Annotated in this window: 52 protein-coding genes, 1 tRNA gene, 1 rRNA gene and 1 other RNA gene (1 of these 55 cut by a window edge); 30 read left to right on the plus strand and 25 right to left on the minus strand. The window is 71.6% G+C overall.

Features of this window, described 5'->3' with window-relative positions:
* The first annotated feature begins 267 nt into the window (after window positions 1-267).
* The 3 genes from rrf (at window position 268) to BM127_RS16285 (ending at window position 2,207) form a co-directional block, all read left to right on the plus strand.
* Window positions 268-385, plus strand: a 5S ribosomal RNA gene (rrf, locus tag BM127_RS16275).
* Window positions 386-497: 112 nt separating this feature from the next.
* A complete protein-coding gene (locus tag BM127_RS16280; RefSeq protein WP_091200195.1) occupies window positions 498-1,529 on the plus strand; it encodes a hypothetical protein in 1,032 nt (343 codons plus the stop codon).
* A gap of 150 nt (window positions 1,530-1,679) precedes the next feature.
* On the plus strand, window positions 1,680-2,207 hold the full coding sequence (locus tag BM127_RS16285) for a DUF3145 domain-containing protein (RefSeq protein ID WP_443678020.1): 528 nt from the start codon (window positions 1,680-1,682) through the stop codon (window positions 2,205-2,207).
* Between the two features lie 39 nt (window positions 2,208-2,246).
* Here the strand turns inward: BM127_RS16285 and BM127_RS16290 are convergent, their stop codons facing one another.
* The 6 genes from BM127_RS16290 to BM127_RS16315 all read right to left on the minus strand — a co-directional run bounded on the left by BM127_RS16290 (window position 2,247) and on the right by BM127_RS16315 (window position 8,855).
* Window positions 2,247-3,677: an acyl-CoA carboxylase subunit beta gene (locus tag BM127_RS16290; protein WP_091200197.1), complete on the minus strand. Its 1,431-nt coding sequence runs from the start codon at window positions 3,675-3,677 to the stop codon at window positions 2,247-2,249.
* A 79-nt stretch (window positions 3,678-3,756) separates the two neighbouring features.
* Window positions 3,757-5,007, minus strand: coding sequence for a beta-ketoacyl-[acyl-carrier-protein] synthase family protein (locus tag BM127_RS16295; protein WP_175507427.1), 1,251 nt, complete (start codon window positions 5,005-5,007; stop codon window positions 3,757-3,759).
* Window positions 5,008-5,093: 86 nt separating this feature from the next.
* Window positions 5,094-5,339 (minus strand): acyl carrier protein, encoded by a 246-nt coding sequence (locus BM127_RS16300; protein ID WP_056599877.1) that lies wholly within the window; start codon window positions 5,337-5,339, stop codon window positions 5,094-5,096.
* A gap of 66 nt (window positions 5,340-5,405) precedes the next feature.
* Window positions 5,406-6,419 (minus strand): beta-ketoacyl-ACP synthase III, encoded by a 1,014-nt coding sequence (locus BM127_RS16305; protein ID WP_091200200.1) that lies wholly within the window; start codon window positions 6,417-6,419, stop codon window positions 5,406-5,408.
* The gene (locus BM127_RS16310; RefSeq protein ID WP_091200202.1) at window positions 6,416-7,603 is read right to left on the minus strand and encodes an acyltransferase domain-containing protein; all 1,188 of its coding nucleotides are present in this window, start codon (window positions 7,601-7,603) and stop codon (window positions 6,416-6,418) included. Before BM127_RS16310 ends, BM127_RS16305 begins: the two co-directional genes overlap by 4 nt.
* Before the next feature lie 79 nt (window positions 7,604-7,682).
* Entirely contained in the window at window positions 7,683-8,855 is a 1,173-nt protein-coding gene (locus BM127_RS16315; protein WP_091200204.1) for a PucR family transcriptional regulator, read from the minus strand.
* A gap of 166 nt (window positions 8,856-9,021) precedes the next feature.
* On the opposite strand from BM127_RS16315, the gene BM127_RS16320 reads away from it, so the two are divergent.
* The gene (locus BM127_RS16320) at window positions 9,022-10,008 is read left to right on the plus strand and encodes an alpha/beta fold hydrolase (protein WP_231263236.1); all 987 of its coding nucleotides are present in this window, start codon (window positions 9,022-9,024) and stop codon (window positions 10,006-10,008) included.
* Window positions 10,009-10,109: 101 nt separating this feature from the next.
* On the opposite strand, the gene aceE is transcribed toward BM127_RS16320, so the two are convergent.
* A complete protein-coding gene (aceE, locus tag BM127_RS16325) occupies window positions 10,110-12,893 on the minus strand; it encodes a pyruvate dehydrogenase (acetyl-transferring), homodimeric type (RefSeq protein WP_198554366.1) in 2,784 nt (927 codons plus the stop codon).
* 161 nt (window positions 12,894-13,054) lie between these two features.
* Between aceE and BM127_RS16330 the strand changes: the two genes are divergently transcribed.
* The 6 genes from BM127_RS16330 to BM127_RS16355 all read left to right on the plus strand — a co-directional run bounded on the left by BM127_RS16330 (window position 13,055) and on the right by BM127_RS16355 (window position 17,307).
* Window positions 13,055-13,483, plus strand: a complete 429-nt coding sequence (locus tag BM127_RS16330; RefSeq protein ID WP_269800900.1) for a DUF3052 domain-containing protein — start codon at window positions 13,055-13,057, stop codon at window positions 13,481-13,483.
* Window positions 13,480-15,123 carry an AMP-binding protein gene (locus tag BM127_RS16335; protein WP_091200208.1) on the plus strand — a complete coding sequence of 548 codons (1,644 nt, stop codon included), beginning with the start codon at window positions 13,480-13,482 and terminating at the stop codon, window positions 15,121-15,123. Before BM127_RS16330 ends, BM127_RS16335 begins: the two co-directional genes overlap by 4 nt.
* Window positions 15,120-15,593 (plus strand): peroxiredoxin, encoded by a 474-nt coding sequence (locus BM127_RS16340; RefSeq protein ID WP_091200210.1) that lies wholly within the window; start codon window positions 15,120-15,122, stop codon window positions 15,591-15,593. The genes BM127_RS16335 and BM127_RS16340 overlap by 4 nt, the downstream gene beginning before the upstream one ends.
* Before the next feature lie 203 nt (window positions 15,594-15,796).
* A tRNA-Val gene (locus BM127_RS16345) sits at window positions 15,797-15,868 on the plus strand.
* Between the two features lie 126 nt (window positions 15,869-15,994).
* Window positions 15,995-16,381, plus strand: coding sequence for a hypothetical protein (locus BM127_RS16350; RefSeq protein ID WP_139227760.1), 387 nt, complete (start codon window positions 15,995-15,997; stop codon window positions 16,379-16,381).
* A gap of 32 nt (window positions 16,382-16,413) precedes the next feature.
* Window positions 16,414-17,307 carry a serine/threonine-protein kinase gene (locus BM127_RS16355; RefSeq protein WP_091200214.1) on the plus strand — a complete coding sequence of 298 codons (894 nt, stop codon included), beginning with the start codon at window positions 16,414-16,416 and terminating at the stop codon, window positions 17,305-17,307.
* Window positions 17,308-17,333: 26 nt separating this feature from the next.
* On the opposite strand, the gene BM127_RS16360 is transcribed toward BM127_RS16355, so the two are convergent.
* From BM127_RS16360 to BM127_RS16370, 3 genes are read right to left on the minus strand one after another with little or no spacing between them, the layout of a single operon-like run.
* Window positions 17,334-18,005, minus strand: coding sequence for a response regulator transcription factor (locus tag BM127_RS16360; protein ID WP_091200217.1), 672 nt, complete (start codon window positions 18,003-18,005; stop codon window positions 17,334-17,336).
* Window positions 17,990-19,393 carry a sensor histidine kinase gene (locus BM127_RS16365; RefSeq protein WP_175507428.1) on the minus strand — a complete coding sequence of 468 codons (1,404 nt, stop codon included), beginning with the start codon at window positions 19,391-19,393 and terminating at the stop codon, window positions 17,990-17,992. Before BM127_RS16365 ends, BM127_RS16360 begins: the two co-directional genes overlap by 16 nt.
* Window positions 19,394-19,433: 40 nt before the next feature.
* On the minus strand, window positions 19,434-19,820 hold the full coding sequence (locus BM127_RS16370) for a hypothetical protein (protein ID WP_091200221.1): 387 nt from the start codon (window positions 19,818-19,820) through the stop codon (window positions 19,434-19,436).
* 134 nt (window positions 19,821-19,954) lie between these two features.
* Between BM127_RS16370 and BM127_RS16375 the strand changes: the two genes are divergently transcribed.
* From BM127_RS16375 to BM127_RS16390, 4 genes are read left to right on the plus strand one after another with little or no spacing between them, the layout of a single operon-like run.
* Window positions 19,955-21,487 (plus strand): AMP-binding protein, encoded by a 1,533-nt coding sequence (locus BM127_RS16375; protein WP_091200223.1) that lies wholly within the window; start codon window positions 19,955-19,957, stop codon window positions 21,485-21,487.
* 17 nt (window positions 21,488-21,504) lie between these two features.
* Complete coding sequence (locus BM127_RS16380; RefSeq protein WP_091200224.1) at window positions 21,505-22,326, plus strand: Nif3-like dinuclear metal center hexameric protein; 822 nt, start codon at window positions 21,505-21,507, stop codon at window positions 22,324-22,326.
* Window positions 22,323-23,063 (plus strand): zinc ribbon domain-containing protein, encoded by a 741-nt coding sequence (locus BM127_RS16385; RefSeq protein ID WP_091200227.1) that lies wholly within the window; start codon window positions 22,323-22,325, stop codon window positions 23,061-23,063. The genes BM127_RS16380 and BM127_RS16385 overlap by 4 nt, the downstream gene beginning before the upstream one ends.
* A 26-nt stretch (window positions 23,064-23,089) precedes the next feature.
* Window positions 23,090-24,181, plus strand: a complete 1,092-nt coding sequence (locus tag BM127_RS16390; protein WP_091200230.1) for an FUSC family protein — start codon at window positions 23,090-23,092, stop codon at window positions 24,179-24,181.
* A 7-nt stretch (window positions 24,182-24,188) separates the two neighbouring features.
* Here the strand turns inward: BM127_RS16390 and yaaA are convergent, their stop codons facing one another.
* Complete coding sequence (gene yaaA / locus BM127_RS16395; protein WP_091200477.1) at window positions 24,189-24,968, minus strand: peroxide stress protein YaaA; 780 nt, start codon at window positions 24,966-24,968, stop codon at window positions 24,189-24,191.
* A gap of 50 nt (window positions 24,969-25,018) precedes the next feature.
* On the opposite strand from yaaA, the gene BM127_RS16400 reads away from it, so the two are divergent.
* On the plus strand, window positions 25,019-26,470 hold the full coding sequence (locus BM127_RS16400; RefSeq protein WP_091200233.1) for an RNB domain-containing ribonuclease: 1,452 nt from the start codon (window positions 25,019-25,021) through the stop codon (window positions 26,468-26,470).
* Between the two features lie 181 nt (window positions 26,471-26,651).
* Entirely contained in the window at window positions 26,652-27,539 is an 888-nt protein-coding gene (locus BM127_RS16405; protein ID WP_091200234.1) for a DUF559 domain-containing protein, read from the plus strand.
* Between the two features lie 112 nt (window positions 27,540-27,651).
* On the opposite strand, the gene rnpB is transcribed toward BM127_RS16405, so the two are convergent.
* The 5 genes from rnpB to map all read right to left on the minus strand — a co-directional run bounded on the left by rnpB (window position 27,652) and on the right by map (window position 32,398).
* Window positions 27,652-28,043: RNase P RNA component class A (gene rnpB, locus BM127_RS16410), an RNA gene on the minus strand.
* 33 nt (window positions 28,044-28,076) lie between these two features.
* On the minus strand, window positions 28,077-28,916 hold the full coding sequence (locus tag BM127_RS16415; RefSeq protein ID WP_198554365.1) for a transglutaminase family protein: 840 nt from the start codon (window positions 28,914-28,916) through the stop codon (window positions 28,077-28,079).
* Window positions 28,916-29,845 (minus strand): alpha-E domain-containing protein, encoded by a 930-nt coding sequence (locus BM127_RS16420; protein WP_091200236.1) that lies wholly within the window; start codon window positions 29,843-29,845, stop codon window positions 28,916-28,918. Before BM127_RS16420 ends, BM127_RS16415 begins: the two co-directional genes overlap by 1 nt.
* A complete protein-coding gene (locus BM127_RS16425; RefSeq protein ID WP_091200238.1) occupies window positions 29,839-31,467 on the minus strand; it encodes a circularly permuted type 2 ATP-grasp protein in 1,629 nt (542 codons plus the stop codon). Before BM127_RS16425 ends, BM127_RS16420 begins: the two co-directional genes overlap by 7 nt.
* A gap of 82 nt (window positions 31,468-31,549) precedes the next feature.
* Window positions 31,550-32,398: a type I methionyl aminopeptidase gene (gene map, locus BM127_RS16430; protein ID WP_091200240.1), complete on the minus strand. Its 849-nt coding sequence runs from the start codon at window positions 32,396-32,398 to the stop codon at window positions 31,550-31,552.
* Between the two features lie 23 nt (window positions 32,399-32,421).
* Between map and BM127_RS16435 the strand changes: the two genes are divergently transcribed.
* Window positions 32,422-32,646 (plus strand): hypothetical protein, encoded by a 225-nt coding sequence (locus tag BM127_RS16435; protein WP_175507429.1) that lies wholly within the window; start codon window positions 32,422-32,424, stop codon window positions 32,644-32,646.
* Here BM127_RS16435 and BM127_RS22365 read toward each other — a convergent pair whose 3' ends face one another.
* Window positions 32,647-33,192, minus strand: a complete 546-nt coding sequence (locus BM127_RS22365) for a hypothetical protein (RefSeq protein WP_175507430.1) — start codon at window positions 33,190-33,192, stop codon at window positions 32,647-32,649. It lies immediately after the preceding gene.
* 73 nt (window positions 33,193-33,265) lie between these two features.
* On the opposite strand from BM127_RS22365, the gene BM127_RS16445 reads away from it, so the two are divergent.
* Window positions 33,266-33,544 carry a hypothetical protein gene (locus tag BM127_RS16445; RefSeq protein ID WP_139227761.1) on the plus strand — a complete coding sequence of 93 codons (279 nt, stop codon included), beginning with the start codon at window positions 33,266-33,268 and terminating at the stop codon, window positions 33,542-33,544.
* 21 nt (window positions 33,545-33,565) lie between these two features.
* On the opposite strand, the gene panB is transcribed toward BM127_RS16445, so the two are convergent.
* The 3 genes from panB to BM127_RS16460 all read right to left on the minus strand — a co-directional run bounded on the left by panB (window position 33,566) and on the right by BM127_RS16460 (window position 36,606).
* Window positions 33,566-34,414, minus strand: a complete 849-nt coding sequence (panB, locus tag BM127_RS16450) for a 3-methyl-2-oxobutanoate hydroxymethyltransferase (RefSeq protein WP_091200246.1) — start codon at window positions 34,412-34,414, stop codon at window positions 33,566-33,568.
* Between the two features lie 126 nt (window positions 34,415-34,540).
* Complete coding sequence (locus BM127_RS16455; RefSeq protein ID WP_157829592.1) at window positions 34,541-35,680, minus strand: PQQ-dependent sugar dehydrogenase; 1,140 nt, start codon at window positions 35,678-35,680, stop codon at window positions 34,541-34,543.
* 44 nt (window positions 35,681-35,724) lie between these two features.
* Window positions 35,725-36,606 (minus strand): GNAT family N-acetyltransferase, encoded by an 882-nt coding sequence (locus BM127_RS16460; protein ID WP_091200251.1) that lies wholly within the window; start codon window positions 36,604-36,606, stop codon window positions 35,725-35,727.
* A gap of 78 nt (window positions 36,607-36,684) precedes the next feature.
* Between BM127_RS16460 and BM127_RS16465 the strand changes: the two genes are divergently transcribed.
* From BM127_RS16465 to BM127_RS16475, 3 genes are all read left to right on the plus strand, one after another.
* Complete coding sequence (locus tag BM127_RS16465; protein ID WP_091200254.1) at window positions 36,685-38,727, plus strand: NAD(+) synthase; 2,043 nt, start codon at window positions 36,685-36,687, stop codon at window positions 38,725-38,727.
* Window positions 38,728-38,879: 152 nt separating this feature from the next.
* Window positions 38,880-39,263 (plus strand): hypothetical protein, encoded by a 384-nt coding sequence (locus BM127_RS16470; protein WP_091200256.1) that lies wholly within the window; start codon window positions 38,880-38,882, stop codon window positions 39,261-39,263.
* 45 nt (window positions 39,264-39,308) lie between these two features.
* Window positions 39,309-39,683 (plus strand): hypothetical protein, encoded by a 375-nt coding sequence (locus tag BM127_RS16475; RefSeq protein ID WP_091200258.1) that lies wholly within the window; start codon window positions 39,309-39,311, stop codon window positions 39,681-39,683.
* A 46-nt stretch (window positions 39,684-39,729) separates the two neighbouring features.
* Here BM127_RS16475 and BM127_RS16480 read toward each other — a convergent pair whose 3' ends face one another.
* Both BM127_RS16480 and BM127_RS16485 read right to left on the minus strand, forming a co-directional pair.
* A complete protein-coding gene (locus tag BM127_RS16480; RefSeq protein WP_091200261.1) occupies window positions 39,730-41,028 on the minus strand; it encodes a HAMP domain-containing sensor histidine kinase in 1,299 nt (432 codons plus the stop codon).
* Window position 41,029: 1 nt separating this feature from the next.
* Window positions 41,030-41,722 (minus strand): response regulator transcription factor, encoded by a 693-nt coding sequence (locus tag BM127_RS16485; protein WP_091200263.1) that lies wholly within the window; start codon window positions 41,720-41,722, stop codon window positions 41,030-41,032.
* Between the two features lie 101 nt (window positions 41,723-41,823).
* Between BM127_RS16485 and BM127_RS16490 the strand changes: the two genes are divergently transcribed.
* The gene (locus BM127_RS16490) at window positions 41,824-42,258 is read left to right on the plus strand and encodes a hypothetical protein (protein ID WP_139227762.1); all 435 of its coding nucleotides are present in this window, start codon (window positions 41,824-41,826) and stop codon (window positions 42,256-42,258) included.
* 68 nt (window positions 42,259-42,326) lie between these two features.
* Window positions 42,327-42,953 (plus strand): hypothetical protein, encoded by a 627-nt coding sequence (locus BM127_RS16495; RefSeq protein ID WP_091200267.1) that lies wholly within the window; start codon window positions 42,327-42,329, stop codon window positions 42,951-42,953.
* Window positions 42,954-42,993: 40 nt separating this feature from the next.
* On the opposite strand, the gene BM127_RS16500 is transcribed toward BM127_RS16495, so the two are convergent.
* On the minus strand, window positions 42,994-44,601 hold the full coding sequence (locus BM127_RS16500) for an AbgT family transporter (RefSeq protein WP_091200481.1): 1,608 nt from the start codon (window positions 44,599-44,601) through the stop codon (window positions 42,994-42,996).
* Between the two features lie 5 nt (window positions 44,602-44,606).
* Window positions 44,607-45,983, minus strand: coding sequence for a M20 family metallopeptidase (locus BM127_RS16505; RefSeq protein WP_091200483.1), 1,377 nt, complete (start codon window positions 45,981-45,983; stop codon window positions 44,607-44,609).
* A gap of 68 nt (window positions 45,984-46,051) precedes the next feature.
* Here BM127_RS16505 and BM127_RS22370 point away from each other — a divergent pair, with 68 nt between their 5' ends.
* Genes BM127_RS22370 through BM127_RS16530 form a run of 7 tightly spaced genes read left to right on the plus strand, consistent with a single transcriptional unit; the run spans window position 46,052 to window position 53,614 of the window.
* Complete coding sequence (locus tag BM127_RS22370) at window positions 46,052-46,228, plus strand: hypothetical protein (protein WP_157829591.1); 177 nt, start codon at window positions 46,052-46,054, stop codon at window positions 46,226-46,228.
* Window positions 46,229-46,237: 9 nt separating this feature from the next.
* The gene (gene glnA / locus BM127_RS16510; RefSeq protein WP_091200269.1) at window positions 46,238-47,581 is read left to right on the plus strand and encodes a type I glutamate--ammonia ligase; all 1,344 of its coding nucleotides are present in this window, start codon (window positions 46,238-46,240) and stop codon (window positions 47,579-47,581) included.
* Between the two features lie 12 nt (window positions 47,582-47,593).
* Window positions 47,594-48,478 (plus strand): hypothetical protein, encoded by an 885-nt coding sequence (locus BM127_RS21930; protein WP_101228908.1) that lies wholly within the window; start codon window positions 47,594-47,596, stop codon window positions 48,476-48,478.
* Window positions 48,475-49,194 (plus strand): type 1 glutamine amidotransferase, encoded by a 720-nt coding sequence (locus BM127_RS16515; RefSeq protein WP_157829590.1) that lies wholly within the window; start codon window positions 48,475-48,477, stop codon window positions 49,192-49,194. Before BM127_RS21930 ends, BM127_RS16515 begins: the two co-directional genes overlap by 4 nt.
* Complete coding sequence (locus tag BM127_RS16520) at window positions 49,191-52,184, plus strand: bifunctional [glutamine synthetase] adenylyltransferase/[glutamine synthetase]-adenylyl-L-tyrosine phosphorylase (RefSeq protein WP_091200273.1); 2,994 nt, start codon at window positions 49,191-49,193, stop codon at window positions 52,182-52,184. Before BM127_RS16515 ends, BM127_RS16520 begins: the two co-directional genes overlap by 4 nt.
* 43 nt (window positions 52,185-52,227) lie before the next feature.
* Window positions 52,228-52,875 (plus strand): SatD family protein, encoded by a 648-nt coding sequence (locus BM127_RS16525; protein WP_231263237.1) that lies wholly within the window; start codon window positions 52,228-52,230, stop codon window positions 52,873-52,875.
* A gap of 10 nt (window positions 52,876-52,885) precedes the next feature.
* Window positions 52,886-53,614, plus strand: coding sequence for a hypothetical protein (locus tag BM127_RS16530; RefSeq protein WP_091200277.1), 729 nt, complete (start codon window positions 52,886-52,888; stop codon window positions 53,612-53,614).
* 84 nt (window positions 53,615-53,698) lie between these two features.
* Here the strand turns inward: BM127_RS16530 and BM127_RS16535 are convergent, their stop codons facing one another.
* Window positions 53,699-57,229, minus strand: the 3' portion of a protein-coding gene (locus BM127_RS16535) for a beta strand repeat-containing protein (protein ID WP_157829589.1). It continues 1,110 nt past the right edge of the window; only the last 3,531 of its 4,641 coding nucleotides appear in the window; the start codon falls outside the window, past its right edge — the gene reads right to left on this strand; the stop codon is at window positions 53,699-53,701.

A 57,229-nucleotide genomic window follows, 5' to 3' on the forward strand; every position in this document is an offset into this window, starting at 1 on the left:
CCACAGAACATGGGGTTGATAGGCCGGAGGTGTACAGCAGCAATGCCCAGCCGACCGGTACTAATAGGCCGAGGGCTTGTCCCAACACCGTACAAAACCACACAAGCACCCATGCTTGAAGTCTCCTTGTACAACGCGCATACGTAACGAACACCCACACAGACAAGATCTATCTGTTGTTCGCGTCCACTAAGCAGTTCCCAACCAACACACCCAACCCCCGAGCAACACCCGGGGGCGAGGCAGATGTGTAGTGGTTGAAAGAGTTACGGCGGCCATAGCGAAACGGGAAACACCCGGTCCCATACCGAACCCGGAAGTTAAGCCTTTCAGCGCCGATGGTACTGCAACCGAGAGGTTGTGGGAGAGTAGGACGCCGCCGGACATACATTGGGCAGAGGCCACCAGATATCTGGTGGCCTCTGCGTTATTTCACGGCACGAGTGAGTACCGTGGCCTCATCACGGGGCCGAAGCGTCAAGAAGGGAAGTGCGGCTGTGGCCGAGGACCGTCGAGGACAGCGTCCGGCACGAGGTGGCTCCAGCGCGGGACGAGGCAGCTCGGCCAGTGGCCGGAGCGGTGCTCCCTCACGTGGGGGCTCGTCGGGCTCGCGCGGCAGCGACTCCCGAGGTGACGCGCGCGGAACCTCCCGTGGCGACTCGCGCGGTGGGGCGCCCTCGGGCGACTCCCGTGGTCGCGGTTCGCGCGATGACCAGCCGCGAGGCAAGGGTGCACCCTCGCGAGGCGGCTACCAGGGCGGGAAGGGCGGTCCGGGCTCCAAGTCCGGCTCCCAGGAGCGTGGCTTTCGTGGCCGCGGCGAGGAGCAGCAGCCCCGTACGGCGAGCCAGGCGGAGTACGACGGCCCGGAGCTGCCCGAGGACATCACGGGCGCCGAGCTCGATCGCGGTGTCCGCGCCCAGCTCAAGGGCCTGCCCGAGAAGCTGGCCGCCCGGGTCGCGCGTCACCTCGCGGCCGCCGGTGTACTGATCGACGAGGACCCGGAGACGGCCTACCAGCACACGCTGGCCGCCCGCGCCCGGGCGTCGCGCCTGGCAGTGGTCCGCGAGGCGACCGGTGAAGCCGCGTACGCAGCCGGCCACTACGCCGAGGCGCTGGCCGAGCTCCGTGCCGCGAAGCGGATGAACGGCGCCACCGACTACCTGCCCATCATGGCGGACTGCCACCGTGCGCTCGGCAACCCCGAGCAGGCGATCAAGCTGGCCAAGAGCCCGTCGGTCTCCAACTTCAGCACCGAGGCGAAGGCAGAGATGACGCTGGTCGAGGCCGGTGCCCGGCGCGACATGGGTCAGCTGGATGCGGCCCTGCGGACGCTCGAGCTCGCCCCGCTGAACTCCAAGAGCCGGTCGGCCTGGGCGGTGCGCCTGCGCTACGCGTACGCCGACACCCTCGAGTCTGCTGGACGTGAGTCGGACGCCCTGGCGTGGTTCCACCGCACGCACGCCATCGACTCCGAGGAGCTGACGGACGCCGCTGAGCGCGCCGACCTGCTGGAGCGCAAGCAGTCCTGACCCGGAAGGGCCCGTCGCGCTGGCGTTCGGGCGCCCCATGGGTCACAATGGAGCCACTAATCACATACGTGTCACTCGACTCGCGTTGAGCAACGACGACAGACCGCTGGGGAAGGCGCATCTGGAGCGTCGGAACTCAAGGAGGTCGTGGTGACCACACGCATTGCTTCCCGCCCGGACGGTCCGGGGACGCGGGGCATTCTCTACGTGCACTCTGCTCCCTCTGCCCTCTGCCCTCACATCGAGTGGGCCGTGGGCGGAGTCCTCGGAGTTGCCGTCTCGCTCGACTGGACGCCGCAGCCTGCCCAGCCGGGGTCGTACCGCGCTGAGCTGTCGTGGAGCGGCGTCGCAGGCACGGCCGCCGCCGTGGCGTCGGGCCTGCGCGGGTGGAACCACCTGCGCTTCGAGATCACCGAGGAGCCGACCAGCTCCACGGAGGGCACCCGCTTCTCGTGCACCCCTGACCTGGGCATCTTCCACGCCATCACCGGACCGCACGGCGACATCCTGATCCCCGAGGACCGGCTCAAGGCCGCCGTGGTGAAGGCCGCGCTGGGTGACACGACGTTGCTGCTCGAGATCGACCAGCTGCTGGGCAAGCCGTGGGACGACGAGCTGGAGACCTTCCGGCACGCCGGCGACGGGGCGCCGGTGCGCTGGTTGCACCAGGTGGTCTGAGCCAGCCTCCCCGCACGGAGCAATCAGGGGCTGGTCGGCTCAGAGCGGGATGTTGCCGTGCCGGCCGCGTCGTACGCCGACGGTGTCGATCTCGTGGCGCATCCCCTCGGCGATGGCGCTGCGGGTGCGGGTCGGCTCGACCACCTCGTCGACGACGCCGATCTCGACGGCCTTGTCCACACCCCCGGCGATCCGCTCGTGCTCGGCGGCGAGCTCGGCCTCGACCTGGGGGCGGATCTCGGGTGAGACCTCGGCGAGCCTGCGTCGGTGGAGCACGCGGATGGCTGCCACGGCGCCCATCACGGCGACCTCGGCTCCGGGCCACGCGAAGACGCGGGTGGCGCCGAGGGAGCGTGCATTCATGGCGATGTAGGCGCCGCCGTAGGTCTTGCGGGTCACCAGGGTCACCCGCGGCACCACGCACTCGCCGAACGCGTGCAGCAGCTTGGCGCCGCGGCGTACGACGCCGTCCCACTCCTGGCCGACACCCGGGAGGTAGCCCGGCACGTCGACGAGGACGATCAGCGGTACGCCGAAGGCGTCACACATCCGGACGAAGCGGGACGCCTTCTCCGCGGACAGCGAGTCGAGGCAGCCGCCGAGCCTCAGTGGGTTGTTGGCCACGACGCCGACGGTGCGGCCTCCGAAGCGACCCAGGGCAGTGACGATGTTGGGGGCCCAGCGGGCGTGCAGCTCCTGCATGGTGCCCTCGTCGAGCACGCCGTCGACGAGCGGGTGCACGTCGTAGGCACGCTTCTTGGACTCGGGCAGCAGTGCGCCGAGGTCGCGGTCCTCCACCTCGTCGGCGGCGAGGCTGCCCTGCGACCCGAGGAGCGAGGCGACGGTCCGGGCCTTGTCGAGGGCGTCGCGCTCGGAGTCGGTGAGGATGTGGACGACGCCCGAGCGACGGCCGTGCGGCTCGGGGCCACCGAGTCGCAGCATGTCGACGTCCTCGCCGGTGACGGAGCGGACGACGTCGGGACCGGTCACGAAGATGCGACCCTCGGGACCGAGGATGACGCAGTCGGTCAGCGCCGGACCGTAGGCGGCTCCGCCGGCTGCGGGGCCGAGGACGACGGAGATCTGCGGGATGACACCGGAGGCCTGGGTCATCACCTGGAAGATCCGGCCGACGGCGTGGAGGGACAGCACTCCCTCGGCGAGCCGGGCACCGCCGGAGTGCCAGAGGCCGATGATCGGCACGCCGTCGGTGATGGCGCGGTGGTAGGCGTCGACGACGACGCGGCAGCCGACGTCACCCATCGCGCCACCCATCACGGTGGCGTCGCTGCAGAAGGCGACCACGGACGTGCCGTCCACCCGACCGACTGCGGCGAGCATGCCCGAGTCGTCGTCGGCGGTGATCAGCTCGAGGGTGCCCTCGTCGAGCAGCGCGGTCAGGCGGAGCACCGGGTTGCGAGGGTCCTCCTCACGCGGCAGCTTGACGGGCTTGACGGCGGTCGCGGTCATGGGTGGTCCTTCCGGGGTCCCCGCGGAGCTGTTCCACGGAGGGGCGAAGCGGGGGAGCGGGAGAACTCCGCGAGGTGTCTCAGACGCTCCCGAAGGCGACGGCGACGTTGGCGCCACCGAAGCCGAAGGAGTTGTTGAGCCCCACGATGTCGCCCTGCGGGAGGTCACGTCGCGACGTCGGGATGTCGAGGTCGACCTCGGGGTCCAGGTGGTCGAGGTTGATCGTCGGCGGGCTGACCCGGTCGCGCAGCGCCATGACGGTGGCGATGGCCTCGAGGGCCCCGGCGCCGCCGAGGAGGTGACCGGTCATCGACTTGGTGCTGGTGACGACACAGCGGTCGACGTGCTCGCCGAGGACGGCGTGCAGCATCAGACCCTCGGCGATGTCGCCCTTGGGCGTCGAGGTGGCGTGGGCGTTGACGTGGACGACCGTCGCGGGATCGACGTCGCCCTCGCGGAGCGCCATCTTGATCGCGCGGGTGCCGCCGCGACCCTCGGGGTCGGGCTGGGCGATGTCGTGGGCGTCGTTGCTGATGCCGGCGCCGAGCACCTGGGCGTAGATCGTGGCGCCACGGGCGCGGGCGTGCTCCTCGGACTCGAGGATCAGCACGGAGCCACCCTCGCCGAGGACGAAGCCGTCGCGGCCGGTGTCCCACGGGCGGGAGACGGTGGTCGGGTCGCCGCCGTCCTCGCTGCCGGTCTTGGACAGCGCCATCATGTTGGCGAACGCGGCCATCGGGAGCGGGTGGATCGCGGCCTCGGTGCCACCGGCGATCACGACGTCGGCACGACCCAGGCGGATCAGGTCGATGGCCATCGCGATGGCCTCGTTGCCCGAGGCGCAGGCCGACGTGGGCGCGTGGACAGCGGCGCGGGCTCCGTACTTGAGGCTGACGTTGGCAGCCGGGGCGTTGGGCATGAGCATCGGCACGGCGAGGGGGGACACCCGGCGGGCGCCCTTCTCGAGCAGCGTGTCGTAGTTGGCGAGCAGGGTGGTGACACCACCGATGCCCGAGGCGAGGCACACGCCGAGGCGTTCGGGCTCGAGGCCGGAGCCCTCGAGGCCGGAGTCGGCCCAAGCCTGGTCGGCGGCGACCATGGCGAACTGGCTGGAGCGGTCGAGGCGACGGGCCTTGACCCGGTCGAGGATCTCCGAGGGCTCGACGGCCACGCGGCCACCGATCTTCACCGGGAGCTGGTCGACCCAGTCGTCGGTGAGGTGCCTGATGCCGGAGGTGCCGGCGAGCAGCGCCTGCCACGTGGTGGGGACGTCCCCACCGACGGGGGACGTGGTGCCGAGGCCGGTGACGACTACGCGGGTCGAGGGCATCAGGGTGGTTCCGTTCTCGTGAGGGTGGGGTGGGGCTGGTCACGGGTGGCCGGCGCTCAGCAGGCCACCCGTGACGTGTGCGGGACTCAGCCCTGCGAACGCTCGATGAAGGCGACGGCGTCGCCGACGGTCTTGAGGTTCTTGACCTCGTCGTCCGGGATGGTCACGCCGAACTTCTCCTCGGCGGCCACGACGACCTCGACCATGGAGAGCGAGTCGACGTCGAGGTCGTCCACGAAGGACTTGTCCAGCTGGACGTCGTCGGCGTCGACGCCGGCGACCTCGTTGACGATGTCGGCGAGGTCCGCGCGGATTTCTTCGGTGGTGGCCATGGGCCTTCCCTTCTTCTTGGGTGTGCTGCTTGGGGTGGTCTGGTGGTGAAGCGTAGGTGGAGCGGGCTAGGGGACGGTGACGACCTGGGCGGCGTAGGACAGTCCGGCGCCGAACGCGATGAGCAGGGCCGTGTCGCCGGACCGGGCCTCGCCCTCGGCCATCATCCGGTCGAGCGCGAGCGGGACCGACGCGGCGGAGCTGTTGCCCTGGTCGGCGACGTCGCGGGCGATGCGTACCGTGCTGGGCAGCTTCATGGACCGCGCCATCGCGTCGATGATGCGCATGTTGGCCTGGTGGGGCACGAAGACGTCGAGGTCGTCGAGGGTGACGCCGGCGGCGTCCAGGGCCTGCTGGCCGATCTTGGCCATCGCGAAGGACGCCCAGCGGAAGACCGGGTTGCCCTGCATGGTCAGGTGCGGCATCACGCCGCTGCCGGGCACCTCGGGACTGCCGACCACGTCGCGCCAGTCCTCACGCTGCCGGATGAGGTCGAACTGCTCACCGTCCGAGCCCCACACCACCGGTCCGATGCCGGGGGTGTCGCTCGGACCGACGACGGCGGCGCCGGCACCGTCGGCGAAGATGAAGGCGGTGCCGCGATCGGTGAGGTCGAGGATGTCGGTGAGGCGCTCGACGCCGACGACCAGGACGTAGCGGGCGCTGCCGGCGCGCACGATGTCGGAGGCGAGCGCGATGCCGTGGCAGAACCCCGAGCACGCGGCGGAGATGTCGAACGCCGCGGCGTGGTCGGTGCCGAGCTCGTGGGCGATCGCGGTGGCGACGGCGGGGGTCTGGAGCAGGTGGCTGACCGTGGCGACGACGACGCAGTCGATCTGGCCGGCCTCGAGGCCGGCCCGCTCGATGGCGATCCTGGACGCCTCGACCGACATCATCTGGACGGTCTCGTCCGGGCCGGCCCACCGGCGGGTCTTGATGCCCGAGCGCTGCTGGATCCACTCGTCGCTGGAGGCGATCGCGTCGACGACGTCGGCGTTGGGGACGAGTCGGACGGGCCGGTAGGCGCCGACGCCCAGGATGGCCGCGTGCGGCGAGCCCGTGGTGGTGGTGAGGCTGGTCATGAGGGGGTCCCCTCCGGGTGCAGTCGGAGCAGGGGTTGGCCGGGGGAGACGAGGTCGCCGTCCTCGACGAGCCACTCGACCACCGAGCCCCCGTGGGCAGCGGTGATGTCGGTGCGGTCCCGCAGGCTGGCGACGGCACCGATGACGGCGCCGGGTGCGAGCAGGTCGAGGTCGGCGGCCTCGGTGGAGATGTGGAACGTGCCCTTGGCGGGGGAGACCACCATCCGCCAGGTGGGGGTGGTCTCGATCTGCGAGGCCTCGCCGTGCTTGTCGCAGAAGTCGCGGGCTGCGTCGAGCTGGTCGGGGGTCTTGAGCGCAAAGGTCTCGACGCCCTTGAGCGCGCGCTTGGCGATGCCGGTGAGCGTGCCGGCCGGAGGCATCTCCAGGATGCCGGTCACGCCGAGGTCGCTCATCGTCTCCATGCAGAGGTCCCAGCGAACGGGGTTGGCGATCTGACCGACGATGCGGCGCAGGACCTCCCGGCCGTCGTGCACGACCTGACCGTCCCGGTTGGAGATGAGCGGGGTGCGCGGGTCGTGGGTGGAGACCGACCGGGCCAGCGAGGACATCCGGTCGACCGCAGGGGCCATGTGGGAGGTGTGGAAGGCACCGGCGACGCTCAACGGCATCAGCCGTGCCTTGGCCGGCGGGTCCTCCGCGAACGCAGCGAGCTGCTCCATCGTGCCGGCGGCCACCACCTGGCCGGCCCCGTTGTCGTTGGCGGGGGTCAGCCCGTGGCGCTCAATCGTGGCGAGCACCTCCTCGCGCTCACCCCCCAGCACTGCGGTCATTCCGGTCGCGGTGGTCGCAGCGGCCTCGGCCATCGCGTTGCCGCGCTCCCGGACCAGCACCATCGCCTGCTCGGCGGTGATCGCGCGGGCGCCGGCCGCTGCGGTCAGCTCCCCCACGCTGTGGCCCGCGACGGCACCGATGCGCGAGAAGGTGTCGGCGGGGTGCGGGAAGACGTCGAGCGCGGCGATGAGGCCGGTGGCGACCAGCAGGGGCTGGGCGATCTTGGTGTCGCGGATCGTCTCGGCATCGGCCTGGGTGCCGTAGTGGGCCAGGTCGATGCCGGCGACGGTGGCCAGCCAGTCGAAGCGCGCGGCGAAGGTCGGGTCCTCCAGCCAGGGCGTGAGGAATCCGGGGGTCTGGGCCCCTTGACCAGGGGCGACGATGACGAGCACGTGACCACTCTGACGGGTCAGGAGGCACCGCCGCGGGTCCGACGCCGACGAAACTCACCCGGTAAACCTTGTAGGTTTCCTACAATTCGGTGCGGCCCGACTGACGGCCGAGGATGAGCGCCAGCTGGAGTGCGAACGCCTCGCGTGGCCGGGTCGGCGACCAGCCGGTGAGCTCGGAGATCTGACGCAGGCGGTAGCGCACCGTGTTGGGGTGCACGAAGAGGGCGCGGGCCGTGCCCTCGATGGACGAGCCGTGCTCGAACCAGGCACCGAGGGTCTCGAGGAGGGTGCCGCGGGAGGCCATCAGGGGGAGGTAGACCTCGTCGACCAGGTGGCGGCGTGCGTGGCCGTCGCCGGCCAGCGCGCGCTCCGGCAGGAGGTCGCGGCTGGCCACCGGGCGGGGTGCGTCGGGCCAGCCGCTGGCGGCGCGGTGGGCCGAGAGTGCCGCACGTGCCGAGGCACTGGCGTGGGCGAGGTCGGCGGTGACGGGGCCGACGACCACCGGTCCGTCGCCGAAGTGGTCGAGGAGCCGGGTCGCGGCCTTGAGCGGGTCGCTCACCCCGCCGAGCACGACGACCAGCCGATCGCCCTGGGTGGCGCAGAGTGCATCCATGTCTCCGGCGCGCGCCGAACGGCGTACGGACTCGAAGACGTCGAGCTCGGCGCGGTGGGGAGGCACGGCGCCCAGCACCACGGCGACGTCGCCGTGCGCGCCCCAGCCGAGCGCACTCGCCCTCGACAGGACGGTCTCGTCGGCCTCGGCGCGGACGACCGCGTCGACGACGAGCGCCTCGAGGCGGGCGTCCCAGGCACCCCGGGACTCGGCGGCGCGGGCGTAGACCGCGGCGGTGGCGAAGGCGACCTCGCGGGCATAGAGCAGGACCGCGTCGTGGACCTCGCCGACGTCCTGCGGGTCGATCAGCGCGTCGATGTTGGTCTCCACGACCCGGATGCTGAGCCGCACCAGCTCCACGGTCTGCTGCAGCGAGATGACGCCGGTCAGCTCGCGCGGCGCGGCGCCGAAGACCACCACGTCGAGGGGGTCGTGGACCGAGGCGTCCACCTCGACGTCGTACCACTCCACGAAGCCGCGGATGCCCGCCTGCACGATCAGGCCCACCCACGAGCGGTCCTCCGCGCTCAGGTCGTCGAACCAGGGCAGGTCGGTCGACATGCGGCCGGTCGCGGCCGTGCTGAGCACCCCGGACGAGTTGCGCAGCGCCTCTGCCGCGCGGCGTCGGGAGGGGGGCATGGCCTGACTCTAGTGCGGTGACGCCCGTAGTGGGATTCCCACGAAGGCCGGGTGAACGTCCGGTGACGAGGGAGAGGTCACGACTTGGCATCGTCGGGAGGCGTGCCAACCGGAGGCCAACGGGGTTCTGGTTGAATCCGGAACCTGTCCTGATCCAGGAGGCCGAGTGGCTCGTCGCAGCAGCCCGCACGTCCGGTACGTCACGGTGCACGGGCACCGGCGCGCGTACGTGCGGATGGGGTCGGGCCCGGTCGTCCTGCTGCTCCACGGCCTGGCCTGCGACCACACGACCTGGAACCCGGTGATCGAGTCACTGGCGCGCACCCACACCGTGATCGCGCCCGACCTGCTGGGGCACGGTCAGTCGGACAAGCCGCGGGCGGACTACAGCGTCGGCGGATACGCCAACGGGATGCGCGACCTGCTCACCGTTCTGGGCATCGACAGCGCGACCGTCGTCGGTCACAGCTTCGGCGGGGGAGTGGCGATGCAGTTCGCCTACCAGTACCCCGAGCGGACCGAGCGCCTCGTCCTGGTGGGCTCCGGTGGGCTCGGTCCCGACGTCACGCCGGCGATCCGCGCGATCACCACCCCCGGCTTCCACCAGATCATGGGGGTGCTCTCGGTCCCCGGGCTGCGCCACGCGACCACCGCCGCGATGCGCGTGCTGTCACGCACCGGGGTGACCCAGCTGCGCGACCTCGACGAGGTCGCCGACATCTACGACTCCTTCAAGGACCCGCGCACCCGCGCCGCCATCCGCCACGTCGTCCGTGCGGTTGTGGACTGGAAGGGGCAGATCGTCACCATGGCCGATCGGGCCTACCTGACCGAGGCGATGCCGATCTGCGTCGTGTGGGGTGCCGACGACCTGGTGATCCCGGTCGCCCACGCCAGCAACGCCAGCGCGCTGGCGCCGACCGCGCGCGTCGAGATCATCCCCAACGCCGGCCACTTCCCCCACAAGGACCACCCCGAGCGGTTCGTGAAGATCGTGCGCGACTTCATCCGCACGACCGAACCGGCGCAGTACGACCGTGAGCGCTGGCGCGAGCTGCTGGACGACGGGGCGGACGCGGTGCTGGCGCAGGCCGAGGCCGGCCGGTCACCCGTGGCCCCGCTGCGGGCCGTACGACGCGCAGCGGGCGCCTAGCCTCCGGGCAACGACTCCGTGAGGCTGGATTCGACAGGCTGGTTTCGACACGCCGTCGCGGCTTCGCAGGTTCAGCCGCGGGCTTGCTCAACCCGACGCCCTCAGGCGTCGCCACCTTCCTGCTTGATGTCCTTGACCGCGGTCGGGTCGTCGATGCGGTAGCGCTGGGCGGCCTCGACGGCCTTCTCGACCGGGAGCTCGCCGGCGTCGGCCAGGGCCTGGAGGGCCTGGACGACGACGCTCTGCGCGTCGATGTGGAAGAAGCGGCGGGCGGCCGGTCGGGTGTCGGCGAAGCCGAACCCGTCGGCGCCGAGCACGCGGTAGTCGCCCGGCACCCAGCGGGCGATCTGCAGCGGGACGGCCCGCATGTAGTCGGACACCGCCACGACCGGACCCTGCGCACCGGCGAGCTTGTCGCGGACGTAGGCCGAGCGCGGCTGCTCGCCGGGGTTGAGCAGGTTCCACTGCTCGGCGGCGGCACCGTCGCGGGCCAGCTCGTTCCACGACGTGACGGACCAGAGGTCGGACTGCACGCCCCACTCCTCGGCCAGGAGGCGGGCGGCCTCCTTGACCCACGGGAACCCGACGCCGGAGGCCAGCAGCTGCACGCGCGGACCCTCGCCGTCGGCGACCGAGACGCGGTGGATGCCCTTGAGGATGCCCTCGACGTCCACGTCGGACGGCTCGGCCGGCATGGAGACGGGCTCGTTGTAGACGGTGAGGTAGAAGATGACGTTCTCGCCATCGCCGTTCTCGCCCCCGGTGCCGTACATCCGCTCGAGGCCGTTCTGCATGATGTGGCTGATCTCGTAGGAGAACGCGGGGTCGTAGTGGACGACCGCCGGGTTGGTCGCAGCGAGCAGCGGCGAGTGGCCGTCGGCGTGCTGCAGGCCCTCGCCCGTCAGCGTCGTACGACCGGCGGTGGCGCCGATGAGGAAGCCGCGCGCCAGCTGGTCGGCCATCGCCCAGATCGAGTCACCCGTGCGCTGGAACCCGAACATCGAGTAGAAGATGTAGAACGGGATCATGTGCACGCCGTGCGTGGTGTAGGTCGACCCGGCCGCCGTCGCCGACGCCATCGCGCCCGCCTCGGAGATGCCCTCGTGGAGCATCTGGCCCTGCGCGGACTCCTTGTAGGAGAGCAGCATCTTGCGGTCGACCGACTCGTACTGCTGGCCGCCGGGGTTGTAGACCTTGGCGCTCGGGAACATCGAGTCCATGCCGAAGGTGCGGTACTCGTCGGGTGCGATCGGCACGAGGCGCTCGCCGATCTCCGGGTCCTTCATCCAGTCGCGGAGCAGGCGGACGACGGCCATCGTGGTGGCGAACTTGTTCTTGCCCGAACCCTGCTTGAGCTCGGCGTAGAGCTCGTCGCCGGGCAGCTTGAGTGCGGTGGCCCGGTTGACCCGGCGGGGGATCGAGCCGCCGAGGGCCTTGCGGCGCTCGAGCATGTACTCGATCTCCGGCGAGTCGGCGCCCGGGTGGTAGAAGGGCGCGCCGCCGGTCTTCTCGTAGGACTCCTCGAGGTCGCGGTCGCTGATCGGCAGGTAGAGCCGGTCGCGGAACTTCTTGAGGTCCGGGAGGGTCAGCTTCTTCATCTGGTGGGTGGCGTTCTTGCCCTCCAGCGCGTCGATGGTCCAGCCCTTGATGGTGTGGGCCAGGATCACGGTCGGCTGACCGGTGTGCTTGCTCGCGGCGTCGAAGGCGGCGTAGACCTTGCGGTAGTCGTGGCCACCGCGGGGCAGCTTCTCGATCTGCGAGTCCGACATGTGCTCGACCATCTTGCGCAGGCGCGGGTCTCCGCCGAAGAAGTGTTCGCGGACGTAGCCGCCGTCCTCGGTGGAGTAGGTCTGGAACTGGCCGTCGGGCGTGGAGTTCATCCGGTTGACCAGCACGCCGTCGACGTCCTTGGCGAGCAGGGCGTCCCACTCCCGGCCCCAGACGACCTTGATGACGTTCCAGCCGGCCCCGCGGAAGTTGGACTCGAGCTCCTGCATGATCTTGCCGTTGCCGGTGACCGGTCCGTCGAGCTGCTGGAGGTTGCAGTTGATGACCCAGGTGAGGTTGTCGAGCTCCTCACGAGCGGCGACGCGGATCGCGCCGAGCGACTCGGGCTCGGCCATCTCGCCGTCGCCCATGAAGGCCCACACGCGCTGCTGGGCGGTGTCCTTGATGCCGCGGTTGTCGAGGTAGCGGTTGAAGCGCGCCTGGTAGATCGAGCCGATGGCGGTGAGGCCCATCGACACGGTCGGGAACTCCCAGAAGTCGGGCATCAGGCGCGGGTGGGGGTAGGACGGCAGGCCGGCGCCCTTGCCGTGCTGGACCTCCTGGCGGAAGCGGTAGAGCTGCTCCTCGCTCAGGCGGCCCTCGAGGAACGCGCGGGCGTAGACGCCCGGCGAGCCGTGGCCCTGGATGTAGAGCTGGTCGCCGCCGCCCTCGTGGTCCTTGCCGCGGAAGAAGTGGTTGAAGCCGACCTCGTAGAGGCTCGCCGAGGACTGGTAGGTGGCGATGTGCCCACCCACCTCGAGGCCCTTGCGGTTGGCGCTCGACACCATGACCGCCGCGTTCCAGCGGATGAAGGCGCGGATGCGACGCTCGGCCTCCTCGTCGCCGGGGAACCACGGCTCGCGCTCGGGCGGGATGGTGTTGATGTAGTCGGTGGAGCGCAGGGCCGGGACGCCGACCTGCTTCTCGCGGGCCCGCTCGAGCAGGCGCAGCATGACGTAGCGGGCACGGTCGCGGCCTCGGTCGTCGAGCATCGCGTCGAACGACGCGAGCCACTCCTGGGTCTCGTCGGGGTCGATGTCCGGCAGCTGGGTGGGGAGTCCTTCGTGAATCACCGACACCTTGGCCGGGTTCTTCGTGGACTTCTCGGCGTCACTCACACGTGCATCGTGTCACGCGAGTCGTCGCGGCGAAATCTACCCATGGGTAGTCCGAATCGTGGCCCGTTGACACGTCTGCGGTGCCCACCGGGCGAGCCGGGGTTGCGGCGTATGCCCAGTTCGGGTGGACTATGTGCAACCGAACATTGGAGGTACGACGCGTGAGCTCGACGGTGGGCGATTCTGCCCAGGCGACAGGAACGGGAGACCGGCTGGGCCTCAAGCCCGGCATGGTGGTCCAGGAGCTCGGCTGGGACAACGACACCGATGACGAGCTTCGCGTCGCGGTAGAGGACTGCATCGATGCCGACATGGTGGACGGCGACTACGGCAATGTCGTGGACGCCGTGCTGCTGTGGTGGCGTGATGACGACGGTGATCTCGTCGACGGCCTCGTGGATGCGTTGACCGATCTCGTGGGTGGTGGGTCGATCTGGCTCCTCACCCCCAAGGTCGGCCGGCCCGGCACGGTCGACGCAGCGGACGTCGCCGAGGCGGCGCCGATCGCGGGACTCTCGCAGACGACGACGGCGGCGGTCAGCAAGGAGTGGCAGGCGACGCGCCTGGTCGCCCCGAAGACCCCCGCGTGACCGGCAGCACCTGGGCGGGCACCCTCGTCTCGAGGGCATCCGGCATCGGTACGACGGTCCGCGTCCTGGGGCGCGCCGGGGTCATCCGGCCCTACGGCCCCCGGACGCTGGCCGCCATCGGCCTCACCGTCCATCGGTGGGGCACGGGGCCGGCCGGCGGCTTCGCGACCCTGGCTGCGCGTTCACCGCACCAGGTGGGCGTCATCGACGAGCTGGGTGAGCTGACCTGGGGCGAGCTCCACCGCCGCTCCAACGCGCTGGCCCGGGCGCTCGCCGAGCGTGGCGTGGGGGAGGGGGACTCGGTCGCGGTGATGTGCCGCAACCACCGCGGTTTCATCGACGCCTCGATCGCGGTGGCCAAGCTCGGCGCCGACATCCTCTACCTCAACACCGCCTTCGCCGGTCCCCAGCTCGTCGACGTGCTGCAGCGTGAGGCGCCCAGCCTGGTGATCCACGACGAGGAGTTCACCGGCCTGCTGGCGGGCGCCGACGTCGAGCGCCGGATCCTGGCCTGGACGGACGGCGACGGCGACGGCGCGACCGGGGAGCGCGAGACCCTCGAGCAGCTGGTCAGCTCCTACGACGAGGGCGACCTGCAGGCACCCGACCGCCACGCCCGCATCGTGATCCTCACCTCCGGCACCACCGGCTCCCCGAAGGGAGCGCCCCGCAAGGAGGCAGGCATCGACGCCGCCGTGTCGCTGCTCTCGCGGATGCCGCTGCGGGCCGGATGGCGTACGCACATCGCGGCGCCGCTGTTCCACACCTGGGGCTTCGCGCACCTCGCGCTGGCGATGCTGCTGGGCTCCACGGTCGTGCTGAGGCGGACGTTCGACCCGGCGGGCGCGCTCCGGACCACCCAGGACGAGCGGTGCCAGTCCATGGTCGTGATCCCGGTGATGCTCCAGCGGATGCTGGCGCTGGACCCCGCCGAGATCGAGGGCATCCACCTCGACCGGGTCGAGGTGGTCGCGTCGTCGGGCTCCGCCCTGCCGGCCACGTTGGCGCAGGCCTGGATGGACCGCTTCGGCGACAACCTCTACAACATCTACGGCTCCACCGAGGTGGCCTACGCGTCGATCGCGACGCCCGAGGACCTGCGTGCCGACCCCACCTCCGCCGGCAAGCCGCCCCACGGCACGGTCGTGAAGATCCTCGACGAGGCGGGCGACGAGCTGGCCCGGGGCGAGACCGGCCGGATCTTCGTCGGCAACGGCCTGCTCTTCGAGGGCTACACCAATGGGGGTTCCAAGGAGGTCGTCGGCGGCCTGATGTCGTCCGGCGACGTGGGCTACTTCGACGGCGACGGGCGCCTGCACGTGGCCGGCCGCGACGACGACATGATCGTCTCGGGCGGCGAGAACGTGTTCCCGCAGGAGGTCGAGGACTGCCTCGTCGCCCACGAGCAGGTCGAGGAGGTCGCTGCCATCGGGGTGCCCGACGACGACTACGGCCAGCGGTTGCGCGCCTTCGTGGTGCGCACCGGCGAGGTGTCCGCCGACGAGCTGCGCGACCACGTGAAGGCCCACCTCGCCCGCTTCAAGGTGCCGCGCGAGATCGTGTTCCTCCAGGAGCTTCCGCGCAACGCGACGGGCAAGGTCCTCAAGCGTGAGCTGGCCGAGCACGAGGGCGACGCATGACGCGCGAGGGACTCTGCATCGGCGACGAGGCGCCCGACTTCGTGCTGCGCGACCAGTTCGGCCAGGACGTGCGGCTCAGCGACTTCCGCGGTCGCAAGGCGGTGGCGCTGATGTTCTTCCCGTTCGCCTTCACCGGCGTCTGCACCGGTGAGCTCGCCGGGGTGCGTGACCGGCTCGACGAGTTCCTCAGCTTCGACACCGAGGTGCTCGCCCTGTCGTGCGACCCGATCTACTCGCTGCGCAGCTTCGCCGAGGCGGAGGGGCTGAACTTCCCGCTGCTCTCCGACTTCTGGCCGCACGGCGCGGTGTCCCAGGCCTACGAGGTCTTCGACCAGGTCAAGGGGGCCCCGCGGCGATCGTCGTACGTCGTCGATCGCGAGGGACGCCTGAGGTGGGCGGTGCACAACGCCAACCCCGACGGTCGTGACCTCTCCGAGCACCTGCGCGAGCTCCACGCGGCCGTGGCCTGAGGCCTCCGTGGGTCGCGGTCTAGACCGCGCGTCCCGAAATTTCAGATTCCTCTGCGGCCCTTGCGGGCTGGTGTAATCTTTTCCTTGTTGAGCCGCTGGTGACCCGAGACGCCAGCGGCTCAACTCATTTCATTTCAGGTTGTGGATCGGGTGTCCGCCGCGATGACCAGCACCCCGACGCGGTCCCGTAGTGTGTGCCGCGCGCGTCGGTAGCTCAGCGGTAGAGCACTCGGTTTACACCCGAGCGGTCGGCGGTTCGAAACCGTCCCGACGCACCCTCCGACTCGTCCTCCGCGGCTGCATGAGAGCCCTCTCATCAGCGCCTCACCGAGGGCTCACGCCGCGACTGCAGGCTTCTTCTCATCCACCGGGGCCGCTGGCCCCCGACGAGAGGAACCATGATGAGGAAGCTTCTTCCCACCGCCCTGCTGAGCATCGCCGGAATGGCCGTCATCGGCCTGGTCGGCATGTCCGCACCCGTCGTCTCCTCGGCCGCCGACGAGGCCGCCAAGCGCGAGGACGACACCCCCTCGCTGGTGCTGGTCGCCGACGACGATGACGACGACACCAACGACGACGACGATGACGACAACACCCGTGACACGCGGACCGGGGCGAGCGCCAACACCAACGACAACACCGCCAGCAACTTCACCGGTGTGAGCCGCGACCGCGACAACAGCCGCGGCGACAAGACCCGCGACTGGACCCGTGACGGCGGCGACAAGACCCGCGACAAGACCGCGAACCAGACCAACGACCGCAGCCGCAACGACACCCGCGGCTGAGCGACGCGTCGACGACCGGAGGGCAGGGACACATGGGTGCCACCACCGCCACCACCAAGGACAGCTGGGGCTTCGCCGAGGGCGACCAGATCACCGCCGAGCTGAGCGCCCTCAGGCTGCTCGGCGGCGGGTCGGCCTTCGAGGCGTGGCTGGCCTTCGACGAGATCACCTTCTCGCCGGTGGTGGTCAAGGTCCTGCGTCCCTCCCAGGTCGAGGACGAGTCCTCCCGGCGCGGTCTGCGCCGGGAGGTCCTCGCCCTCGCCGAGATCAACCACCCCGTGGTCGTCCGCGGGTTGCGAGGCGCGGCCGACGACGTACGTCCGCACGTGGTCCTCGAGTGCATCGACGGTCCGCGGCTCTCCAGCCTGATCCGTCGCCACGGCAGGCTGCAGGACTACCAGTACCTGCCGCTGGCGATCGACATCGCCGCGTCGCTGCACTACTTCAGCCGGATCGGCTGGACGCACCTCGACATCAAGCCGAGCAACGTCATCATGGGCTCCCCGGCGCGCCTCATCGACCTCTCGGTCGCGCGCCCCGAGCCCGACGCCCGCCGGCTCTCCTACCCGATCGGCACCGACGCCTACATGTCGCCCGAGCAGGCCGACCCCGGTGCCCGGGTGCCGTCGTACGCCTCGGACGTCTGGGGACTGGGTGCGACGCTCTTCCACGCCGTGGCCGGGCAGAAGCCCTTCGCCGACGGTGATGCGCGAGCCGACGACATCGCCCTGCGCTTCCCGCAGCTAACGTCTGCGCGGGCTCCGCTGCCCGACGACGTCCCTACCGACGTCGCCCGGGTGATCGACGCCTGCCTGCAACCCGACCCTGCCGACCGGCCGCTCCCGGCCGACGTCTCCGACGCCCTCCAGCCGGTGCTGGAGCGGCTGCCGCGCGGATCGCTCGGCGCCTTCAAGATCCGCGGCTGACCAGCCCTTTCCACGGGGCCGGTCGCTCAGGGGTTCAGTCGGTAGCCGACACCCCGGACCGTCGAGATCGCCGACCCGCCCAGCTTGCGGCGGAGGTAGCCGACGTAGACGTCGACGACGTTGGAACCCGGGTCGAAGTCGTAGCCCCAGACCAGGTCGAGCAGCTGCTCCCTGGTGAGCACCTGGCCCGGGTTGAGCAGGAAGATCTCGGCGAGGGCGAACTCGCGGGCGGAGAGCTCGTGCTCGCCCTGCGGTCCGGAGACCCGGCGCGTACGCCGGTCGAGCCGCAGTCCGCCGACCACGAGGTCGTCGCCGCTGGGGGCCGCGTCGGGCGGCGCCAGGCTGCGCAGGCGCAGCCGGATCCGCGCCATGAGCTCGGCGAACCGGAACGGCTTGGCCATGTAGTCGTCGGCACCGCTGTCGAGCGCGGCCACGGTGTCGGTCACCGAGTCGCGCGCGGTCAGGATGATGACGGGCATCCGGCTGCCCTGGGAGCGGAGCTGGTCGAGCACCTCGAAGCCGTCCATGCCGGGCAGCCCGATGTCGAGCACCATCAGGTCGAAACGACCGGACATGGCCTCGTCGAGGCCGCCCGGGCCGTCGTGGACCGTCGTGGGCTGGTGGCCCTCGGCCCGCAGGCCCTTGGCGATGAAGGCAGCGATGCGCTGCTCGTCCTCGACGATCAGGATCTGGGCCACGAGGTCTCCTGGGAGTGGTCGGTGGGGAGGGTGAGCTCGACGCGGGCTCCGTGGGGCTCGGCGTCGTGGATCGCGACGGACCCGCCGTGGGCCTCGACGATGGCGTGGACGATCGAGAGGCCGAGCCCGAAGCCCTCGTCCCCGGGTCGCACCCGGCTGCGGCCGAAGCGCTGCAGCACGGTGTCGCGATCAGCCGGGTCGATGCCGTCGCCGGTGTCGCGCACCCACAGTCGTACGACGTCGTCGGTGCGGGAGGACCCGAGGGCGATCTCGGCCCCGGGGTCGGTGTGCTTGACCGCGTTGTCGGCGAGCTGGAGCAGTGCCTGGGTGATCCGCTGCTCGTCGAGCCGGGCCGTGCCGCTCGCGACACCGTCCAGGGTCCAGTCGCGATCACCCAGCCCGCGGGCCTTGGCCAGCACCGTCTGGGTCAGGGTCTCGAGGTCGGTGTCGCCGACGACCAGGAAGTCGGGGCGCCGGCTCTTGGCGAGCAGGATGAGGTCACCGACCAGGCGTGACATGCGGTCGATCTCGTCGAGCAGGAGCTCCTTGGTCTCCGCGCGCTCGGCCGGGTCGCCCTCGTCGAGCAGCTCCAGGTGCCCACGGAGCACAGTGAGGGGCGTACGCAGCTCGTGGCCGGCGTCGTCGAGGAACTGGCGCTGGTCGCGGAACCCGTCGTCGAGGCGCCCGAACATCGAGTTGATCGTGCGCGTGAGCGAGGTGATGTCGTCGTTGCCGCGCTCGGGGATGCGCCGCGACAGGTCGGTGGTCGAGATGTCGCGGGCGGTCTCCTCGAGGGTGCGCAGGGGAGCGAGCAGCCTCCCGGACTGCAGCGCCCCGAGGCCGGTGATGAGCAGCAGCGAGAGGAAGGCGACCACGCTGTAGGTGCGCAGGGTGCTCTCGAGCTCCTCGTGCTCGTCGGCGAGGAAGTTGACGATGACGAGCGAGCCCTCTCCCTGGGCGTTGCGCACGGGCACCAGGGTCACCCAGACCTCGCCGAAGGCCTCGGAGTCGAGGATGCTCGTGCCGCCGTCGTCCGCCCGGTCCTCGAGCACGCGGAGGTAGGCCGGTTCGTCGAGGAACTCCTGGCCGTAGCGGTTCAGGGTGCGGATGGTGCGGGCGCCCTCGACGTAGCCGACGAGCATCTCGTCGTCGTCGGGCACGTTGCGGGTCAGGAAGACGTCGAGCAGCCTGCCGACGTCGTCGAAGGGCTCCCCGGTGTTGGGGTCCCTCCGGAGCTCGCGGAACTCCGCGATCTCCTGGGTGATCTGGCTCGTCACGAGACGCTCGATCCGCGCCGACTCGAGGGCGTACACGAGCAGGCCGGCTCCGGCCATCGCCACGGCGGTGAGGAGGGCGATGACGGTCGCGATCCGGGTCCGGACGGACACCCGGGCGAGACGACCCCTGAACCGACCACTGCGCGGTCGCTCAGTCGTCGGTGTCGTCACCGTCGTCGGTGTCGTCCCCGTCGTCCCCGTCGTCATCGTCGTCGTCCCTCTCGTCCTGCACCGGCGCGGGGGTGACGACCCTGGCCTCGTTGTCGTCCGAGCCGTCGTCCGAGTTGTCGTCCGGCGACGGTGTGGGCTGATTGTCCCTCGGAGGGGAAGGGCGCGGCGGTGAGGGCTTCGACGTGGTCCTCGGCGTCGGCTCCGTCGTCGGGGTGGCCCCCTCCGACTCCGGCTCGACGTCGTTGACGTAGACGGTGCCCTGCTGCTCGGGGACCTCGCCCCCGGCGCTCGCGAGGGTGCCGGCGACGTAGGCCACGAGCGGGACCACGAGCGCCAGGGCGATCAGCGCCTTCGCGAGGGGAGTCATGGGCGCCACGGTGCGCCGCGTTCGTGGCCCGCTCATGAGAGCAGCATGAGAGGGCTCTCATCATCGGGCGCGGGGGCACGCGAGTGCGCTCGCACCATCGTTTCGCCAACCCTGCGCGTGCCAGAGTGTCGGGCATGATCGTCCCCTTCAGCGTCACCGACTTCATCGAGCGCGCCGCTGCCGTCTACGGCGACCGGATCGGCATCGTCGACGAGCCCGACCAGCCGGCCGCGTCGCTCGGCTCGCTGACGTACACCGAGGCGTACGACCTGGCGCGCCGGCAGGCTGCCCGCCTCGACGAGCTGGGCATCGAGGTCGGTGACCGGGTCGCGGTCATCAGCCACAACGCCGCGCGCCTGCTGACGTCGTTCTTCGGCGTGAGCGGCTCCGGGCGGGTGCTGGTGCCGATCAACTTCCGGCTGCGGCCCGACGAGATCGCCTACATCGTGTCGCACTCCGGCGCGCGGGTGCTCTACGTCGACCCTGAGCTGGTCGAGTCGCTCAAGGGCATCGACGTCGAGCACACCTTCGTGCTGGGGGACGACGAGTCGATGTTCGCCGCGCCGGGCGTCGAGCCGCGCCACTGGGAGCCGGACGAGAACGCGACCGCGACGATCAACTACACCTCCGGCACCACTGCGCGGCCCAAGGGCGTGCAGCTCACGCACCGCAACCTCTGGACCAACGCGCTCACCTTCGGGCTCCACGCCGGTGTCAGCGACCGCGACGTCTACCTGCACACGCTGCCGATGTTCCACGCCAACGGCTGGGGGATGCCGTTCGCGATGACCGGTCTCGGCGTGCCGCAGATCGTGCTGCGCAAGGTCGACGGCGCGGAGATCCTGCGCCGCGTCGAGCAGCACGGGGTGACCGTGATGTGCGCGGCTCCCGCGGTGGCCGCGGCGGTGCTCGAGGCCGCCCAGACCTGGGAGGGCGAGATCCCCGGGCGTGACAGGGTCCGGATCATCATGGCCGGCGCCCCGCCGCCGACGAAGACCGTCGTACGCGTGCAGGAGGAGCTCGGCTGGGAGTTCATGCAGATCTACGGCCTCACCGAGACCTCTCCGCTGCTGACCGTCAACCGCGCCCGTGCCGAGTGGGACGACCTGTCACCCGAGGAGCTGGCGACCAGGCTGGTGCGGGCCGGGGCTCCTGCGGTCGGCGTACGACTGCGCACCGACGATCACGGCGAGGTGCTGGCGCGGTCCAACGTCATCCTCGAGGGCTACTGGGAGCGACCGGACGAGACGGGCAAGGCGCTCGTCGACGGGTGGTTCCACACCGGTGACGGCGGGGTGATCGGCGACGACGGCTATCTCTCGATCAGCGACCGCAAGAAGGACGTGATCATCACCGGCGGCGAGAACGTGTCGTCGATCGAGGTCGAGGACGTCCTGTTCTCGCACCCGGCGGTGGCCGAGGTCGCGGTGATCGGCGTGCCGAGCGAGAAGTGGGGCGAGACGATCAAGGCGCTCGTCGTGCTCGCCGAGGGCTCGCGTGCTGATGAGGCCGAGCTGATCGCATGGTGCAAGGACAAGGCCGCGGGCTACAAGGCACCGACGTCGATCGAGTTCCGCGACGAGCTGGCGCGCACCGCGACCGGCAAGCTGCAGAAGTTCAAGCTGCGCCAGCCCTACTGGGAGGGGCAGGACCGGCAGGTCAACTGACCCGCGATACTGGCCGCATGACCTCGCTCGCGGACGTCGTCGACCTGCTGCACGACTGGTATCCACCGGCCACCGCCCACTCCTTCGACGCGGTCGGCCTGGTGGCCGGCGACCCGGACGCCGAGGTGGCCCGGGTGATGTTCGCGGTGGACCCCACGATCGAGGTCGCCCGAGAGGCCGTCGCGTGGGGAGCGGACCTGCTGGTCGTGCACCACCCGCTCTTCCTGACGCCCGTGAGCTCGGTCGCGGCGACCACGCCCAAGGGCCGCACCCTGCACGCGCTCACGTCCGGCGGGTGCGCACTGCTGACGGCGCACACCAACGCCGACCAGGCGGAGTCCGGGGTGTCGGAGTCGCTCGCGCTCGCCCTCGGGTTGCGGGACCTCACCCCCATCCAGGCGGAGGACGGGAGCACGACGACCGGCACCGGACGCGTCGGCACGATCGGGGCGACGACCCTCGAGCAGTTCGCGGCCCACGTCGCCGAGGTGCTGCCGCCGACGGCCCACGGCGTACGGGTCGCGGGGCGCGCAGACCGTGAAGTGCGACGGGTCGCGGTGTGCGGCGGGGCCGGTGACTTCCTGCTCGACGAGCTCGTCGGGAGCGACGTCGACGTCTTCCTCACCAGCGACCTGCGGCACCACCGCGCGGGGGAGTTCCTCGAGCACGGGGGACCCGCCCTGGTCGACGTCGCGCACTGGGCGGCGGAGTGGACCTGGCTCCCGGTGGTGGAGGGTCGGCTGCGCGCGGCCATGGGCGATAGGGTCGAGACCCGGGTCAGCACGTTGTGCACCGACCCGTGGACGTTTTCGCTACTGAAGTCCCAGGAGAGCCGTTGAAGGCCGATCCCACCCACCAGCGCGCGCTGCTCGAGGTCGCCGATCTCGACTCGCGTGCCCACCAGCTGCGTCACCAGCGCTCCCACCTCCCCCAGCTGGCCGAGATCAACGCCCTCGGTGCCGAGCGCACCGCCCTCACCGACCAGGTGCGCGACGCCCGCATCGTCGTGGACGACCTCACGGTCGAGCAGGCCAAGGCCGACCGCGAGGTCGAGTCGGTCAGGAACCGTCGCGAGCGCGACCGCACGCGGATGGACACGGGGCAGATCACCAACCCCAAGGACCTCGAGCGCATGCAGCACGAGCTGGTCTCGCTGGAGCGGCGGATCACGACGCTGGAGGACGCCGAGCTCGAGGTGATGGAGGCGCTGGAGGAGGCCCAGCAGCTGCTGTCGGGCCTCGGGGTCCGCGCCGAGGACATCGACGCCCGCCTGGGCGAGCTGACGGCGTCGCGCGACGAGAAGCAGGCCGAGATCGACGCCTCGCTCGCCGAGCTCACCGCCGGCCGCGACCCGTTGCTCGAGGGGATGCCGGCCGACCTGCTGGCGCTCTACGAGCGGCTCCGCGAGCAGAAGGGGGTCGGCGCCGCGCTGCTGCGCGACCGCCAGTGCGGTGGCTGCAACATGACCATCGACCCGTCCGAGATCTCGCGCATCCGCTCGGCCCCGGCCGAGGAGGTCGTCCGGTGCGAGGAGTGCCAGCGCATCCTGGTGCGCACCGACGACTCGGGACTCTGAGGGCCCCGGGGACCGGGTAGAGCCCGATGCGCCTCGACGCGGAGCTGATGGCCGCTCGCGGTCGTACGTCCCTGCGTGCCCGCGTCGCCCGGTTGCGCGCCAAGGGTTGGGTCATCGGCCAGTGCGCCATCGCTGCGGGAGTGGCGTGGTGGCTGGCCGCCGACGTCTTCGGGCACACGCTGCCGTTCTTCGCGCCGATCGCCGCCGTGGTGTCCCTCGGCATGTCCTACGGGCAGCGCCAGCGGCGGGTCGCCGAGGTGACGGTGGGCGTCGCGCTCGGTGTGCTGCTCGGTGACGTGACCACGCACCTCATCGGCTCCGGCGGGATCCAGATCGCCTTGATCGTCGCGGCCGGCATGTCGATCGCGCTGCTGCTCGACGCCGGGCAGCTGCTGATCATCCAGGCCGCGGTGCAGGGGATCGTGGTGGCCGCGCTGGCGCCGGCCCCGGGGGACGCCTTCCTGCGGTGGACCGACGCCCTCATCGGGGGTGCGGTCGCGCTCGTGGCCGCGACGGTCGTGCCGCGGGCACCGCTGCGCAAGCCACGCGACCAGGCAGCCGTCGTGGTCCGCAAGATCGCCGAGCTGCTGCGGTGTGCCGCCGACCGGCTCGGCGACGGCGACGTCGACCGCGCGCTCGCCATGCTGCGCGACGCCCGCTCCACCGACGTCCTCATCGCCGAGCTGCGCGCGGCCTCCGAGGAGGGACTGTCGGTGGTGAGCTCGTCGCCGTTCCGGCGCCGCCACGGGGAGCACCAGCGGCAGCTCGCCGAGCTCGTGGAGCCGCTGGACGTCGCGCTGCGCAACACCCGCGTCGTCGTCCGCCGGGTGGCGGTGGCGTGCTACCGCCGCGAGCCGGTCCCCAGGTCGTACGCGGGACTGATGCGCGACCTCGCCACGCTGGCCGAGACGGTGGCCGGGGAGCTGGTCGCCGACCGGATGGCCACGGCCGTCATCGACGACCTCGTCGCGCTGGGCCACGCCACCGCTGCGGTGGAGCACAGCGACGACCTGTCGGCCGAGGTGATCCTCGCGCAGGTGCGGTCGATCATCGCCGACCTGCTGGCGCTGTGCGGTGTGGATCCGCTCGAGGCGACGGACATGATCCCGCTGCGATAGTCCGCGCTCAGACCTGCGTCACCACGACGTCGAGCTGGGTGCCCTTCGGGGTGGGTGCGCCGAGCTCGACGGTCCAGCCGAGGCGGGTCAGGGTGTCGGCCAGGGCCTTCGGGGTCCTCGGGTCAGCGCCGTCCTCGAGGAGCGCGCGGACGATCCGGCCCTTGGTGGCCTTGTTGAAGTGGCTCACCACCGTGCGCCGGCCACCCGACTCGTGGAGGACGCGGACGGTCGCGACACGGCGGGCCACGTCAGGCGTCGGGCGCCAGAAGGCGGCGTACGTGCTGGAACGGAGGTCGACCAGCAGGCCCTGCCGCATGCCGTCGGTGATCGCCTCGCCGAGGACCTCGCGCCAGGCGCCGGCGACCGAGCCGACGCCGGGCAGGACGGCGTCGCCGGACAGGCGGTAGGCAGGGATCCGGTCGCCCGGCCGGACCAGCCCGAACAGCGAGCTGGTCACCGCGAGGCGCGACGTCGCGCGGCGACGGGCGGCGGGGGAGAGGGTCGAGAGGTCGAGGGCGTCGTAGAGGACGCCGGTGTAGATCGCGTCCGCGCGGGCGGTCGGTGCGACCTCGAGGTCGGCGTTGCGCTGGACCAGGTCGCGCTGGGCGGGGCCGAGCCCGAGCACCCCGGTGGCCTTCTCGGGCTCGTCGCGGCACAGGGCGACGAGCGCCTGCAGCAGCGTCTTACGCGTCCCGGTGAGGGTGGGCGCAGCCAGCGAGGTGAGGTCGAGGGGCTTGCCCCGGCGCGGAGCGGTCTTGCCCTCGCTGGGCGGCAGCAGGATCAGCACGGGCACAGGGTAGGCAGCGTCGGGAGCGCGCTCCCGGCTAGGGTCGTGAAATGCCCAGCAACCGTGTGGTGAAGGTCCGGACCAGTGGCCACAGCGTGTCCGCGCAGGAGATGCGCGACGGCATCGCCGCGATCCAGGACGAGCTCGAGGTCACGCCCGCCTTCCCCGACTCCGTGGAGCGGGCCGCAGCCGCTGCAGCCGCCGACCCGCGGCTCCCGCAGCTCGACCGCACGGACGTCGAGCTCATCACCATCGACCCCGAGTCGGCCCGTGACCTCGACCAGGCGATGCACATCGAGCGCGACGGCGACGGCTACGTCGTCCACTACGCGATCGCGGACGTGGCCGCCTTCGTGAGCGCCGGCGACCCCGTCGACGTCGAGGCCAACCGTCGCGGCGAGACGCTCTACGGGGCCGACTCCAAGGTCCCGCTGCACCCGCCGGTGCTGAGCGAGGGCGCGGCGTCGCTGCTCCCCGACCAGGTGCGGCCGGCGCTGCTGTGGACGATCAAGGTCGACGACACGGGCGAGGGCACGGACGTCAAGGTCGAGCGGGCGCTGGTGAAGTCGCGCGCCAAGCTGTCCTACGAGGGTGTCCAGGCCGACCTCGACGCCGGCCGGGCCGGCGAGCTCATCGGGCTCCTCCAGGAGGTCGGAGAGCTGCGCCTGGCACGCGAAGCAGCCCGTGGCGGCGTGTCACTGCCGCTGCCCGAGCAGGAGCTCGTCGAGAACGCGGAGGGGCACTGGGAGCTGGAGTTCCGGCGGCTGACGCCCGTGGAGAGCTGGAACGCCCAGATCTCCCTGCTGACCGGCATGGCCGCCGCGTCGCTGATGGTCTACGCCCGCGTCGGCATCCTCCGCACCCTGCCGCCGGCGGATCCCCGGGACGTACAGCGCTTGCACCGCACGGCGCGTGCGCTGGGCATCGAGTGGCCGGCCGAGCAGCTCTACCCCGACTTCATCCGCTCCCTCGACCCATCGAGGCCCGCGCACGCGGCGATGGTCGTCGCGTGCACGCGGCTGCTGCGCGGTGCCGGCTACGTGACGTTCAACGGCGAGCTCCCCGAGCAGGCCCAGCACTCGGCGCTCGCCTCGGAGTACGCCCACGTCACCGCGCCCCTGCGCCGCCTCGTCGACCGCTACGCCGGGGAGATCTGCGTGGCGCTCTGCGCCGGCACCGAGGTGCCCGACTGGGTCACCGCGGCGATGCCTGAGCTGCCCGACACCATGACCTCGTCGGGGCGACGCGCCAACCAGTACGAGAACGCCGTCGTCGACCTGTGCGAGGCCGAGCTGCTCAAGGAGCACGTCGGGGAGAGGTTCTCCGCGGTCGTGGTCGAGGTCTCGGAGAAGGACCCGGCCAGGGGCGACGTCACCATCGAGGACCCCGCCATCGAGGCGTCGGTGACCGGGGAGTCCGAGCTGCCGCTCGGCGGGGAGGTCTCGGTCGAGCTGGTGACGGCCGACCCGGCCACGCGGAAGGTCGCCTTCCGCCTGGTGTGAGGGCGTACGGTCCTGGGTGCCGGTGTGCGCGTCGGACAGGACGAAGTCGGTCCTGCGGGGGAGGTCGAGCGTGGCCTGCTCCGTTGGTCCCGGGTTTGTCCTGTCCGACACACAGGGGGCCTCGGACCGTGCCTGTGGAGAGCGCGAGCGCGCCGGTCGGTGGCTGAGGCAGGGTCGCGGCATGAAGGCAGCGCCGGCACTCGAGCGACTCGGTGGCGTCGCATCGACGCAGGCCCTGCTGCGGCTCACCAACCGGCGCCAGATCCGACGAGCAGCCAGGCAACGAAGCATCATCAAGGTGGCGCGCGGTCGCTACGCCCTCCCCACTGCCCAGGCGGCCCGCGCCGCCGCGGTCGCGCTGTCGGGGGTCGTGTGCCTGCGCAGCGCCGCCGCCCATCACGGGTGGGAGCTCAAGACGCAGCCAGAGCTGCCCGAGGTGGCGATCAATCCTCGTCGGCACCTGCCTCGTGGGCGTCGCGCCGACGTACGGGTGGCCTGGATGAACGTCGCCGAGGATGACGTCGTGGCAGGTGTGACGACGCCGATGAAGACGGTGCTCGACTGCGCCCGCCACCTGCCGTTCGACGAAGCACTGGCGATCGCCGACTCAGCGCTGCGCTCGGGCTCGGTGACGCGCGCCGAGATGGACTCGGCCCAGGTCCGAGGCGCCGGTGCGGCCGCCGTACGACGTGTGCTGGCGCACGCCGACGCCCGTGCAGCCAACCCGTTCGAGTCGGTGCTGCGAGCTCTCTGCATCGAGGCGGGCCTGGACGTCGTGCCCCAGCAGGCGATCGACCTCACCACCGGGACCGTGCACCCTGACCTCGTCTGCGTCATCAGGCGTCTCGTCCTGGAGGCCGACTCGTGGTCCTTCCACGCGACCCGCAAGGCCCACAGGCGTGACTGCGTCCGCTACAACCTGCTGACGATCCACGGCTGGCGGGTCCTGAGGTTCACGTGGGAGCAGGTCATGCACGAGCAGGCGTACGTCCGCTGGGTGCTGCGGCTGATCGTGACCGGCCGTGTCGAACAGGACGAAGTCCCCCAGGCGGCACGACTGTCCGCATGAACGTCCGTCCGGGGCCGACTTTTGTCCTGTCGGACCCACACGGCGTGTCGGACAGGACGAACCCGGGAGGCCGGAGGCCGATCCAGGCGCGCAGGAGGCGGCGTACGGGGTGGGAGTGGGTCGGCCTGTAGGCCGGGTTCTGTCCTGCTTGCGCAGGGGCGACCATCCATCTGCGACGACCGTTGCCGGCCGCCTGGTGCGATCTACCCGGATGCTCGGGCGGGCAGCCCTCGAACGCATCCTGTCTGATCTTGCTCCGGGTGGGGTTTGCCTAGCTGCGCCGGTCGCCCGGCGCACTGGTGGTCTCTTGCACCACCGTTTCACCCTTACCGCTCCTCGTTGCCGAAGCGCGGAGGAGAGGCGGTCTGTTCTCTGTGGCACTGATCCCGCGGGTTTCCCCGGGTGGCTGTTGGCCACCACCCTGCCCTGTGGAGCCCGGACCTTCCTCGACCCACCACCTGGGTCGTGACCCAGGGTGCGGACCGCGGCCGCCCGGCCGACCCACTCGTCGCGGAGTCTAGCCCCGCCGGAGCGCGGTCACGCGATCCGCGTGACGTCGACCCGGACGAACATCGAGGAGGTGCCGGCTCCGGAGAAGATGCCGTGCAGGGGGCGTACGTCGAGGTAGTCGCGGCCGGTCGCCACGACCACCCAGCGATCGCCGGGCTCGAGGTCGTTCGTGGGGTCGAAGCCGTGCCAACCGTCGTCCCACCACTCCACCCAGGCGTGCGACTCGCCCTGCACGGTCTCGCCGATCCGGGCGTCGGCCTGGGGGTGGAGGTAGCCGGAGACGTAGCGGGCCGGGATGCCGATCGTGCGCAGGCAGCCGAGCACGAGGTGGGCCATGTCCTGGCAGACGCCGCCCCGCTGGGCCCAGGCATCGACGGCCGAGGTGGTGGTGTCGGTGCTGCCGGGGCGGTAGTCCACCTCGGCGTGCACCAGCGCGCACACCTCGCGCGCGGCCTCGCCGGGGGAGCCGGCCGCCGCGGCGATCTCACGCACCCGGGCCGCCAGGTCGTCCGGCGGGGCGACGAGAGGCGGGAGGGCGAGGTACTCGGTCCACCGGTCGGCGACACCCGGCGTGGCCAGGTCGTCCCACCCGAGCGCCGGGAGGGTGGCCGGCGGACGGTCGGTGTGCACCGTCGAGACGGCCGTGACGGTCATCGACTCGTGCGGGTCCAGCACCTCGAAGGACGTGACCTCGTTGCCGAAGTAGTCGCGGTAGTCGTAGGTCCACGGCGTGGGCGAGACGCCGAGGCGGGTGTGCACCACGATCTGCCCGGGTCCCGTCTGCGGGGTCATCCGGGCCTGGTTGTACGACGCCAGCGCGAGGCCGTCGTACTCGAAGCCCGTCGTGTGGACGATGCGCAGCTCCATCAGGTCCGGCCCCCCATCCAGTGCGTGCCCTCGGAGCCCGCGAAGTAACGGTTGCTGATCGCCTCGGTCGCGCGGGCACAGGTGAGCTGCAACCGCTCCATCTCGGCCGGCAGGTCGACGATGACGTCGGCGAGCGGGCGGTACTCGAGCTCGGCGCGGGTGCGGCCGATGAGCCGGTGGGCCTCGTTCTGGAAGCCGGCCCGCTGGCCGGACTCGAGGTTGTCCAGGCACTGCTCGGCGCGGGAGAGCGCGAAGACGACCGACCGCGGGAAGAGCCGGTCGAGGAGCAGGAACTCTGCTGCACCGCGCTCGGTCTCGAGGCCCTTGTAGGTGCGCAGGAAGGCTTCGTGGCCGCCGCACGCGCGCAGCGTGCTCGACCACGCGGAGCCGACGCCGCCGGCGAGCGCGGCCGTGGCCACCAGGCGCGAGGTCATGTCGGCGCGCTCGATCGTGCGACCGAGGATGAGGAACTGCCACCCCTCGTCGCGGGTCATCGTGGCGTCGGCGGCACCGTTGATCATGGCGGCGCGGTCGCGCACCCACCGGAAGCTGTTGCCGTGGCCCATCCGGCTGAACTGGCCGGTCGCGACGTGGCGATGGGTGGTGTTGAGCGCCTCCCACATGGTCACCGAGAGGGTCTCGCGGGCCCGACGGGCACTCTCGCGCGCGGCGCCGAGCGCGCCGGCGATCGAGGCGGGCGCCGTGGGCTCGTAGGCCAGCAGCCAGAGCACCGACTGCAGGTCGACCGCCTGGTCCTCGGGCAGGTCGACCCCCATCACCGACAGGAGGTTGCGACAGGTGGTCTCCTCGTCCGCCGTGGAGTCCTCGAGGAGCAGCTGCGTCTGGACGTCGAGGATGCGGGCGGTGTCCTCGGCGCGCTCGACGTAGCGGCCGATCCAGAACATCGACTCGGCGATCCGGCTCAGCACGCTGCACCACCGTCGACGTCGGTGCCGGACGCGACAAGGGATTGTTGTTGCTGTTGCTGTTGCTGTTGCTGCTGCTGCTGCTGCTGCTGGTCATCGCTCTCGCCGCCGAGCTCGTCCATCGCCGGACCCAGGCTCGGCGGTCGTCCGAGCGGCACGAGCGTCGGCGGCTCCTCGCGCGGGACCGGGTGGGTGCTCGAGCTGGCCAGCACCCAGGTGTCCTTGGACCCGCCACCGCGCGACGAGTTCACGATGAGCTCGCCCTCCGCGAGGGCGACCCGGGTGAGCCCGCCCGGGAGCACCCAGACGCGGTTGCCGTCGTTGACGGCGAACGGTCGCAGGTCGACGTGGCGGGCGGCCATCGTGCCGTCGACGTACGTCGGGACGGTGGAGAGCTGCACGACGGGCTGGGCGATCCAGGCGCGCGGGTCGAGCATGACGCGGCGACGCAGGTCGTCGAGGTCGGCGCGGTCGGCCTGCGGCCCGATCACGATGCCCTTGCCGCCGGATCCGTCGACGGGCTTGACGACGAGCTCGTGGAGCCGGTCCATGACCTCCTCGCGGGCGTCGGCGTCACCGAGGCGCCATGTGTCGACGTTCTTGAGGACCGGCTCCTCGGAGAGGTAGTAGCGGATCAGGTCGGGGACGTAGGTGTAGACGAGCTTGTCGTCCGCGACGCCGTTGCCGACGGCGTTGGCCAGCGTCACCTGGCCGCTGCGCGCGGCGTCGATCAGTCCGGGGCAGCCGAGCAGCGAGTCGCCGCGGAAGTGGACCGGGTCGAGGAACTCGTCGTCGACGCGGCGGTAGATCACGTGCACCGGCTCGAGCCCGTGCGTGGTGCGCATCATGACGCGGCCGCGGCGGCACTGCAGGTCGCGGCCCTCGACGAGCTCGACGCCCATCGTGCGGGCCAGCAGGGCGTGCTCGAAGTAGGCGCCGTTGTACACGCCCGGGGTCAGCACGACGACCGTCGGGTCGGTGACGCCGGCGGGCGCGGCGGCGCGCAGGGCGGCGAGGAGCCGCTGCGGGTAGCTCGCGACCGGGCGGATCCGGTGGTGTGCGAAGGCCTCCGGCAGCGCGGCGGCGATCGAGCGGCGGTTGGTCATGACGTACGACACCCCCGAGGGCACGCGTACGTTGTCCTCGAGGACGCGGAAGTGGCCGTCGACGTCGCGGATCAGGTCGATGCCCGAGACATGGACGCGTACGCCGTTGGGTGGGCGCACGCCGCCGGCCTCGCGGTGGAAGTGCGACGACGTGGTCACCACACCGCGCGGGATCACGCCGTCCTGGAACACCTGCCCCGCGTCGTAGACGTCGGCGAGGAACGCCTCGAGCGCTCGCACCCGCTGCCGGACCCCGGCGTCGACCTCCTGCCAGGTCTCCATCTCGATGACCCGCGGCACGATGTCGAGCGGGAACGCCCGCTCCTCGCCGCCGATGTCGAAGGTGACGCCCTGGTCGAGGTAGGCCGTCTGCAGGGCCTCGACGCGCGCCCGTACGTCGTCGGGGTCGAGGTCGGCGAACGAGCGGCTCAGCGTGAGGTACGGCTCGCGGGCCGTGTCCGCGTCGAACATCTCGTCATAGGCCTGACCCGTGGCGTAGTCGTCGAACAGGCGTGGCATGGTCGGACTCTAGGCCGAAACCGTGTCGCCCGTGTTGCGTCGGCACGCCGCGTGTTTCGGCGGTGTGTCGGTGCCCGACGGGTCAGGGGTGGGTGAGGACCTCGGCGCCGGTCTCGGTGACCAGCAGGGTGTGCTCGAACTGCGCCGAACGGCGACGGTCCTTGGTCACGACCGTCCAGCCGTCGTCCCACATGTCGTAGTCGGGCGTGCCGAGGTTGAGCATCGGCTCGATGGTGAAGGTCATCCCGACGCGGATCTCGTCGTCGAAGCGGGCGTCGTCGTAGTGGGGGATGATCAGGCCGGAGTGGAACGACGTGCCGATCCCGTGGCCGGTGAAGTCGCGCACGACGCCGTAGCCGAAGCGGCGCGCATAGGCCTCGATGACCCGGCCGATGATGTTGACGCGGCGACCCGGCTGCACGGCCTTGATGGCACGGTCGAGGGCTTCCTTGGTCCGCTCCACCAGCAGGCGCGACTCCTCGTCGACGTCGCCGGCGAGGAACGTGGCGTTGGTGTCGCCGTGGACGCCGTCGAGGAACGCGGTGATGTCGATGTTGACGATGTCGCCGTCCTCGACGACGCGGCTGTCGGGGATGCCGTGGCAGATCACCTCGTTGACGCTCGAGCACAGCGACTTGGGGAAGCCGCGGTAGCCCAGCGTCGACGGGTAGGCGCCGTGGTCGCAGAGGAACTCGTGGCCGATGCGGTCCAGCTCGTCGGTGGTCACGCCCGGCACGACGTACGAGCCGACCAGCTCGCGGGCCTGGGCGGCCAGCCGGCCCGCGACCCGCATCTTCGCGATCGTCTCGGCGTCCTTGACCTCCTCGCCGGTGAAGCGCTGCGGCGCCGCCTGGTCGACGTACTCCGGACGCACGATGGAGGCGGGGACGACGCGCCGCGGTGAGATGGGGGCAGGGGCTACGGCAGACACGACCGCGAGTGTAGTTTCGGGTGATGAGCGAGAACGAATACTGGTTCTGCCTGACCCACCACGCGGTCGAGGGCCACGACGGCTGCAAGAACGCCGACCGCCTCGGCCCCTACGCCTCGTCCGAGGAGGCCTCCCGCGCGCTGGAGAAGGTGCAGGAGCGCAACGAGGCCTGGGACAACGACCCGGACTGGAACGACGACAGCTCCGGTCCGGGCAACGGCCTCACCGACGGCACGCCCGAGCGCTGATCACTTCTTCTTGTTCTTCTTCCCCTTCACCGGTGACGCCGACTGAGCCAGGTCGGCGGCCGAGCGCACGCTCTTGAGCGCCCGCTTGGTGTTCTTGTCGACGGCCTTCGTCAGCTCGGTGATGGCGGCTTCGTACTGCTTGCTGACGCGTGCGGCGGTCTCGGCGGCCACACGCTCGGCGGTCTCCGTGGCGACCTTCTGGATGAGCGCCGCCGTGGTCACGGCCTGGGCGCCGACGTCGACGGCCCGTTCGGTGGGCGACTTCCGCGCGGCCGTGGCCACCGGCTTGGGGCCGGGCGGGGAGGTCCGGGTGGGAGTCGTGCGCTTGGCCGTGGTCCGCTTGGCGGGGGCCTTCTTCGCGGGTGTCTTCCTGGCGGGGGCCTTCTTCGCTGCGGTGGTGGTCCTGGCTGCCGCTGTCTTCGTGGCTGCCGTCTTCGTTGCTGCCGTCTTCCTTGCAGGAGTCGTCCTGGCGGGTGCCTTCTTGGCAGGGGCCTTCTTCGCCGTCGTCTTCTTGGCGGGCGCCTTCTTGGCCGGGGTCTCGCTCACAGCTCACTCCTCGCGTCGGTGGATGCCTGATCCTCCCGCGCGCCGGTGCGGTTGTCACGGCTAGCGTGACGCCGTGCGCCCGCCCCCGGTCCGAGAACCCCTGTCGCCGTGGCCCTTTGCGGGCCTCGTCGGTCTCGCGTGCGTGGCCTTCCTGATCGGAGCGACGCCGATCGCGGTGGCTGCCCCGTGGTGGGCCATCGCGCTGCTGGTGGTGCTCTGGTTGGCGGCGCTCGTGCTCGCGATCGGCTGGTTCACGGCGCGACCGAAGGCGGTCGCGCTCGTCCCGGTGGTGCTGGCACTCGTGTGGCTCGCCGCGGTGCTCGGCGGCGCGAGGTACCTCGGCTGGGCGTGATCCCACAACCGGCCCGTGACCTCAGAACGTGTGGTCGGGTCCCGGGAAGGTGCCGCCGCGGACGTCGTCGGCGTACGCCCGGGCTGCGTCGAGCAGCACCCCGTGCACGTCGGCGTACTGCTTGACGAAGCGCGCCATCTTGCCGGTGCGCAACCCGAAGGCGTCCTGCCACACCAGCACCTGGCCGTCGCAGCCGACGCCGGCGCCGATGCCGATCGTGGGGATGACCAGCTCCTTGCTGATCTGCTCGGCCACGTCGCCGGGCACCATCTCCATGACGACCGCGAACGCACCGGCCTCCTGGACCGCGCGCGCGTCGGCCATGATCCGGTCGCTGGCCTCGCCGCGCCCCTGGACGCGGTAGCCGCCGAGGGTGTGCTCGGACTGCGGGGTGAAGCCGATGTGGGCCATCACCGGGATGCCGCCCCGGGTGCACTTCTCGATGACCGGCGCCATCTCCGCGCCGCCCTCGAGCTTGATCGCGTGGGCGCCGGCCTCCTTCATGAAGCGGACGGCCGTGAGGTAGCCCTGCTCCGGTGAGGCCTGGTAGCTGCCGAACGGGAGGTCGCCGACGACCATCGACCGCTTGACCGACCGCGCGACGGCGCGGGTGAGGGGGAGGAGCTCGTCGACGGTGACGGGGAGCGAGGTCTCGTTGCCGAAGACGTTGTTGGACGCGGAGTCACCGACGAGGAGGAGGTCGATGCCGGCCTCGTCGAAGGTCGCTGCGGTGTACATGTCGTACGCCGTCAGCATGGTGATCTTCTCGCCGCGCTCCTTCATCTCCCGCAGGTGATGGGTGCGTACGCGCCGGGCGGGTGCGGTCGCGGCCGCCGGGCCCGATCCGTAGGGGGCAGTCTCTTCAGCCATGGTCGCTCCTCGTCATCTCGCGGCTCCCCGACTGGAGTCCACGGACCACTCCTCAGGCTAGTGCCGACCGACCGGTAGCGACCCTGTGGCACGGGTCACGTCGGCCCTGTCCGTCGGCACCGCTCGTCAGCGGGGCGAGACGCGCACGACCCGGTCGTCGGTGCCGTTGTCGGTCGTGAGCAGCAGGTCGCCGTTGCTCGCGGACGTGATCGAGCGGACCCGTCCGAGACGCTGGAGGCTCCTGGGCCTGGTCACCGAGACGAGGCCGCCGCCTGCGTCGAAGCGCATGAAGAGGACCTCGGAGTCCTTCAGGGCAGCGACGGCGAGCGTGCCCTCCAGGGAGCCCCACTCGGCGCCGCGCACCCAGGAAGCGCCGGAGGTCGCGATGGTCGGGTCGCCCGAGGACCACTTCGCGTCCTGCTGCTGGCCGGGCAGGGACTGGTCGGTCATGGGCACCGACTCGTTGTAGCCCGGGACCGGGTTCCAGCCGTAGTCGCCGCCGGGGACGAGGAGGTTGACCTCGTCGTCGCGGTAGCTGCCGTGCTCGACCGACCAGAGCGACCCGTCGGCGCGCTGCGCGAGCCCCTGCACGTTGCGGTGGCCGTAGGTCCAGACGAACCGTCGGGCCGAGGACGCCTCGGCGTAGGGGTTGTCGGCCATCGGCGCCCCGGTTCGCCGGTGGATGCGCAGCACCTTGCCGCCGAGGGAGTCCAGGTCGCGCGGGTTGGTGCCGACGGCCGCATCGCCGGTGCCGACCACGAGTCCGTCGCCCGAGCGCTCGAGGAGGAGGCGGCAGCCGCCGTGGCGGCCGCTCGTGGCGGGCAGGCCCGCGATCAGGGTGCGCCGGCCGGACAGCGATCGCCAGCGCCTGTCGACCCGCCACCGCGTCACCCGCACCCCGTTGCCACCGCCGGTGGTCGCGCCGTGGCACGCCCAGAGGGTGCGGGACGCGGCGTCGACGGCCAGCGACATCAGGCCGGTCTCGCCGGAGACCCAGACCTGGTTCGAGAGGTCAGCGAGGGTGCGGCGCTTGCCGTTGCGTACGACGCTGATGCGGGCACGGTCGCGCTCGGACACCACCAGCCGACGCCCGGGCGCCTGCTGGACGTCCCACGGGTGCTGCAGGCCGCCGGCGACCGTACGGATCTTCAGCGCGGGGGCGGCTGCGCGCGACTCCGTGGCTGGGGGTGACGCCGAACCGGCGACCACGGGAGCGAGCGCCAGTGCGGTGGCGAGGGCGAGGGACGTACGCAGGAGGCGAGGCACCCCCACGACGCTAGCCGCCCGGTCGGCCGTTGTGAACGGTGCGCTCAGGCCAGGGGCAGGGCTCGAGCGACCTGGATGCCGGTCCGCGTGGTGGCGTAGCCGAGCCGGGTGTTGAGGCTGCGCATCGCCGCGTTGCCGTCCTGGGTCCAGGTGTAGACCTCGGCGATCCCGTGGTCGGCGGCCCATGCCAGTGTCCGTTGCTTGAGGTGGATCGCGAGGCCCCGTCCGCGCCAGTCGCCGCGGACCGCGGTGAGGGAGTTCTCCGCGCGGGTCGGGTTGTCGGAGTCGAGGCCGAGCCCCGCGCAGCCGACGACCTCGCCGTCGTGGAGGGCGAGAAACATCGGCTCGCCCAGCCAGTCCCGCGTCCACCGCTCGAGCGTGACGTCCAGCGGGGTGTCGACGGCGAAGCCGCCGAGCGCCTCCCGGCCGAAGGTCTCGAAGCACCCGGGCCACAGCTCGGGACGGTCCTCGGCCGTCACCACCTCGACCCCGTCGGGGAGTGGCGCGACGTCGGGTGCCGACGCGAGGACGTACGTCTGCTCGACCTCGCGGTTGACCTCGGCGAAGCCGAAGCGCTGGGCGAACAGCAGGGACGGCTCGTCGTCGACGCTGCCGCGCACCATGGGCAGGCCCAGTGACGCGACGTGGTCGGCGAGGCGGTGCAGCAGCGCGGTGCCGACGCCACGGCGTCGGTGCTCGGGCAGCACGCGGGGGATGACGCCGCCCGAGGCCGCGCTCTCCGCGCGCTGCGCCAGGCCGTGCCCGACGACGGTGCCGCCCTCGCGGGCGAGCAGCAGCAGGCGGTCGGGGGAGTCGCCGGCCCGGAGCTCGGCCAAGGACTGGGTCCGCTCGAACGGGATGACCGCGATCCGCACCTGCCGCCACGCCTCGTAGTCGGCGTCGGTGGTGCAGGGGGTGATCTCCATGGATCCACCGTGGCGCACGGTCGGCAGCTCGCGCCAACCATTTCGGGGGCGCCGGACGCGTGTCCCTAGAGTGAGCGCGTGGACTTCTACTCGGCCTACGCCCAGGGCTTCGCCCGCATCGCTGCCTGCACGGTGCCGGTGCACCTGGCCGACCCGGACGCCAACGCGGCCACGGTCATCGAGGAGGCGCGCGCCTGCCACGACGACCACGTCGCGGTGGCGGTCTTCCCGGAGCTGTGCCTGACCGGCTACTCCGTCGACGACCTGTTCCTGCAGGACACCCTGCTCGCCGAGGTGCAGGAGGCGATCGCGGCGATCGTCGTGGCGAGCGGCGACCTGATGACCATGCTGGTGGTCGGCGCCCCGATCGTGCAGGGCAACCGGGTCTACAACTGCGCGGTCGTCATCCACCGCGGCTCGATCCTCGGCGTGGCACCGAAGTCCTACCTGCCCAACTACCGCGAGTTCTACGAGCGTCGCTGGTTCGCCCCCGGCGACGACCGCGAGCTGGAGTGGGTCACCGTCGCCGGCCAGGACGTGCGCTTCGGCCCCGACCTGATCTTCCGCTGCCTCGACGTCCCCGGCCTCGACCTGCACGTCGAGGTCTGCGAGGACATGTGGGTGCCGGTGCCGCCGAGCGCGGAGGCCGCACTGGCCGGAGCGACGGTGCTCGCCAACCTCAGCGGGTCACCGATCACGGTGGCGCGCGCCGAGGACCGCCGGTTGCTCGTACGAAGTGCGAGCGCGCGCTGCTCGGCGGCGTACGTCTATGCCGCGGCGGGCCAGGGCGAGTCGACCACCGACCTCAGCTGGGACGGCCAGACGATGGTCTACGAGTGCGGCGACCTGCTGGGCGAGGGCGAACGCTTCCCCGACGGGCCGCGCCGCACGGTCGTCGACGTCGACCTCGACCGGCTGCGCCAGGAGCGCCTGCGCCAGGGGTCGTTCGACGACAACCGGCGCACCCACCACGAGCGGACCTCGCGCTTCCGTACGGTCGAGTGGGACCTCGAGCCGCCGGCCGGCGACATCGGCCTGCGCCGCAAGGTCGACCGCTTCCCGTTCGTCCCCGACGACCCGGCGCGGCTCGAGCTCGACTGCTACGAGGCCTACAACATCCAGGTCTCCGGCCTCGAGCAGCGCCTCGCCGCCATCGGCTCGCCCAAGGCCGTGATCGGGGTCAGCGGTGGCCTCGACTCCACGCACGCGCTGATCGTCGCGTGCAAGGCGATGGACCGGCTCGGCCGCCCGCGCAGCGACGTGCTCGCGTTCACGATGCCCGGCTTCGCGACCGGCGCGACCACCAAGGCGTACGCCACCCGGCTCTCCGAGGCACTCGGCGTCACCTTCGAGGAGCTCGACATCCGCCCGGCCGCGGAGCAGATGCTGAAGGACATGGGCCACCCCTACGCCGACGGCGAGCTGGTCTACGACGTCACGTTCGAGAACGTCCAGGCCGGCCTGCGCTACGACTACCTCTTCCGCCTCGCCAACCAGCGCGGCGGGATCGTCGTCGGCACCGGTGACCTGTCGGAGCTCGCGCTCGGTTGGTGCACCTACGGCGTCGGCGACCAGATGTCGCACTACACCGTCAACGCCGGCGTGCCGAAGACCCTCGTGCAGCACCTGATCCGCTGGGTGATCAGCCACGGCGAGTTCGAGGAGGCTGCCAACGAGGTGCTGGCCGAGATCCTCCAGCAGGAGATCACGCCCGAGCTGATCCCGACCGAGGACGGCAAGAAGCCGCAGGCCACCGAGGACTCCGTCGGCCCCTACAACCTCCAGGACTTCACCCTCGCCCACGTCGTACGCCACGGCTACCGGCCGCGCAAGATCGCCTTCCTGGCCCTCCACGCGTGGCAGGACGCGGAGGTGGGGGACTGGCCGCCCGGCTACCCCGCCGACGCCCACGTGGCCTACGACCTGCCGACCGTACGACGTTGGCTCGAGGTGTTCGTGAAGCGGTTCTTCGCCAACCAGTTCAAGCGCTCCGCCCTGCCCAACGGGCCCAAGGTCAGCGCGATCGGGACGATGAGCCCGCGTGGTGACTGGCGGATGCCGAGCGACGCGAAGGGGACCGCCTGGCTGGCGGAGATCGAGCGGGACGTGCCTCTGTCCTGAGCACGCCCCACTTCGAGGGGTGGATCACCGCCCACAGGAGGACCGGACGGGCCTTAGCGCGCCCTTAGCCACGCACTGGAGCGGGGTTAGGCCCACCTCGACGAACCTTCTGGTCATGACGCCGACCCGGCGTCGGACGACGAGGAGGAATCGTGCAGAAGAAGGCAGTCATCGGCGGAGTCGCAGCGGCGGCGGTCGTGGTCGGGCTCGGCACCTGGTGGGCCGTCGACCGGTCGGTCGAGGCCCAGACGACCGAGCGCGGCACCTGCGGCGGAGCCACCTGGGAGCTCAGCGCCGAGGCGGAGGACGGCGGCACCGAGGTCAGCGCCGAGCTGCAGTCCTCCGGTCCGGGCGAGGTGTGGCAGGTCGAGCTGGTCCGCGACGACACCGCGCTGCTCACCGGGGAGCGCACCACCGACGAGGACGGCGAGATCGACGTCGACGCGTTCAGCAACGGCAACCCCGGCGACGCGACCTACTCCGTGACCTTCACCCCCGCCGACGGCGAGACCTGCACGGCCACCCTCGGTTCCTGATCCCCCCACACCCCGACCCACCCCACACCCACAGGAGACACCGCCATGAAGAAGACCCTGATCGCCACCACCGCACTGCTCGCCACCGCCGGCACCACCGTGCTCGTCGCAGCGCCGGCCAACGCCGACGTCGAGAAGCGCGGCACCTGCGCCGGAGCGACGTACGAGCTCAACGTCGACCGCGAGCGCGGCGGCTTCGAGGTCGACGCCGACCTCGACAACGCCCGGGTGGGCAGCGAGTGGCGCGTCGCGATCCGCCACGACGGCAGGCTCGCGATCTCGCGGGTCCTGCGCGCCGACAACGAGGGCGAGCTCGACCTCGGGGTCTACCGCAAGAACAGCGCCGGCACGGACACCTTCAAGCTCACCGTGACGCCGGTCGGCGGCACCTCCTGCTCGATGAAGGTCACCCTCCGCTGAGCATCACCGGCTGACCGACGTCAGCAGAGCACCACAGGAGCCCGGGTCAGGCCGTCCGCAACGTGACGGCCACCCGGGCTCCTCCCATGTCCGAGGTGCCCGTGGTCAGCTCACCGGCGCAGTCCTCGGCGGTGCGGACGGCGATCGAGAGGCCCAGGCCGGTCGAGCCCGCTCCGCTCTTCCCGCGCCCGGTGGCGTCGAGACCGGGCGGCAGGCCGGGTCCGGCGTCCTCGACGACCAGGTCGACGCGGTCAGCGGCGGCGCTGAGCGTGATGCGTACGGCGTCGGTGTCGGCGCTGTGGGAGAAGACGTTGTCCAGCAGCACGTCGACGAGCGCCTCCAGGTCGGCGCGGCTTGCGCCGAGAAGCGGTCCGGAGGTCGCGAGGTCCATCGCGTAGGGCCGGCCGAGGTCCTCGGCGAGCGGCTCCCAGTGGCGGACACGCTCGGCGATCACGGCGACCGCGTCGGTCTGCGGGTCCAGGCCCTCGCGCTCGGAGCGCCGGGCCTCGCGGACGATCTCGTCGACGGTCGCCTGAAGGGAGTCGAGGTCGGAGCCGAGCCGCTCGCGCAGGCCGGTGTCCTCGACCGTCTCGACGCGCAGCCGCAACGCGGTCACGGGCGTGCGCAGGCGGTGGGACAGGTCGGCCACGCTCTCGCGCTCGCGGGCCAGCAGCAGCTGGATCCGGCCGACGAGGCGGTCGACGGCGCCGGCGAGCTCCTGCACCTCTGCGGGACCCTGCAGCGCGGCGACGGGCTCGACGGTGCCGGAGCGGCCGAGCGACTGGGTGTGCTCGGCCAGCTGCCGGATCGGCTGCACGAACGAGCGGCCGAGCCGGTCGACCACGACCAGGGAGCCGGCGAGCAGCACCAGCGCGAGCAGCACCAGCAGGCCCCACGCCACGCCCACCACCGAGTCGAGCCCCGGTTCGTCGACCACGACGCGGATCACCGGTGTGGCCGACGGCAGGGCCGAGTTGCCGCCGCGCGAGACCGGGACGAGGATCTGCGACCCGCCGGGCACGTCGTCCACGCGGGCACGGCCGGTGTTGCGGGCGTCGAGGACGTTGGCGTCCTCGCCGGGGTCGGGACCGATCGCGAGGCCATCGGGATAGAGCACCGTGACCCGCGTGTGGGCGCTGGCGTCGTTGATCCTGTCGACGTACTGCCCGACGATCCCGTCGTCCTGCCCCGAGACGACCGTCTCGACCGCCTGCACCTCCAGGGCGGCGCGGGCCAGCCGGTCCTCGAGCGCATAGCTCCGGACCAGGATGGCCATCGGGATGAGCATGGCCAGCAGCACCATCGAGATCGCCGCGGCGGCGGTGACCAGGAGGCTGCGGCGCACGTCAGTCGGTCCTGTCAGGGGCGGCCAGGCGTACGCCGACCCCGCGGACCGTGGTCAGGTAGCGCGGCTCGGCCGCGGTCTCGCCGAGCTTGCGGCGCAGCCACGACAGGTGCACGTCGACGGTCTTGTCGGAGCCGCCCCACGGCTGGCGCCACACCTCGACCAGCAGGTCGCGCTTGGTCACCACCTCACCGGGCCGCTCGGCCAGGTGGGCGAGCAGGTCGAACTCGCGCGGGGTCAGCTCCACCTCGGTCCCGTCGAGGTGCACCCGACGTCCGGACAGGTCGACAGAGAGGCCGCCGACGGTCAACGTGGTCGGCCGCTCCCGGCCCGATGCCGTACGCCGCAGCACCGCGCGCACGCGAGCGTCCAGCTGGGCGCTGGTGAAGGGCTTGACGACGTAGTCGTCGGCGCCGGCGTCGAGCGCGCCGACCAGGGACGGGTCGTCGGCGCGGGCGCTGGCGATGATCACCGGCACGGCACTGACCGCGCGCAGCATCGACAGCACCTGGGTGCCGTCGACGTCCGGCAGCCCGAGGTCGAGGACCACCAGGTCGGGGGAGGAGTCGACGGCGAGCTGGAGGCCAGCCATCCCGGTCGGCGCCGACGTCACGGTGTGCCCGAGGTCGCGCAGGCCCCGCACCAGCAACGGCCGGATCCGGTCGTCGTCCTCGATGATCAGCACCTCAGCCACGCGGTGACCGTACCGTCCGGCGCCTCGTGCGCCCGGCTCCTTATCCATCCCTTAACCACCACCTCACCTCACGCTGACGTGGGAGCAGGCACGATGGCCCGGTGAGACGTCGGATGCTGCTGATCGGCCTGTGGGCCGCCACCACGGCCGTCGCCGTGCTGGTCGGCGTGTTCGCCGTGTCCACCGTCGGCGCCACCATCCGCGATCGCGGACCTGTCGGTGACGAGGTGATGCGCGACAACTCCGTGGCGCCTGCGTCCGTCCCTGCGCCCGAAGGACCGGCGGTGGGCGACGAGATCGCCGGCGAGTGGGGCGCGTTCGACGTCGAGTGCCGCGACACGTGGGCCTACGGCGTGGGCGTACGCCCCGACAAGGAGGCCGGCTGGCGCATCGTCAGCTGGGAGAAGGGGCCCGACGACGACGTCGACGCGGTCTTCAGCGACGGCCGCAACTCCGTCGACCTCGAGGTGTTCTGCAACCAGGGTCGCCCCACGCTCGCCGAGCTCGAGCGCAACACGCTCGGCGGCGACGACTGAAGAAGGATGCAACCTCTCGGAGAGGGATGGCGTCCTGAGGGGGACACCACCTCGACGGAAGCAGAGACATGACCATCCGCAGCACCTCCACCGGCACGGCCCTCACGGCAGTCGCCCTGCTCGCCACCCTGCTGGTCCCCAGCGCTACCGCCGCTGCACCCGAACGAGCCGTCGAGCAGCGTGCGGCAGCGCCGCGCACCGAGCTGACCTTCACCGTCGAGGACTGCGAGGGTTGCGAGATCCAGCTCACCAGCGCCCTCGGCACCTACGAGCAGGCCGATGCCGGCGAGGTCGACATCTGGACGTCGGGGACGCGCCGGGTGCGCGACGGGTCCGTCACCTTCGACATCGCCACCCGTCGCACGTGGGGCCTGTCGGTCGCGGTCAAGGCGCCGTGGGAAGGGCACACCGGCTACCGCACCACCGTGGCCTGGCGCTACAACGGCCATCTGCAGGGAGACGCCGTCACGCTGGAGGAGGCCGTCACCAGGACGAGGGCCGCGGCCTGCTGGGAGGGCGTACGCCGTCGCGCCGTCACGGTGCCCCTCGTGGTCGAGCAGGTCGAGGTCGACGGCGTGCGCGGCCGCGTGCCCGGCAGCATCGCCTTCGTGCCCACCACCCAGAGCTGGCTGCGCCCCATGCGCAAGGCCTGGGACGGCGTCCTGGGCTCGCAGGACGTCAACATCTGCCACTGAGCGGTGGGCGGTGGGCGTACGTCCGTCCGGGCGGGGGACGCTAGATGCGGATGCCCACGCCCGGCCCGACGTCCGCGCCGGTGACGTAGAAGATGGTCAGCACAGCGACCCACGAGATCCAGAACGGCACCACGAAGGGCAGCATCCGTGAGATCACCGTGCCCAGGCCGGCCTCCGGCTCGTAGCGCTTGAGCATCACGAGGAAGATCCAGATGTAGGGGTTCATCGGCGTGATCACCTGGGTGGCGGAGTCGCCCACGCGGAACGCCGCCTGGACGAAGCCCGGCTCGTAGCCGAGCAGCGCGAAGAGCGGCACGAACACCGCGCCCATCAGCGTCCACATCGACGAACCGCTGACGATGAACAGGTTGAGCACCGACGCGAGCAGGATGAAGCCGATGATCGCGGGATAGCCGGTGAGGCCGATCGACTCGAGCCCGTCCGCACCTGCCACGGCCAGCGCGGAGCCGACGTTGGTCCAGTTGAAGAGCGCGATGAACTGGCCCAGCATGAAGGCCAGGACGATGAAGGCGGACATGTCCTTGATGCCGAGCCCCATCACCTTCGGGACGTCGGCGGCCTGGCGCAGCGATCCGCTGACGAAGCCGTAGGCCAGCGCGGGGCCGAGGAACAGCACGAAGACGATGAAGACCGTCGAGTCGAGCAGCGGCGACTCCGGCAGGAACGCGCCGTCCTCGTTGCGCCACGGTGAGCCTCCCGGCAGCACCGCGACCAGGACGACGATCGCCAGCGCCACGAAGACCAGGCCTGCCACCCGGAGCCCGCGGCGCTCATCGGGTGCGAGGTCGGGGGAGAGGTCGGTGGGAGCCGCGCGCAGGGCCGCGGCGACCTCGTCGTCGGCCTGGGCGCCACCCTCGAGGGAGGCGTCGTCCTCCTCCGCCACCATGTCGGTCGGCGCACCGTCGCGGACCAGCCGCGGCTCGACGAGCTTGTCGATGACCAGGCCGGCGACCAGGGCGAGCACGACGGACGAGGCGATGTTGAACCACAGGTTGGAGATGGGTGTGACCGTCGCGCCGGGATCGGGCAGGCCCGCGGTCACCGCGTTGGTGATGCCGGCGAACAGCGCGTCGAGGCTGGTGACCAGCATCGACGTGGAGTAGCCGGCACCCACGGCGGCGAAACCGCCCACCAGACCGGCGATCGGGTGTCGTCCGGCGGCCTTGAAGACCATCGCGGCCAGGGGCGGCACCACGATGAAGGCGGCGTCGGCCATCACCGACGCGTTCACGCCGACGAACCCGACGGCGTACGGCAGCAGCCAGCGCGGGGCCGAGCCGAGGCTGGCGCGGATGGCCGCGGCCAGCAGGCCGGTGCGCTCCGCGACGGTGACGGCCAGCAGGATCGTCACGACCGTGACGAGCGGCGGGAAGCCGATGAAGTTGGCGCCGAGGTTGACCGTCAGCCAGGTCAGTCCCTCGCCGGTGAAGAGCCCGCGCACCGCGGTCTCCTCGTCGGCGCCCGGGATCGTCACGGACGTGCCGATGAGGCTCAGCACCGTCGAGATCACGCCGACCAGCAGGAACAGGCCGAGGAAGAGCAGGAACGGGTCGGGCAGGCGGTTGCCGACGCGCTCGACGGTGGCGAGTGCACGGTCCGTGCGGGTGGGAGCGGTCGTGGTGGTCATCGCGGTCACGCCTTCCCGAAGAAGGACGGGACGTCGACGGCGCCACCGGCGGCCTCGAAGTCGTCGTCGGCGGCCTTGCGGAGCACGGGGTCGCACAGCCAGTCCGCACTCACCGCAGCGAGGGACCAGGCCGAGTCGAGGACGACCCGGTCGGCCTCCTCGCTGGCCGCGGCGTCCGCGAACTCGCGGGTGTGCAGCGACAGGTCGGCGTCGGTGATCTTCACCATCGCGTGGACACCGGGCATCCGGTAGGAGACGTTGCCGAAGTCGGTGGACCCGGCGAACATCCGCGGCACCACGTCCGGCGGCAGGACCGTACGTCCGCACTCGCCGTACCTCGTGGTCCAGGCGGCGGCGAGCGGTCCGTTGCCCCGGACGGGGAGGTAGGGCGGAGCCTCGTCCCACGTCAGCTCCACGCCGCAGCCGGTCATCAGCGCGGCACCGCGGGCGATGTCGGCGACCCGCTCGCTGAGGACGGCCAGGCTCTCGGTGTGCTCGCTGCGCAGGTAGAACAGCATCTCGGCGTGCTCCGGGATCACGTTGGGGCGTTCGCCGCCGGCCGTGACGACGCCGTGCACGCGGTCGGTCGCGGGCATCTGCTGGCGGTGCAGGCCGACACCGGTGTACATCAGGTTGACCGCGTCCAGGGCGTTGCGGCCCATGAACGGCTGGGCCGAGGCGTGCGAGGTGACACCGGTGAAGGTGGCCCGCAGCTGGCGCCGGCCCAGGAAGACCGGGTCGGCGATGTCGAAGGTGAACGGATGGACCATCAGTGCGGCGTCGACGCCGTCGAAGGCGCCGTGGCCGGCCATGATCTCCTTGCCGCCGCCACCCTCCTCCGCCGGCGTACCGAGCCAGACCACCCGGCCGGGCAGCCGGTCGGCGACGGCAGCGAGCGCCAGGAAGGCGCCGAGGCCGGCGGTGGCGATGACGTTGTGACCGCACCCGTGGCCGATGCCCGGCAGCGCGTCGTACTCCGAGAGGACCGCGATGGTGGGGCCGTCGGGATCGCCGACCTCGGCCCGCAGGCCGGTCGCGAGGCCGTGCGCCTCGCGCACCACCTCGATGCCGCGTGCCTCCACGAGGTCGGCGAGGGCGGCGGCCGAGCGGTGCTCCTCGAAGGAGACCTCCGGGTGCTGCGACAGGTCGTGGCTCGCCGCGACGAGGGTCGGGCCGAGGTCCTCGACCGCAGCGCGCAGGGCGTCGAGCAGGTCGCGGTCGGCGCCGGCCGTGCCGGCCTGCGGGGCGCGTTCGGTGAGGGCGCGACGCCGCGTCTGCTCCGCCAGGTGGCCGAGGAGGAACCCGTCCGGAGGCGTCGGTGTCGACAGGTCGCGCGGGTGGTCGGTGGAGTCGTACGAGGTCTGTGCGTGGATGTCCGTCATGTGCAGCATCCCTTTCCCGTGTGAGCGGGCCCGAGTGGGGCGGCTGGTCCGGCGACGCTAACAGGGCCTTGGTTTCGACACGCTCGCTGCGCTCGCTGCTCAACCAGCGGCGGGGCCGGACGGCGCTCGCTGCTCAACCAGCGGCGGGGCCGGACGGCGCTCGCTGCGCCACCAGCGGCGGGGCCGGACTGCGCTCGCTGCTCAACCAGCGGCGGCGTCGCGCGGCGTACATGCGTGCCCCCTAGGGTGTGGCCATGGGCAAGCAAGAGGACTTCGTACTCCGTGCGCTCGAGGAGCGCGACGTCCGGTTCGTCCGGCTGTGGTTCACCGACGTGCTCGGGTTCCTCAAGAGCGTCAGCGTGGCCCCGGCCGAGCTCGAGAACGCCTTCGACGAGGGCATCGGCTTCGACGGATCGGCGATCGAGGGCTTCGCCCGCGTCTACGAGTCCGACATGCTCGCGCACCCGGATGCCTCGACCTTCCAGATCCTGCCCTGGCGCGGTGGCGAGGACGGCCCCGCGACCGCGCGGATGTTCTGCGACATCGTGATGCCCGACGGCAGCCCGTCGTACGCCGACCCGCGGCACGTGCTGAAGCGCACGCTGACGAAGGCGGCCGACAAGGGCTTCACCTTCTACACCCACCCGGAGATCGAGTTCTACCTGTTCAAGGACGTGCCCGGGAAGGGTGACGAGCCGCAGCCGGTCGACCGCAGCGGGTTCTTCGACCACACCGCGCAGTCGCGCGGCGCCGACTTCCGCCGCGAGGCGATCACGATGCTCGAGGCGATGGGCATCTCGGTGGAGTTCAGCCACCACGAGGGCGGACCCGGCCAGCAGGAGATCGACCTGCGCTACGCCGACGCGCTCACCACGGCGGACAACATCATGACCTTCCGCACGGTCGTCCGCGAGGTGGCGCTGGGCCAGGGCATCTGGGCCTCCTTCATGCCCAAGCCCTTCACCACCCACCCCGGATCGGGCATGCACACGCACGTGTCGCTCTTCGAGGGCGACCGCAACGCGTTCTTCGAGGCCGGCGCGCAGTACCAGCTCTCGAAGACCGGCCGGCAGTTCATCGCCGGGATCCTGCGCCACGCGAGCGAGATCAGCGTGGTGACCAACCAGTGGGTCAACTCCTACAAGCGCCTGCTCGGCGGCGGCGAGGCCCCCTCGTCGATCTGCTGGGGCCACAACAACCGCTCCGCGATGATCCGCGTGCCGATGTACAAGCCCAACAAGGGCCAGTCGACCCGCATCGAGCTGCGCACCATCGACCCGGCGTGCAACCCCTACCTCGCCTACGCCGTCGTGCTCGCGGCCGGCATGAAGGGCATCGAGGAGGGCTACGAGCTGCCGCGCGAGGCCGAGGACGACGTCTGGAGCCTCACCGAGCGCGAGCGGAAGTCCCTCGGGATCGCCCCGCTGCCCAAGAGCCTGTCGGAGGCCATCGACGTGGCCGAGAGCTCCGAGCTCCTCGCCGAGACGCTCGGCGAGCACGTCTTCGACTTCTTCCTCCGCAACAAGCGCGCGGAGTGGGAGGAGTACCGCACCCAGGTCTCCGCCTACGAGCGCGACCGGATGCTGCCGGTCCTCTGAGACCGTCCTGCGATGAGGTGGCTGCGCGACTGGCTCGGCTGGGCCGCGGCCTGGACGCTGGTCGCGCAGGCGCCGATGTGGGTGTGGGTCGGCCTCGACGTCCTGGAGGAGCGGCGGGAGCAGACGCTCGACGCCCAGCCGGTGGCCGGGTGGATGGACCCCGTGGCCCTCGGCCCGGCCGTCCTCGTGCCGCTGGCAGCGCTGCTGGCGCTCGTGCCCCGGACCCGCCGGCTCGGCCTGGCCCTCGGCGGTGTCGGCCTGCTCCTGGCCGCGTGGACCTGGACCGGCTTCGCCGACGGTGACGTGGGTGGCTGGTACGTCGCGCTCTCGGCGGCCGCCGGTGCCCTGGCCCTCGTCGCTGCAGCCGTCGGTCCCGGGTCGTGGGGCGCCCTCGACGATTGCCGGTCGACCCGCGTCGCCGGAGCGCTTGCCGGGCTCGTCCTGGCCGCCGCGGGGGCCTTCCTGGCGTGGACGTGCCTGCAGGGCGGCGCCTACTGGCAGTGGAGCGGCCGGCAGCGGTGGACCTACGGCGCCGGGGTGGTCGCCGGTGCGCTCGTCGTCGTCGCCGGCGCCACGGCCGCGTGGTGGCCGCGCGTCGGTGGTCGCGCGGTCCGCGGCGCGGTCGCGGTCCTCGTCGGGACGTTGGCGGCTCTGCTGCTCTTCGCGGGCTACATCTTCGTGACCGAGGGCGGGGGCGTGGTCCACCGGTGGGAGGAGATCGAGGACCCGTGGAGCTTCGGGACACCGTGCCTCCTCGCCGGCACCGGGCTGCTGGCTGGAGCGGTGGCGGCCGTCCGTCGCCGCGGTGACCTGCTCGCGCTGTCGGTGGGCGCCGGCGTGGCCATCGGACTGCTCGGCCTCTGGCAGGAGTCGACATGGGGGAGGCTGATGTCGTGAGTCCCCGCATCCTGGTCGTCGAGCACGAGGAGTCCTGCCCGCCGCACCTCGTCGGAACGTGGCTGGCCGAGGCCGGCTGCACGCTCGAGGTGTGCCGCCCCTACGCCGGCGATGCACTGCCCGCACTGACGTCGTACGACGGGGTGCTGGTGCTGGGCGGCGAGATGGGGGCCAACGACGACGAGGCGGCTCCGTGGCTCGGGCCGCTGAAGGCGGGCATCCGCGACGCGGTCGCCGCGGGGACCCCGCTGCTCGGGATCTGCCTGGGCCACCAGCTGGTCGCCGTCGCGCTCGGCGGCGAGGTGTCGCCGAACCCGCACGGGCAGACCGTCGGGCTGACCGACGTGCTGTGGACCGACGCGGCGAACGACGACGCCTGGGTCCGCGCACACACCGGCGACGAGGTCGCCATCCACTGGAACAACGACGTCGTGACGCGCCTGCCCGACGACGCGGTCGTGCTCGCGCGGAGCCCGGGTGGGGAGGTTCAAGTGGCCCGCTTCGCCCCGCGGGCCTGGGGGATCCAGGCGCATCCCGAGGTCGACGCGGACGTCGTACGCCACTGGGCGGTGACCGAGCGCGACGAGCACGTCTCGCTGGGCCGGGACCCCGACGCCGTGCTGGCCGCGATCGAGGAGTCCGGTGCTGCGCTGGTCGACCACTGGCAGCCCCTCACCGCGCGCTTCGCCGCGCTGGCGGGGGACGATCGCCCATGAACTCGTCGGGGAGCTATGTCCGTCTCGGCTTCGTCGACGGCGCCGCCGCCGCACGCGGCATCGAGCGGCTCGGCGCCGCCGGCGCACCGCTGACCGCCAAGCTCGCCGCGGCCGCCGACCCCGACGCCGCGCTGGAGGGCCTGCTGCGGCTGGCCGAGTCGCTGGACGAGCGTGAGCCGGGCACCGGCGCGGCGATGCTGGTCGAGGTGGCCGACGACGAGGGCACCGCGATGAGGCTGTGCTGCGTGCTGGGCGCGAGCACCGCCCTGACCCACCACCTGGCGCGACACCCCGACCAGTGGCGCGAGCTCACCGACCCCACGCTCGGCACGACCCGCCCAGCGGCGTACGCCGTGCGCGAGGCGATGCTGACCGCGGTCGGCGCCGATCCGCACGCCGATCCGCCCGTCGCCGGCCTGCCGGACGCGGAGGCGGTCGACGCGCTGCGCGTGGAGTACCGCCGGATCCTGCTGCGCCTCGCCTCGCGCGACCTGGCCCACCACGTCGGCCTCGACGACGCCGCGGCGGAGATCTCCGACCTTGCGGGCGCGACGCTGGAGGCGGCGCTGGCCGTGGCGCGGGCGCGGGTGGGCGAGATCGCCGCCTCGGCCCGGCTGTCGGTGATCGCGATGGGCAAGTGTGGTGGCCACGAGCTCAACTACATCTCCGACGTCGACGTGGTGTTCGTCTACGAGCCGGCGGTGCTGGAGTCGGGGGAGCGGGCCGACGACGGCACCGCGCTGCGGGCCGCCACCCAGCTCGCATCACACCTCATGCGGATCTGCTCCGACCCCACCCGCGAGGGCACCATCTGGCCGGTCGACGCCAACCTGCGCCCCGAGGGCAGCCAGGGTCCGCTGGTCCGCACCCTCGCCAGCCACCGCGGCTACTACGAGAAGTGGGCCAAGACCTGGGAGTTCCAGGCGCTGCTCAAGGCGCGACCCGTGGCCGGCGACATGGAGCTGGGCCGCGCCTACCTCGAGATGATCGAGCCGATGGTGTGGAGCGTCGCCGAGCGCACCGGCTTCGTCACCGACGTGCAGGCCATGCGCCGCCGCGTCATCGACCACATCCCGGCCCACGAGGCCGAGCGCCAGCTCAAGCTCGGCTCGGGCGGGCTGCGCGACGTCGAGTTCGCCGTCCAGCTCCTCCAGCTCGTCCACGGCCGGGCCGACCCGTCGCTGCGCGAGGGCGCCACGCTGAGCGCGCTGACCCGGCTCACCGAGGGCGGCTACGTCGGCCGCGAGGACGGCGAGAAGCTCCACGAGGCCTACTCCTTCCTGCGCACCCTCGAGCACCGGATCCAGCTCCACCAGCTCCGTCGCACCCACGTGGTCCCGGAGGACGAGGCGTCGCTGCGCCGCCTGGGCCGCTCGATCGGGCTCTTCTCCGAGCCGGCCGTGCAGCTCGACAAGCAGTGGCGCTACCACCGCCGTGAGGTGCGCCGGCTGCACGAGAAGCTCTTCTATCGGCCGCTGCTCGGCGCCGTCGCCAAGCTGCCGGGCACCGAGGCGCGGCTCTCGCTGCAGGCCGCGGAGGCCCGGCTCTCCGCCCTCGGGTACGCCGACCCGAAGGCGGCGCTGCGCCACCTCGAGGCGCTGACCAGCGGGGTCTCGCGCACCTCCGACATCCAGCGGACGCTGCTGCCGGTGCTGCTGGAGTGGTTCGCCGACTCGCCCGACCCCGACGCCGGGCTGTTCGGCTTCCGGCGGATCAGCGAGAGCCTCGGGCGTACGCCGTGGTACCTGACGATGCTGCGCGACGAGGGCGAGGTCGCCCAGCGCCTGGCCCACGTGCTCGGCACGTCGCGCTATGCCACCGACCTGCTCGAGCGCGAGCCGCAGGGCGTGAAGATGCTCGGGAACTCGCTGGTCCCGCTCAGCGCCGAGGCCGCGCTCGCCGAGATGAAGGCGCTCGTCGAGCGGGCCGAGACGCCGGAGGCTGCGGCCGTCGCGGTGCGAGCCGTACGCCGTCGCGAGCTGTTGCGGATCGCGTGCGGCGAGCTGGTGGCGGGCACCGACGTCGCGGTCGTCGGGCAGGGCCTCAGCCGGCTCACCGACGCGACGCTGCAGGCCACGCTGGACATCGCCACGGTCTCGGTCCGGCGCCAGCGCAACCTCAAGACCGCGCCCAGCCGGATCGCGGTGGTGGCGATGGGCCGCTACGGCGGCTTCGAGCTGTCCTACGGCAGTGACGCGGACGTGATGTTCGTGCAGGAGCCGGTCGAGGGCGTCGAGGCGCAGGCGGCCGCGTCCTTCGCCCAGGCGGTGGTCTCGGAGGTCCGGCGACTGCTGTCGCTGCCAGCCAGCGACCCGCCGCTCGAGGTCGACCCCGACCTGCGTCCCGAGGGCAAGAACGGCCCGATGGTGCGCACGGTCGAGTCCTACGCCGCCTACTACGCCAAGTGGTCGCACGTGTGGGAGTTCCAGGCACTGCTGCGCGCGGACCCGGTGGTGGGCGACGAGGCCCTGCGGCACCGGTTCACCGAGCTCATCGACCCGCTGCGCTTCCCGGTCGAGGGGATCTCGGAGAGCGACGTCGTCGAGGTGCGCCGGATCAAGGCGCGCGTCGACAACGAGCGGCTGCCCCGCGGCGCCGACCGCCAGACCCACCTCAAGCTCGGTCGCGGGGGACTGGCCGACGTCGAGTGGACCGTCCAGCTCCTGCAGATGCGCCACGCCGGCACCCATCGGGGACTGCGCACACCGCAGACCCTGCCGGCGCTCGACGCTGCGGTCGAGGCGGACCTGATCGCGGCCTCCGATGCGGAGATGCTGGCCGAGGCGTGGCGGCTGGTGAGCCGGGTGCGCAACGCGGTGACGCTGGTGCGCGGCAAGCCTGCCGACCAGCTCCCGCGTGACGCCCGCGAGCGGGCGGCGGTGGCGCGGGTGCTGGGGTACCCGGCCGGCAGCTCGGACCAGATGCTCAACGACTACCTCCGCACCACCCGGCGGGCGCACGCGGTGGTGGAGCGCGTCTTCTGGGAATGAAGATCAGTGGTTCATTGTCGCCAAAAGAAGGTATGCTCTTCATGTGAGCAATGTGAAGAACCAGCCTTCAGTGACGGTGATCGGTGACCTGGTGGGCTCTCGTCGCAGTGCCGACCGGGCGGCCGTTCATGCGCGGTTCGAGCGAGCCGTCGACGCCATCAACGCGGAGTACGCGCTCCCGGTGCCGCTGCGCATCGGCACCGGTGACGAGTTCCAGGGCATCTTCGCCAGCATCGGCGCCGCGATCGCGGCGACCCTCCGGCTGCGGCTCGCCCTGCTGCCCGACGTCGACGTGCGGCAGGGGATCGGGTGGGGGCAGGTGCTCGTGCTCGCGGAGGAACCACGGGTCGAGGACGGTCCGGGCTGGTGGGCCGCGCGGGCCGCGATCGAGACCGTCGAGGCCTACGAGCGCAGGGCGCCGCTGCGTGCGGTGCGGACGGCGTACGTCCCTGCGCCCGACGAGGCGGGGCCTCCTCCCGCACTGGTCAACGCCACCCTCATGGCACGGGACCAGATCGTCTCCGGCCTGTCGGAGCGGTCGATGTCGGTGCTGGATGGTCTGCTGAGGGGCAGGCAGCAGCAGGAGATCGCCGACGAGCTGGGCATCAGCCCGTCAGCGGTCTCGCAGAGGATCCGCGCGGACGGGATCGGAGTGCTGCTGGCAGGGGATGAACTGGTGCGAGGACTGTGAGAGGAGGGCCATGAGCTGGCTCGGGATCCTGCTGATCGGCTTCGCCGTCACGGACCTGACGCACGCCGTGCGTCGTACGCGCTTCCTGCCTGAGTGCGTCGGTGCACTGGTCGCGTTGTGCGTCGGGCTGCTCGCCGGTCTGACGTCAGGTCGTGATGTGGGTGCGTTGCTCGTCATCGCCGTGACGGTGCTGCTGTGGGGCCTGACCGTCACGTGGGGCTTCCGGCACCCGGGGCCCGCGTGGCTGCCTCTGGGTGTCTTCGTGGTTGCCCTCGCCGTCGCGGTGGCGTGCTCGGGGCTGGCGCCGGACGCGGGTGGTCCGCTGGCGCGCTGGCTGGACTCGGTGACCCTGCCGGTCCTGAGCGACGTGAGCGCCGACCGCTTCCTGCTGATCGCCGGTGCCTTCGGCCTCCAGCTCTCCACCGGCAACGTGCTCGTCCGGCTGGTCCTCAAGTCGACCGGCACCCTCCACCCGCTCGCCGACGGCGCGATGCCCCCGACCCGTCTCAAGGGCGGCCGCCTGCTCGGCCCGCTCGAGCGGGTCTTCATCCTCGCGCTCGCCCTCGGCGGCCAGGTGACCGCAGCCAGCGTCGTCGTGGCGGCGAAGGGTCTGCTGCGCTTCCCGGAGCTGTCGTCGCGGCGGGACCAGGAGCGGATCCACCAGATGACGGAGTACTTCCTCCTCGGGTCGTTCGTGTCGTGGCTCGTGGCTCTGGGGTCGTACGTGCTGCTGGTGTGAGGAAGTGCCCGGGAGCGGACCGCGCAGGGGAACAGGGCGCCCGGCTCGTCGACGTGGCGGCTGGGCCACCCGGGTCCGTGCGTCCTACCGGGTGACCTGCACGGTCACCACCGACGTCTTCTTCCCCACCGTGACGCCGAAGTTCCACAGCTTGTGGCCGCGGCGATCCTTCGTGAAGACGACGCCCAGCGCCCAACGGTTCTTGCCGACCTTGACGAAGCGGCGGCCGTCGGTGCGGGGCTTGCCCGGAAACGGCTTGGCGTTGACGTAGGTCGGACGCAGGGTGCCGGTGAAGACGAGCGTGTACCGGCGACCCGCCTTGACCACGGGGACGCCGTCCCGGTGCTTGGCGCCGGTGATGAGCACCGGCGATCGGCCGACCGTGGCGGTTGCCTGCGTGGCGTTGCCGGCCCGGTCGACGGCCACCGCGGTGTAGGTCACCTTGTCCCCGCGCGTGGTCCGCATCAGCGTGCACTCGGCGATGCCCGACATCCGGTCATCGGCCTCGCACCCGATCTTCGGGAGGGTGCCTGCGTAGACGCTGCCGTCGACGACGCCCTTGATCGCGACGGTCGGCGGGGTCTGGTCGAGCTTCACCGTGGTGCTCGCCGTGGTCGCACCGCCATCGCTGGCAACGACGGTGGCGGTGACGGTCGTGATGCCGTTGCGGGTGACGACCTCGGGCCCCGGGCAGGTGACCGCTCCGTCGCCCCCGGAGCACACGAACTGCACCGTGACCGGCTGGGAGTACCACCCGAAGGGCGTGATGGCCGTGCTGCTGCTGGCCACGGCCGTGACCGTCGGGTTGCTGCGAGCGGTGGAACCTGACGAGGCATCGACCTCGCTGGCACCGGTGCCGCCCGAACGCCCGGAGTAGACGGCCGAGACCGCCTTCGAGTCACCAGGAGGCAGCACGTAGGCCAGCGTGGCCACGCCGTCGACGATGTCGGCCGTGCCGACCGGCTCGCCACCGACGTAGAAGGTGACCGAACCGGTCGCGACGTCGGTGCTCGGTGCCTGCACCGTCACCGTCGCCACCAGCGACGTGGCGCCGACCTTCACGCTGACCGAGGTCCTGGCGGGGGTGACGGCGATCGTCGAGTCCGCCGCGGTGGCGGAAGCGGCCCAGGTGTTCGGGTTCGCGGGTGCGAAGGTCGCGGCCACGGCGTGGCTTCCGACGTCCATCAGGGCGCCCGGCAGGGCCACGGTGGTGGCCGCGCTGTCGGCCAGCTCGGTGCGGGCGAAGGGCGTGCCGTCGAGCGAGAACGTCACTGTTCCCGTGCTCGCGCCGCCCACGGTCGCCGTTGCCGTGGCTGGCTGGCCGTGCACGATGGCCGCCGACGACAGCGACAGCGTGGTGGTGGTCGCCTTGCCGAGCACCGCGATGCTGAAGGCCGACGAGGCCGCAGTGGTGTGGTCATCGTCGCCGTCCTGTGTGATGGCCACGGTGCACGAACCCACGCGGGTGAAGGTGATCGGGACGGTCGCCCGCTGTACGCCGTCGGGCGCGGACGTGTCGACCTCACCGGTGCACGCGGGGTCGAGCCCACCTGTGCCGAGGACGATCTCGATCGGCTCGGAGGACCTCCCGCCAGTGACGGTCAAGGTGTGAGTGCCGTCGACGACGCCGGTCGAAGGGGTGTCGGAGGTGACGAGGAGCTCCTGCTCGCGCTTGGCGACCTCGACGCTGTGGCTGACGGGTGTGGCGCTCGCCCAGTCGTCGTCACCGGCCTGGGTCGCGGTGACGGTGCAGGTGTCCGCGTGCACGAACGTGACCGAGGTGCCGTCGACCGTGCAGCTGTCGTTGCCGGTGAGCACGAGGGGCGCGGTGCCCGATCCCTTGGTCGTGGACGGGATGTCGTAGGTCCCGCCGACGGTCGGCGAGCTCGGGTCGAGGGTGAAGGCGACAGCCTGCGTCCCCTTCGCGACCGAGAAGAACTGCTCGGTCGTCGCGTCGGTGTAGTCGGCTCCGCCGAGCTGCGACACCGTCACGGTGCAGCTGCCCGGGTGCTGGAGCTCCACCGTCGTGGCGTCGTCGGCCAGGACGCAGGACGCCGCGGCCCCGCCATCGGCGACGAGCACGGGCGTACCCGATCCGGGCCCGGCAGTGATCGCGGGGACGTAGCTGCCGCCGACCTTCGCCGCGCCGGGCGCGGTGGAGCTGAAGGAGACCGTCCCGGTTGCCTGGCCGATGGTGATGACCTGCTGGGCCGTGCCGGCGGTGTAGTCGGCGTTGCCCGGCTGCGTCGCGGTGACGGTGCAGGTGCCGACATGCGCGAACGCGACGGTGTCGTTCGCGAGGGAGCAAGCGGTCGCGGGGTGGCTCGTCACCGTGATCGTGACCGGCACGCCGGACAACGTGTTGCCGGTGGCGTCCACGTCGTAGCTGCCGTCGACCTTCGCCGACGCGGGCGCGGCACTGCTGATGGCGACGTCCTGGGCGGCCTTGCCGACCGCGATGCTCTGCTCGTTCTGCGGCGCGGCGTCGTAGTCGGCGTTGCCGTCCTGGTCGGCGGTGACGACACACGTGCCGGCGTGGTCGAAGGTGACCGTGGTGCCGACGATCGAGCACACGTCAGCGCTCGTCGGCGCGATCCCGAGCGTGACCGGGCGACCGGAGCCACCGCCGCTCGTGGCCACGTCATAGCTGCCGTCCACACGGGCGTCGGACGGAGGTGGCGACTCGAAGTTGACCGCCTGCGCGCCCTTGCCGACTGCGACCTGCTGCGTGCGTGCTGCTGCCGCGGAGTAGTCGCTGCTGCCCTCCTGGTCGGCCGTGACCACGCACGTCCCGGCGTTGCTGAAGGAGACCGTGGCCGCGTGCTCGCCGAGCGTGGGGGACGTGGTGGTGGTGACTGAGCAGCCCGCACCGGCGGTGAAGGTGACCGGCTGGCCGGACGGGCCGCCGGTGGCCGTCACCGTGTACGTGTCACCGTCGACGGTGGCAGAGGTGGGGGCGGTCGAGGTGAAGGCGATTGCCTGTGCGGCCCGGCCGACGGCGACGGTGTGGGTGAGGGGTGCAGCGGCCGTGTGGTTGGCGTCGCCGGCCTGCGTCGCGGTGACGCTGCAGGACCCGGCGTGGTCGAAGGTGACGGTCGTCCCACTGACCGAGCAGACCGCGTTGCCGTTGAAGACGACCGGCTGGGTGCCGCCGCCGGGAGTGATCTCGGTGATCGTGTAGGTGGTGTCGACGACCGCGGTGCCCGGGGACAGCGTGAACGCCACCGCCTGGGCGGCCTTCCCGATCTGCAGGCTCAGCGCGCGGGTGCCGGTGTTGGACGCGCTGTCGGTCACCTTGATCGTGAACGCAACGGCGGTGCCGGCCGTGGTCGGCGTCCCTGTGATCGTCTGGCCGGACAGGCTGAGTCCCGCTGGCAGCGAGCCGGACTGCAGGGAGAACGTGTAGGGAGCGCCGGAGCCCCCTGCGGCTGCGAGTGCGACGGAGTACGCGCTGCCGACAGTGCCGTTGGCCAGAGAGCTCGTCGTCACCTGCGGAAGCGACGCCACTGAGTAGGACCCGATAGTGCCCGTCGACGTCGCGAAGAGGCCCGCGCCGACGTAGGCGGCGGTGAGCGAGCGCGTTCCCGCAGCGAAGAACGTCACACAGGTCGCGGT

Source organism: Nocardioides alpinus (assembly GCF_900112035.1).
Classification (GTDB): Bacteria; Actinomycetota; Actinomycetes; order Propionibacteriales; family Nocardioidaceae; genus Nocardioides; species Nocardioides alpinus.

Coding starts and splice junctions, on each gene's coding strand:
- BM127_RS16290 (WP_091200197.1), bottom strand. CDS start 3,677: ATGACCGCGACCGCCGTCAAGCCCGTCAAGCTGCCGCGTGAGGAGGAC.
- BM127_RS16295 (WP_175507427.1), bottom strand. CDS start 5,007: ATGCCCTCGACCCGCGTAGTCGTCACCGGCCTCGGCACCACGTCCCCC.
- BM127_RS16300 (WP_056599877.1), bottom strand. CDS start 5,339: ATGGCCACCACCGAAGAAATCCGCGCGGACCTCGCCGACATCGTCAAC.
- BM127_RS16305 (WP_091200200.1), bottom strand. CDS start 6,419: ATGACCAGCCTCACCACCACCACGGGCTCGCCGCACGCGGCCATCCTG.
- BM127_RS16315 (WP_091200204.1), bottom strand. CDS start 8,855: ATGCCCCCCTCCCGACGCCGCGCGGCAGAGGCGCTGCGCAACTCGTCC.
- BM127_RS16340 (WP_091200210.1), top strand. CDS start 15,120: ATGACGCGCGAGGGACTCTGCATCGGCGACGAGGCGCCCGACTTCGTG.
- BM127_RS16350 (WP_139227760.1), top strand. CDS start 15,995: ATGAGGAAGCTTCTTCCCACCGCCCTGCTGAGCATCGCCGGAATGGCC.
- BM127_RS16355 (WP_091200214.1), top strand. CDS start 16,414: ATGGGTGCCACCACCGCCACCACCAAGGACAGCTGGGGCTTCGCCGAG.
- BM127_RS16370 (WP_091200221.1), bottom strand. CDS start 19,820: ATGACTCCCCTCGCGAAGGCGCTGATCGCCCTGGCGCTCGTGGTCCCG.
- BM127_RS16375 (WP_091200223.1), top strand. CDS start 19,955: ATGATCGTCCCCTTCAGCGTCACCGACTTCATCGAGCGCGCCGCTGCC.
- BM127_RS16380 (WP_091200224.1), top strand. CDS start 21,505: ATGACCTCGCTCGCGGACGTCGTCGACCTGCTGCACGACTGGTATCCA.
- BM127_RS16390 (WP_091200230.1), top strand. CDS start 23,090: ATGCGCCTCGACGCGGAGCTGATGGCCGCTCGCGGTCGTACGTCCCTG.
- BM127_RS16400 (WP_091200233.1), top strand. CDS start 25,019: ATGCCCAGCAACCGTGTGGTGAAGGTCCGGACCAGTGGCCACAGCGTG.
- BM127_RS16405 (WP_091200234.1), top strand. CDS start 26,652: ATGAAGGCAGCGCCGGCACTCGAGCGACTCGGTGGCGTCGCATCGACG.
- BM127_RS16415 (WP_198554365.1), bottom strand. CDS start 28,916: ATGGAGCTGCGCATCGTCCACACGACGGGCTTCGAGTACGACGGCCTC.
- BM127_RS16425 (WP_091200238.1), bottom strand. CDS start 31,467: ATGCCACGCCTGTTCGACGACTACGCCACGGGTCAGGCCTATGACGAG.
- BM127_RS16435 (WP_175507429.1), top strand. CDS start 32,422: ATGAGCGAGAACGAATACTGGTTCTGCCTGACCCACCACGCGGTCGAG.
- panB (WP_091200246.1), bottom strand. CDS start 34,414: ATGGCTGAAGAGACTGCCCCCTACGGATCGGGCCCGGCGGCCGCGACC.
- BM127_RS16460 (WP_091200251.1), bottom strand. CDS start 36,606: ATGGAGATCACCCCCTGCACCACCGACGCCGACTACGAGGCGTGGCGG.
- BM127_RS16475 (WP_091200258.1), top strand. CDS start 39,309: ATGAAGAAGACCCTGATCGCCACCACCGCACTGCTCGCCACCGCCGGC.
- BM127_RS16495 (WP_091200267.1), top strand. CDS start 42,327: ATGACCATCCGCAGCACCTCCACCGGCACGGCCCTCACGGCAGTCGCC.
- BM127_RS16500 (WP_091200481.1), bottom strand. CDS start 44,601: ATGACCACCACGACCGCTCCCACCCGCACGGACCGTGCACTCGCCACC.
- BM127_RS16505 (WP_091200483.1), bottom strand. CDS start 45,983: ATGACGGACATCCACGCACAGACCTCGTACGACTCCACCGACCACCCG.
- glnA (WP_091200269.1), top strand. CDS start 46,238: ATGGGCAAGCAAGAGGACTTCGTACTCCGTGCGCTCGAGGAGCGCGAC.
- BM127_RS21930 (WP_101228908.1), top strand. CDS start 47,594: ATGAGGTGGCTGCGCGACTGGCTCGGCTGGGCCGCGGCCTGGACGCTG.
- BM127_RS16520 (WP_091200273.1), top strand. CDS start 49,191: ATGAACTCGTCGGGGAGCTATGTCCGTCTCGGCTTCGTCGACGGCGCC.
- BM127_RS16530 (WP_091200277.1), top strand. CDS start 52,886: ATGAGCTGGCTCGGGATCCTGCTGATCGGCTTCGCCGTCACGGACCTG.